We start from the raw sequence: 57,671 nt of genomic DNA, 5'->3' as shown, positions 1-57,671 counted from the left end.
GGTAAAGCTGGCAATCATCAGGACATTGGGACCAAGCAGTTCCTGGGGTACAAAGACACCGCTGAGAAAGCTGGTGCCCAGGGCGAAGACATTGGCCACTGCTGACATGGCGCCCCGGCTTTTAACCAGATTACCGATCAGATAGCTGATTGAAAGTGCTGCCAGGGTAAAGACAAAGGAATTAAGCAACAGCAGCAGGCCATTGGTGGTGAACATGTAGCTGCCATACATCACAAAGCTGGCGGAGATCAGCACCAACCAGGTCAGCACCGCATAACTGAGGTTGCCGAGAATCATCTGAACGTTCATTGTTGCTGCGCGCATCGGCGAACAGAGGTTGCGCCGTTTTAGATCGGTATCATTAAAGACCAGCATCACCGAACAGACCCCCAGAATCAGAATGGCAAACAGCGAATAGGAAAGATAGTTAAAATAGTAGCCGGATTTTTCGGCGTTGTCCGAGTGGAAAACACTCGAGATCACCGTGACCTCGGTTTCTTTGGTCAGATCTGTTTTCAGGTAGCTGACCAGTTCGGTCTGGGTTAGTTCGGGTAGATAAGTGATATAGGTTTTTGCAGTATTTAAGTATTTGTTGATCAGCAGATCCATATAAATGTTACTGGGGGAATCAGGGACGATGGTTTTTTCCAGTTGGATTTCCTGGCCGTTTAGCATCGCTGTGGTGAAGCCTTCCGGCACCCGCAGGATGTATACCACCTGCCGGAAAAAAAGCGCATCCTGAAGTTTTTGGGAATCATCAGGAAGATCCACCAGGTTGGCGTATTCGCCCAGATAGTTTTTAAGCCCTGCCACCAGTTGAGAATCATCGTCTTCATTAATAAAGGCAATATTGACCCGGGTTTTGGTAAAATCAGTATCCTGGGGTGGGTTGTAGGCGTTGGTCAATAGCAGTGCCAGCACCATAAAGACCACCAGATAGATGAGGATCTGGCCACGATTTTTCTGGATAATTCGAAAAAAAGCTTTATAAACTTGCATATTTCTGTCTCCTTAACACAAAGTACGTGATTGCGCTGAATAAAACGGTGAATCCACACAACAGCAGGATATCGGTGAAAAACTGGGTGTGCGTATTATAGTAATAGAGGGCATAAAAACTGTCGGTGATCAGGTTGGCCGGGTTGAGGTAGCCAAGAATCGGGACTTTGGTGGCGACAATATACTTCATGTCGGCAAACATCATTCCGGCCAGAAAGCACATCGTCATGGTGGAACCGATTAGGATTCCTGTTTTTAGTCCCTCACCTTTTTTGACGATGACACCGACGCAGGCCCCGAAGGTTACTCCGGTGAGGCTTCCGACGACACAGGTCAGAGCAATGTAGCCCAGCTGATCGCCGAAGCTGATTCCCAACACGCCGATCACAAAGGCCAGCAGAATCAGCAGTTCTGCCAGTTGAACAGTGGTAGCCGCCAGCATTGAAGAGATAAAGACACTTAGCTTATTGGTTGGAGCCAGATTGATTCGGGCCCCGACATCCGAAAGATCAGCCTGGATAGCCACCACTTCTTTGACTCCCAGAAAGCCGCCGTATAAACAGGTCATTGCAATTAACGCATAAAAGTAATTGACAACCGGATCGGGGTTGGAGTTGCTGGCCGAAACAGCCCGCAAGTATTCGGAGCGATTGGCAATCCCGGCCAGGATGCCTTGATCCAGGGCAGCGGGATTTTTGGTGATGACGGTGACGATGGTAGCCGAAGATTGTAAAAAATCATCCAGAAAGCCCCGTATAATGGTCTGATTAAGACCAGATCGGTTGACTACCAGATTGAGATCCGGGTCGAAAATAATATACCCGTCAATCTGATTGTCGGTGAGCAGTGCCTCTGCTTCTGTTCGGGTGGTGTAGGTCGCCTCAAAAATATTACCGGTGTCGTCCAGAGCGGCGGTAAAAGCCGGGTTGGCATCAAGCTCTTCATTTTTTACGACGGCTACCTTGACTTTAACAAATTCTTCGGCGCTGGTAATATTAGAAAAAGCCAGATTGAACAGGGTGGCCAAAAGAATTGGAAACATCAGGGTCCAGAACATCAATTCCCGATCCCGAAGAATGCACTTGAGGCGATAGCGATAATTAAATAAAAACATGACTCCTCCTAATCTCGCAGCTCTTTGCCGGTGATTTCCAGAAAGACATCGTTAAGTGTCGGTGGCTCGGAATAGATTTTTCCAATGGCAATCTGTTGATCTTTCAGGTGATCCAGAATGGGGATCAGATTATTCTTACCACGCTCAGACTTGATCACCAGCTGGTGGTCACGGCGTTCGGCTGAAATGATATGGGGTAGGGCGTTAATTCCGGCCAGGTCGAGATCTTCGGGGTTGAGCAGTTCAAGGTTGATGTGTTCTCCGGACTTAATCATTTTCTTAAGCTCTTCGTTGGTGCCCATGGCAATGATCTTACCCTTATCCATGATGGCGATGCGGCTGGCGATCTGCTCCACCTCTTCCATATAATGCGAGGTGTAAATAATCGTAGCGCCTTGCTGATTCAGCTTCTGGATCCCTTCCAGAATATTGTTACGACTCTGAGGATCGACGGCTACCGTCGGTTCGTCCAGAATAATCAGTTTCGGTTTATGGGCAATTCCACAGGCGATGTTCAGACGCCGCAGGAGACCACCGCTGAGTTTTTTGGGATAGAATTTGGAAAAATCATTCAGACCGACAAAATCAATGGCCTCGGCCACCAGTTTTTTACGGGTCTGTTTGTCAGTAATGTACAGACCGCAAAAGTAGTCGATATTTTCATATACAGTCAGTTCATTAAAAACAGCGACATTCTGCATGACAATCCCGATGTCCCGCTTGAGATGATAGGCATCCGGAGACATTGGCTGATCGAAGATTTCAATTGTTCCCTTATCGTATTTTAAGAGCGATAAAATACAGTTGATGGCGGTGGTTTTTCCTGAACCGTTGGGGCCCAGCAGCCCGAGGACTTCCCCTTCCTGTACCGCCAGATTGAAGTGATCGAGAGCGATCAGATCATTGTAACGCTTGACCAGATTCTTAACATTGATAACCATTTTCTTTCTCCTTTATCGGTATGCCTGCATTAGCAGCAGCGCAAACAGTTTTAAATTTGTTGATGCTTTTATCTTACGCCATTGGCACACGCTTTAATAGTGATAAGCCTCCCGATCGGGTATGACAAATGTCACCATTTATGTTAAAGTAATGATAAAATCGTACTGCTGACAGCGATACGATTCAGACTGTCAAAAAAAGTTAACCTAGTACCGACAATTGTTACATCATGTTGTACGCATCGGAGCGGACACGGCAGCGCCTGTCCGATTCCGCAGCGAACAACAGATTAACAATTGGTCGGTACGGGAGTATAGCAATACCTCAATTATAGTGCTGACAGCGATGCGATTCTGATAAAGGCAGGTAAAAATGAATAAGCTGATTGATAAGGTAATTGTTTTTGGATTCTGTCTGGCCTTGTATCTAACCACGGTGGATAATGTGCTACTGATTGCTCCGGTACTGGTGGCGGTGATTTTTGCAGCGGCCTCCAGTTATTTAACGGAAGGGCCGGTGACGGTGGGATTGTTTGGCGGCTATCTGCTAATCTGTTTTTTTGAGCCGGTTTATCTTTTATTTGTGCCACTGATCGGCTATGACATTTTGATTTCCCGCTATAAATGGTTGTGGACGCTGGCGCTGCTGCCAGCCGCAACCGGTTTTACAGCGCTGAGTGGCACTGCGGTGGTGCTGATTCCGGTATTTATGTTGGTGGCTTATTTTGTCAAAAAACGGACGCTCTCGCTGGAAACACTCAGACAGGATTACAATGCTCTCCGGGACACCACCCGGGAAACGGCCCTGCAGCTGGAAAAAAAGAATCAGATGCTACTGGAAAAGCAGGATTATGAACTGAATCTGGCCACTCTGACTGAACGCAACCGGATCGCCCGGGATATTCATGATAATGTTGGCCATATGCTGTCCCGGAGTATTTTGCAAACCGGGGCACTGTTGGCAATCAGTGAAGAAGCAAAAACCCGGGAAGGGTTAATTCAGATCAAAGAAACCCTTTCAGAAGCCATGGATAGCATTCGAAACAGCGTCCACGATCTTCACGATGAATCACTGGATTTGCAGCTGGAACTGCAGAAACTGATTAAGAATTTTGAATTTTGTCCGGTTAAATTTGACTATGATGTGGAATCACCCTTGGATAAAGAAGTGAAATATTGTTTTATCGCGGTGGTCAAGGAAGCCTTCTCCAATACGATCCGTCATTCTCAGGCCAATGAAGTGGAACTGGTGGTTCGGGAACATCCGGGATTGATCCAGCTGGTGGTACAGGATAACGGCAGCGGCAGCGGAAATCTTAATGGCGATGGTATCGGGCTAAAAAATATCGGTGACCGGGTGGCTGCCCTGAATGGCAACGTTCATATCACTGCGGAGCGGGGATTTCGGATCTTTATCTCCGTGCCTAAAAATGACTAATTAAAATAAATAAGGGGGAACCATGAAAATACTTGTTGTCGATGATGACCGGCTGGTCTGTGCATCACTAAAAACCATTATTGAAGCTCAGGGGGATATTGAAGTGATTGGAATCGGGCACAATGGCGAAGAAGCGATTGCCTTATACCGTAAGCTTAAACCGGATGTGCTGCTGATGGATATCCGGATGGAGGTGATGACCGGGCTGGAAGCCGCTGCGGCCATCCTGGCCATTGATCAAACGGCCCGAATTTTATTTTTAACTACTTTTTTAGATGATGAATATATTATCAAAGCGCTTAAACTGGGAGCAAAAGGGTATATCATCAAACAGGATTTTGAAAGCATTGTACCTGCCCTAAGAGCAGTAGAGATCGGTCAAAGTGTCTTTGGGCAGGATATTGTGACCAAGATTCCAGGACTGATTAATCAGCAAGAACCCCGGTCGGTAGATTGTTTTGATCTGAGTGAGAAGGAACGGGAACTGCTCGACCGGGTGGCCCAGGGGCTTAGTAACCGGGAAATTGCCGAGAGCCTGTATTTAAGTGAAGGAACCGTGCGAAACCGCATTAGCGTGATTTTGGAAAAACTGAATCTCCGGGATCGGACTCAGTTGGCCATCTTTTTCTACAAAAACCTGAACTGAGGTTTTAGCAGTTAAAAGCAAAAAAAGCCATCGCTGATGTTGGGGATAATCTCTTTACGATGAAAGAAGATGAAACCATGAAAAAGATAAGAACTGGAATGTGGATGATGCTGCTCGGATTGATGCTAATGATTTCCTTGTCGGTTTGTGTCAACGCAGTGGAAACAAAGCCGCAGGCTGTGACTTTCCAGAGCAGTTACCAAACCCATATCCAGAATGTCGGCTGGCAGGAATGGCAGTCGGATGCTGGTGTCAGCGGAACGACGGGCCGGTCACTGCGTCTGGAAGGGATCAGATTAAAGATAAACGATCCCCCCAATTTAGGAATTACCTACCAAACCCATGTTCAGAATATCGGCTGGCAGAACTGGGTTGATGACGGTGCCGAGGCTGGGACGACAGGCCGGTCATTACGGATGGAAGCAGTCCGCATCAAACTCACTGGTTCTGAAGCGGAGAAATTTGACGTGTATTATCAGGCGCATGTTCAGAATCAGGGCTGGCAACAATGGGTTAAAAACGGTGAGTTAGCAGGAACCGAAGGGCTTTCCTATCGGATGGAAGCGATCCGGATGGTGATCACCCCCAAAGGAGCAGCCCCGCCGGACGACACAACTGCTTTTAAAAACGTAATCGTGCTGATTTCAGATGGATGCGGTGCCAACCATATTCTAGCTACCGACTATTTCACCGGTGGTCAGGACGGAATCCAGGTATATGAGAACTTTCCAACCCAGTATTTTATGAGCACCTATTCGACCGGAAAAATCGAATCTGCAGATGATGCCCGTTATACGTATGATCCAGCCACGATTTGGAGCAGTTTTGATGAGCTGAAAAACAGGCCGACGGATTCCGCCGCTTCTGCCACTGCCATGGCCACCGGTACTAAAACCTATAATGGCGCGGTCGGAGTCGATCCCAATCAGAATAATTTACGTAATCTGACTGAAGATTTTGAAGCAAACGGAAAATCCACCGGAGTGGTCACCTCAGTGGAACTCAGTCATGCCACCCCGGCAGCTTTTGTGGCGCATGACACGGATCGCAGTAATTACAGTGGAATTGCCAATGAAATGATCAGAGACAGTAGGATTGATGTGATCATGGGCGCCGGAAATCCTTTATATAATGATGACAGCGTTAAACGTAGCAGCATTGAAGCCGAGCATTATCAATTTGTTGGAGGTCAGGAAACCTGGGAGGCTCTGGAGGCGGGAGCCTTGGGCAATGATGCTGATGGTGATGGCGATCCTGACTCATGGCAGCTGATCCAGACCAAGGCCGATTTTGAAGCCCTCCAGAGCGGAGCCGCACCGGATCGGGTGATCGGCGTGCCACCGGTTTATACGACCCTGCAGTATGGCCGGACTGGCGATGTTAATGCCCAGCCTTTTGCGGTTGCGTTGAATAATCAGGTGCCCTCGCTGGCGACAATGGCCCGGGCTTCCCTTAATGTACTGGACAATAACGAGGAGGGATTTTTCCTGATGATTGAAGGCGGCGCTGTTGATTGGGCCGCCAGTAAGAATCAGAGTGGTCGAATGATTGAAGAAGAAACTGCGTTTAACCAGGCCGTTGCCGCGGTGTGTGACTGGGTGGAAGGTAACAGCAGTTGGTCAGAAACCCTGGTGATTGTCACCAGTGATCACGAAACCGGCTATTTAACAGGCAGTAGTGGTATTTATAATGAGGTGGTCAATAATGGAAAAGGGGTCATGCCGACGATGGTCTGGAACAGCCAAAGCCATACGAATCAGCTGGTGCCTATTTTTGCCAAAGGGCCGGGTTCCGATTTGTTTAGAAAATATGCTGTGGGTTCCGACCCGGTTCGGGGTGCCTATATCAATAACACCGATATTCCCAGGGTGATCCGGGAATTACTAAAATAACAAAAATACCTGTTACGCAGCATACAATAATGCGGTAACAGGTATTTTTCAAGTTCGTTTAGATACGGCATTAGGCCAAGCGGTAAGGGCCCAGAACGGTGTTGAGAATCGCAGTCAACTGCTCAGGTAAGATACCGAAGACAATCGCCACTCCTTCTACCTGACAGCGACGGCTGTCGTTGTAATGCTGGTCGGATTTTTCTTCGGTGAGGGAAATCATACAGCTTTGACCTTCGGCAGTCAGATTGGCCTTGATATGGCCGATGATTCCCCCCCGTTCAGTAATTTGGGCGGCGATTTTTTTAAGCGCCGCATCCAGGGTGGTTACTGCTTCTTCAAAGCTCAACTCAATCGTTAAGCGATATGAGCCAACCAGGCTGGCATCATGGGTTTTTACCGTAATCGCTTGAGGGTTGTGTTGATGGCGCTCAGGTTGATGGGCGGGCGCAGCATGGTGATGGTCACCATGACAACCACAATTTTCGTCATGACGATGGTGAGGTTGTTGGCTATTCATTGATTGGTGCCTCCTGTTCGGTATTCAAGATGGTTCCCCAAATGACCGGGTCAATCGGCTGGGCGGCGCTGATTCTGAAGCATTTGGCGTGGTCGTTAAAGGATCGGATGGAAGTCTCCACTTCGGACAAGGTCTGGTCGTCGACCAGATCGATCTTATTGATCAGAATCACATCAGCAGCTTCCAGTTGCCCTTCCAGGAGCATCTCCATAGGCTGCAGCAGCCGCAACCAGCGTTTGGCATCGGTGATACAGGTGACCTGAACCGTAAGTTCTGGCAGCGACTGGTTGATGGTCTGGCGGATGTTATCGGGAAAGGCCACGCCAGTCGTTTCCATGATTATCAGCTCGGGATTGAAATCGGTTCTGATCCGATGCAGATTCAGAATCAGTTCTCCGGACATGGTACAGCAGACGCAGCCGGAAAATAGATTGGTTACCTGGTAGCCGTTTTTTTTGAGTAAGCTGTCATCAACACTGACCTCACCGATTTCATTTTCCAGAATGACCACCCGGGTCGTATTGGAAGGCTGATTCCCGATCAGATGGCCAGCCAGCTGCAATAAAACGCTGGTTTTTCCGGAACCCAGAAATCCCCCTAAGATAATAATGTTCATATTAATTGTAAACTGTTTTGCTCAGACGATTTGCTTCATCGACGATCCAGCCGTTGACTTCCTGAACCTTGGGGTCAAAATAATCCAGCGAGGTCAGCATCCCATTGAAGATAAAACCGCCGTTGGGTGCAAGTCGATCAAAGGTGTTCCGAACCGCTTCCCGGACTTCTTCTTCATCGACCACTGGCCAGGTGCTGGGCATTCTAAATTCAAAACCGCCGTTGATTGCCAGCTTGGCGCCATATTTTTGTTTTACTCCCACCAGATCATTTTCAACCTGAGCCGGATCCCAAACGTTGACCCCGATGTCCACCATTGAGGGGATCAAATCTTCGCAGCGACCGCAATTATGGTAAAAAATTGGAATATTTTCGTCTCTGACCAGATCCAGACATTTTTTATAACGCGGTACAAAGATCTCTTCAAATAATTTGGGCGAAATAAAGGGGTTGAGTTTTGAAGCGGTATCATCGAGCAGGTAATAGCCTTCCGGTTTATAAAAGTGAAGCAGATTTTTGGTGATATAGAGGGAGTGTTCCAGCATGTAGTCAAGCAGCTCTTCAACTTCTTCCTGTTCTTCATAGATGGCGCAAAGCCCCTCAGTAAAGCCCATAAACCCGATGAACTGCTGAAATAAGTCAGCAAATCCACTGAGAACAAAGGCTGTTTGGTCAGGATCCTGAACGTATTTTTTACGGTCATCCCGGGCTGCTGCTTCCCAGTCAAAGCCGGTATAGTCCGGAGCTTTGATCACATCCCGCCATTTTGTCACATCGGTCAAAATAAAGTCATTGGGTTTTGGCAGGGCGGCAAAATTAATTTCTTCACCGGTTACAAAGGTGACGCCCCAGGGGTCGACACCGCCCCCAGGCCCCCGAAAACTGCCTAAAATACAGGGGTCGGCCATGGTAAGAAGCGGTGCATTAGGACCGAAATAAGATGAAACCGGCACATATTCCGGCATTTCGCCCCGGGCTACCCGCAAAAAATTTTCCTTCTGAGTTAAATGAGCTGTCATGCTTGTCCTCCTTAATGGTTGAATTATAAACAAGTTTAATATTCAAATACGGTTTTGTCAATACATTTGTAATAATAAATAAATTTACTATAATATCGTTTTCATAAACGATAGTTGTCCTGATATCATAATAAAATGATGCAATACCTAAAAAATATGTGAACTGGTCAGCAAGTAAAAGCTTCTCGGTTAAAAAAGATCGATTGATGGTGACTGCGATTATTAAATAAATTCAAAATATGTAAGTGAGACAAGTAAGGCAGAGCTACTGACAAAAGCTGCTTAGTCAATAGGTTTTGTTAATCCGCTAAAAACGCCGTTAGCTGGTTGTGTCTGACTTAAACATAGCATATAATTAAAAAAGCATAAAAATACAAAAAAAGTAGTCAGCGAAATCGGGGAGATCCGATTTTTTATGAAATGAGTGGGAGAGAGGTTGCAATGAGAAGTTCGTCGAACCATTATCAAAACAGGTTCAGGTTGATAATCAATGTGGTTTTAATTGCTTTGCAATTAGGAATCATCGGATTGGTTATCCTGCAGTTTTCTGAAGATGCAGTGGTTGCCTATTGGATCATTGAAGGGGTGGCTGTTTTTGTGGTGCTTAATATTGTCTATCGCAAAAAGACGGCCGCCTATAAAATTTCATGGATCATTTTTGTATTGGCATTTCCAGCCGTTGGGATTGTTATTTATTTTATCTGGGGACGGCAGCGGGTTCCCAAAAAATCAAAAAAACGCTGGGATGAAGTGAATCAGCGTACCTTTTTAAGATTGGAACAGAACCAGGCTGTGTTGGAATCGATTGATGACAAGAGCATCAGAAAACAGGTGGAGCTGGTTCATCGGCTGAGTGATCTGCCGGTTTGGCAAAATACCCGAACGACCTATTTGAAGCTGGGCGAGGACATGCATCGGGCGAACCTGGAAGCCATTAAAACGGCTGAAGAATTTATTTTTCTGGAATATTTTATTGTTACCGGTGGTAAAATGTACGATGAACTGATGGCCGCCCTCTATGAAAGAGCGGCGGCCGGGGTAGAAATCCGGATGTTGGTGGACGAGATGGGAAGTCTGTCGACCCTGCCCAAAGATTTTTATCAAAGCTGTGCGGCACACGGGATAAAGAGTATTCCGTATAACCCTTTTTCGCCATCACTGTTTAAGTTTATCAGCTTTCGGGATCACCGCAAGATGACCATAGTTGATGGCCGGGTGGCCATCACCGGTGGCATTAATATCGGTGATGAATACATCAATCAAAAGGTGCGTTTCGGCCATTGGAAGGATATGGCCATTCGGCTCGAAGGGGCGGCGGTTTTTAGCCTCACCACCATGTTTATTAATATGTGGGACTACTCGACCGGGGCGGTTTCGCAACTGGACGACTTCAAGGCGACAGCCGCTCCGGAAACAGGCAATGAATTAGTGATGCCGTTTTGTGATGGTCCGATGAACCCCCGAAATCCGGCGGCCAACACCTATATGACAATTTTTGCCAACGCTAAAGAGTATCTCTATCTGACGACCCCTTATCTGATTCTGGATACGGATCTGACAAACTGTATTTTGCTGGCGGCCCGTAGCGGAGTGGATGTGCGAATCATTACCCCGGGTATTCCCGATAAAAAACTGGTTTATGCCACCACCCGGGCATTTTACGGTGATCTGCTGGCTGAAGGGGTGCGGATCTATGAATACACCCCGGGCTTTATTCACGGCAAGGTACTGGTCACCGACGATCAGGTTGCTATCGTTGGCTCCATCAATATGGATTATCGCAGCCTGACCTGGAATTACGAATGCGGTACCTGGGTTTGCAGCTCGCCAACAGTGCAGGAAATCAAGGCGGACTTGATGGATTGTATCAATGCGAGTCGGGAAGTGCATTATTCGGATTGGGAGCAAACCACATTTTTAACAAAAGTGGGGCAGGCAGTTTTAAGAATTATGGCACCCTTGATGTAATTGAAAGGATATCAAATGAAAATATGTGCAATTCAAATGCAGGTGATCCTAAAACAGATCGACGTAAATTATCGTAATGCCGAGAGCTTAATTCGCCAGGCAGCAGCCGCTGGGGCGGATGTAGCCGTGTTACCGGAAATGTGGAGCGGTGGATTTGTTACCGATGATCTGGATGAACGGTTGGCGGATGGGCACCGGGCGGAGGTGTTTCTGAGCCAATTGGCCAGAGAACTGCAGATTAACATTGTCGGTGGTTCGGTGGCCACTAAAAAAGGCAGTTATTTTTATAATACCGGCTACGTGGTTAATCGGCAGGGAGTAATTATTGCCGATTATGACAAGGCCCACCTGTTTAGTTATGCCGGTGAAGACAAGCGTTTCGGGGCGGGCCAGCAGTTGGTTACCTTTGACCTTGACGGCATTCCCTGCGGGATCATCATCTGTTATGAGATCCGTTTCCCCGAATGGTCCAGAAAACAGGCGCTGGCTGGAACAAAGGTGCTTTTTGTCCCGGCTGAGTGGCCCTTGCCCCGGGTTCATCACTGGCGGGTTCTGAATCAGGCCCGGGCCATCGAAAATCAGTTTTTTGTGGTCGCTGTCAATGGCTGTGGTGCGGCAGTAAAGGATCAACAAAACGCCGGCAACTCGATGATCATTGATCCTTTGGGCAAGCTGCTGGCAGATGCTGGAGCTGACCCGGAAGAAAAATTGATTATCGCCGATGTGGACGTGGCTGAACTGGATCAAACCAGAAAGAGCATGACCGTTTTTAAAGATCGGAGACCTGAATTGTATTAAGAAAGCTTGGATAATGATATTATACCAAAAAAAGATGCGTTACCTGGTAGCGGATCTTTTTTTATGGCATCAGTAAAACGACACCCATCGTTTAAATCCATGAGTTCAGGGTAAGATGATCATATAAGCAAAGGTTTTACAGAAGACGATGAACAGATCGCGATCAGATTAGTTCATTGAAGAACATGGTAAAGAATTAGTTTAGACAATTGCGAAAGTGCCGTGTGCGATGCTTTTAATATCGCAAGAACGTGAGAAGTATTAAAAAAAGGAGGCAAAAAGTGAACGGTATAGTAAAACATATATTCAGTGGGCTGATCATTGCGGGTATCTGCATCGGGATGGTTCCAATTGGCGTTATGGCTAAAGAACAGAACCTCGACACCGAATTAATCGATAACGTGGCTTTGGAAGCCAGTGATGAAAACCAGAGCTTAAATGAAGGAACACAACGGTCAGAAATTTCGCTTAACAGCATTCATGCCGGGGATTACTGGTATGATACGATCGTCGGGGGGATCAGGATTGTTGCCTATACGGGAAGCGGTGGTAATGTCGATATCCCAGCTACACTTGATGGCAAAAGTGTGCTGGAAATAGGCAGCGATGTATTTAACGGAAACACCAGCTTAACGGGTGTGAACCTGCCTAACAGTGTGACAAGTTTGGGGATGCGTTCGTTTTACAATTGTCCCAATCTGGATTCGGTCTTTTTAGGAAACGGTTTAACAACCATCGGAAATGGTTCGTTCTGGGGTGCCCAGGCGCTGAACAGCATCATTATCCCCAGTTCCGTTACGACCATTGGTTATGCGGCCTTTGCCAATTGCAATGCCCTGACTAAAATTACTATTTTTAACAGCACCCTGACTTTTGATGGACAGGTATTCGGAACCATTCCCCATCTTACCATCTACGGTTATGCCGGATCGACCGCAGAATCGTATGCGTATGCAAATATGCGACCCTTTATCAGCCTGCCTGCTTCCTATGTGGATGTGTACTATTCCACGCATGTTCAGAATGTCGGCTGGCAGAGTGCCAAAAAAAATGGTGAAACCAGTGGGACGGTTGGCCAGGGCCTGCGCCTGGAAGGAATCAAAATTCTGGTGGATAACAGCGAAGTCAATGTGGCCATTCAGTATCAGACCCATGTTCAGAATATCGGTTGGCAACCAATGGTTAGCAACGGTGACCTTAGTGGAACAACCGGTCTTAGTCTGCGTCTGGAAGGAATCCGGATTGAGCTCGATGGTGTCGATGTGGGTAAATATGATGTTTATTATCGTGTCCATGCCCAGAATTATGGCTGGTTGGACTGGGCTAAAAACGGTGCCAGTGCCGGTACCGAAGGGATGGCACTGCGGTTGGAAGGCATTCAGATCATCGTCGTGCCAAGTGGTTCGGCGGCCCCGGGAGCCACCGTTGTGCCGTTTGCCAGCAGCTTGAATTAACAAAACTAAGTCAAAAAAAAGACTTTGGTGAAATGCTGGACTTGAATGCCAACGGCTAACAAAAAAAGATTTCAAATAATTTATTTTTTTTAAATATTTTTGTTATTTATGATAAAAGAGGGTAAAAACAATATCGTAGTGATAACTGTGTAATTTCACACCAGTTGGGGTGTGATGTACACAGAAAACAATTCCATTGAAAGGAGGAATAGTGAAGTGAAAAAAATGTCGAAATTGATGGCTTTGTTGCTGGTTGTGATGATGGTGTTAATGTTAATACCGGTATCAACATTTGCCGCAGAAGAAGTTGTTGAAGAACCAACACTCGTGGTTCTGGAAGTTGAGGGAGCACCAGTTGATGAGGTGCTAAATACCGCAGTAGAAACGCCAGCAGCAGAAACGCCTGCAGTGGAAACGCCAGCGGCGGTTGAACCAGTGGCAGCAGCGCCGGCAGTGGAAACGCCAGCTGCTGAAACCCCAGCTGCTGATGCACCGGTTGTAGCCGTTGCAGAAGCACCAGTAATCGAAACTGCAGCAGATGAAGGAACCATTGAGGTAAAAGCAGTTCCCGCACTCGGTTTATGGAGAGATGCAACAACTTTTATTGATGTACTCCTGAACACCGTTGGTGCTGACTACTCTTATGATGCGATAACCAATGCTTTAACCTTAAACGGTTTTGTTGGCAAACAGGTTGTTGCAGCTGATATGGGTAGCAATTTTGCCATGATCCTCAAAGGTGAAAACCTTGTTGTGAATCCGGATGGCTGCGCAGTTGAAGTTGTCGGAAACCTGACCATGGGCGGACCTGGCGAACTGACGGCAGTCGGCGAATATTCAGCAATTCATGTCATGGACGGCGATCTCGTGCTTAATGATGGTGATTATGAATTAACCGCTTTAACAAGTGACAATACCCATAATGCCTATGGTATACTTGTTGACAATGGTGATTTAATCATCAATGACGGATGGCTTGATGCAACGGCAGTCCATACTGGAACCGGCGGAGCCTATGGTCTCTGGGCAGACAATGACCTGGTAATCAACGGCGGCGATGTCGATGTCATTACTGATTCAGTTAGTGGCCAGAGCATGGGTATTGGCGCTGGCGATGATGCCATCGTTAAAGGCGGATACACAACTGTTAAATCAACCACCGAAACTGGTGTAGCAACTGCATTATATGCAGCTAGCTGGGTTGTAATCCGAGATGGTATTCTGGATCTTTGTACCTCTGGTGGTGTTAATCCGTTAGCTATCTATGGCGGCGAAGGTGTTTGGATCAGTCCTTGCTATGGTGATGTCGATCTGACCGCATCCTGTTTGTATCTGGAACCATATCTCTGTTACCAGAAATCATCTTCTAACCCAAAAACTGGTACTCAAGACATGGGTCAAGATGCATTAATGGCTACTATGGGATTATTAGCACTGATGGGTATGGCTTATCTAATCAGCAAAAAAGAAATCAAAGCATAAATACACACACTATTCACAAAAAAGCAGTACAGTAGACGAAAACCATTGGTTTTAGTTGCGTTTATTGGTTGTTAAAAATGAACTCCGATTACTGATCGATTCATCACGAAATGATCAATAAAAGGAGTTCTTTTTATGTGGCCCATCTAAAAGAGCGTAACCGAGATTATTTTATGTGAGTTGATAAAATATTTCATTGACATCGATTACCGAGGTCGATAAGATTAATAAGAGAAACTGGTGATAAATTTGTAAAAAATTTAAATATTTAGTTAAGAGGGTTATCAATGGATGCAAATGATCGAACAAAAGAACGGTTGGCTCAGGGGATTAAAACGCTAATGGTTACAAAGCCTTTAGATAAAATAACCGTTAAAGAAATTGTTGATCAATGTGAATTAACAAGACAGACGTTTTATCGTTATTTTCAGGATAAATATGATTTGGTTAATTGGTATTTTGATAAATTGGCGCAACAATCAATTAAGCAGATGGGGGTCAGTCTTACGCTGGAAGAAGGCCTAACCCGTAAATTTGCCTTTGTCCGGGCGGAGAAAGATTTTTTTACAGCGGCATTTAAATCCAGTGACTGCAATTCGATTTTTGATTACGATTTAAAGCTGATAACGGATTATTATACGAATCGGATTGTCCAAAAAACCGGAAAGCCCCTGGAAAAAGATGATCAATTCCTACTGGACATGTATTGTCAGGGATCCATGGATATGACCTTTAAATGGGTGACCGAGGGGATGGTCATGGAGCCAGCTGAATTTGCTAAATTACTGATTGAGGCAATTCCGGAAAAGCTCAGACATTACTTGTTGTTTTTGTAGATTAATATTTTTATACCAATCGTTATCTGATAACAGCAGCTCTGTTATCAGATAACGATTGTTTTTTTGTTGGCAGAAAAAAGTGACACATTTTATTAACTGTCACTTATGTGACAGTTAGAGAGCTATGTCAATTGAATCACATCAAAAATTTGATAAAATGATAAAAGAAATGTAACTGTTTACAGTCGAAAAAATTTGGAGGTACCCAAAATGGCAAGAACCTATTATTTTCCACCAGTCGTAATTATGGAACCCGGTGCAATCGAACTCATTGCCCCGGAAATCAAACGGATGAATGTCAAAAAAGCATTAGTTGTAACCGATCAGGTGCTCATCGATGCTGGAATTGTCCAGGAAGTACTCAATGTGTTAGATAATGCTGAAGTGGCATATGCCATGTTTTCTGATGTTAAACCAAACCCGACAGTTACCAATGTCAACGCCGGTCTTCAGGCCTTGCAAGATAACGAATGCGATTTTGTAATCAGCATCGGTGGCGGATCACCCCAGGATACGGCCAAGGGAATTGCCATTTTAGCTACTAATCCCGGGGATCTGCGGGATTATGAAGGTGTTGGCAAAACCGCCAATAAATCATTACCAATCGTAGCGATCAATACAACGTCGGGAACCGCCAGTGAAGCAACGATTAATTATGTTATCACTGATGAAGATCGTAAACTGAAAATGGTTATTGTCGATCCAAACTGCCTGGCCACAGTGGCGGTTAATGACCCCAATTTAATGGTAAAAATGCCAAAATCATTAACAGCAGCCACCGGGATGGATGCCTTGACCCATGCCGTTGAAGGCTATACCACCGCCGGAGCTTCCCGGTTTACTGATTTATTCAACTTAGAAGCGATCAAAGCGATCGCTGGTAGTTTAAGAGAAGCGGTTGCCAACGGAGAAAATGTGGCGGCCCGGGATGATATGGCTTATGGACAATTTGTCACCGGTATGGGCTTCTCGAACGGCGGCTTGGGAATCGTTCATTCCATGGCTCACCAGCTGGGTGGTTTTTATGATCTGCCTCACGGCGTCTGCAATGCCATTTTGCTTCCTCATGTTGCAGCCTTCAATGCCGATGCGGTGGGTGATCGTTTAAAAGCGGTGGCAGAAGCAATGGGCGTTGATACAGCGCACAAAAGCAAAGAAGCAATTAACGAACTGGCCATTGAAGCCATCAAACAATTGTCTAAAGATGTTGGCATTCCCTCTGGACTGGCAGAAATCGGCGTTAAAGAAGAAGATTTCAGCGAATTGGCTGACCTGGCTCTGGCTGATATCTGTACCGGTGGAAATCCCAAATGCCCAACCAAAGATGATGTGATTGCCATTTACAAGGCAGCATTTTAATTTTGGGTATGGAAATCGCCTGATTGAGATAAGCAGAAAATAGACACGATAATAAGTTAAGAGGATTTGTCCGAACCGGGATAGATCCTCTTTTTCAATGAATGGGATCAAAGTTGAACAAGATGCAGAAACGGATAAAATTTGAAGAAAATGAAGTGATTGGCAGAAGATCCAGGCATAAATCGCCAGCATTGGGGTATATAAGAATTGTTATGGTTCATAAAAGTTAGCTGAAAGGGTGAAGCCGCATGAATGACGCTATGTATCAATCGATTCTGGAACATGCCCCGATGGGTTATGCTTATCACAAAATTGTCTGTGATGAAGCCGGTAAGCCGTGTGATTATGAGTTTATTGAAGTCAATCCGGCTTTTGAAAAACTGACAGGGCTCTTTGGGGCTAAAATACTTGGGAAACGAATCACAGAGGTTTTGCCAGAAATTGTTAATGACAGCTTTGATTGGATCCGTTTCTATGGTGACATTGCTTTAAATGGTGGCAAAAAAGAGTTTGATCAATATACGGCGGCCCTTAACATTTGGTGTCGGGTCCTTGCATATGCCCCGAAAAAAGGTTTTTTTATTACCCATTTTATCGATATCACGAAGGAAAAGACACAATTGGAGGAATTGAACAATTTCTTTGAATTGAGCCTGGATTTTTTGTGCATTGCTGATATGGATGGATATTTTGTCAAAACAAACAGGGCGTGGGAAGAGGTGTTGGGGTACAGTTGCGAAGAATTGATCCGGACAAAGTATCTGGATTTTGTCCATCCGGATGATGTTCAGGTAACCCGGGAGGTGATGAATCGTCTTAATGAACAGAACCCGGTGGTTAACTTTACCAATCGTTACCGGGCCAAAGATGGAACATATCATTGGATTGAATGGTCTTCCCGGCCCCAGGGAAAGTTGGTTTATGCGGCTGCCCGGGATATTACGGATCGCAAAAAAATCGAACAGCGATTAGAAAGGCGGATGCTGGAGTTGACCAGACCAGCTGAAGATACCAGCACAATTGACTTTTCTGAATTAATCGATCTGGAGACCATTCAGCGATTGCAGGATCAGTTTTCTGAGGCAACCGGTGTTGCTTCAGTGATCACCCTGACCGATGGCACCCCAATAACCGAACCCTCCAACTTTACCCGACTTTGTCGGGATATTATTCGCAAGACTGTACGTGGCTGTCAGAATTGTTATAAATCGGATGCGGCAATTGGTGCCTATTCAGTCGACGGGCCCATCATTAAAAGATGTTTAAGTGGTGGTCTGTGGGATGCCGGGGCGGCGATTACGGTGGGTGGTAAACACGTAGCCAATTGGCTGATCGGTCAGGTCCGGGATGAAAACATCAAAGAGTCCCAATTAGTCGCTTATGCCCGGGAAATCGGTGCCGATGAAGATGATGTCTTGCGGGCATTTAGAGAAGTGCCCCGGATGTCCATCCAGCAGTTTGAAAAAATCGCAAAATTGCTCCATACCATTGCCAATCAGCTGTCAAATCTGGCCTTTCAGAATCTGCTTCAAGCCCGCTTTATTAATGAAAAACGGCAAAATGAAAAAGAGATTCTCTATCTCAGCTATCATGATTATTTAACGGGGCTTTATAATCGCCGGTATTATGAACAGGAATTGGCGAGACTGGATAAAAAAGAAAATTTACCATTAACCCTTCTGCTGGGAGATGTTAATGGCTTAAAGTTGGTTAATGATACGCTGGGACATTTGATGGGGGATGAGCTGTTAATCAAAACGGCCAGGATTATCAGCCAGGTCTGTCGCAAGGACGATATTGTTGCCAGACTGGGCGGGGATGAATTTATTGTGATCTTACCACGAACAGCGGGTTCGGTCATCGAAATGATGATCGATAAGATCAAAAGCCTAGCGGCAGCGGAAAAAGTGGGTGGATTGGCGGTATCCATCTCTTTTGGCTACGAAACAAAAAATAACGAGGCAGAAGATATCGAAGAAATATTTAAACGGGCGGAAGATGATATGTACCGTCATAAGCAATATGAAAGTACGGCAATACGACCCAGACCCAAATAGTAAACCCACCGCAAAAACGGTGGGTTTACTATTTGGGTCTATTGGTTATTCCGGGTAAAAACGGCCGGTTAAACTTCTAAATGGCGGGGATAGGTATAGTCCTTCTCCATCGGTAAAAAGACATAACCTTCAGCCTGGAGCGTTTCAATAACGATGGGAATGGCATTTCGGCTGGATTCTTTGAGTTCAGCATGGCATAAAACAACCGATACATCGTTTTCCCGACATCCTTCAATAATCATTTGGGCAATGACATCACTTGGCGGTGGATCAGAGCAGCCGTCTCCGGAAGAAACATTCCAGTCGCTGTAATTAAAGCCCCGACTAACGATGCCCTGAACACAGGCCTCATTGGAGTTTGTTGAACCACCTGGAAAACGAAAAACGTGGCTGGTTTCTGTTTGACCCGTTATTGATTTTTGGAACTGATCCAGCTCCTCAACATCGGCAAAAAAGGCGTCCGGATTGCTGTAAAGGCCGTAATCGTGGCTGCTGGTATGATTAGCCAGGGTATGGCCTTCATCAACAATCCGGCGATACATGGCTTTGGCATTGTCATTGTCATGGAGGGTGGTAAAAAAGGTGCCCTTGGCATCATATTCATTGAGTATATCAAGAAGTGCTCCGGTATTTTCGCTGGGGCCATCATCGAAGGTCAGAAAAACAACCTTGATCCCGGCAGTGTCTCCACTCCGAAGTCGAGCTTTTATATCGGCCAGGGGATCATCATCCGTCACCTGGGGTTTGGTTTCCGTTTTGGCATTCTGCTGATTATTACTGATTACGGTTTCTGTTTTGGCAGCATTGGGGTCGGACGAATTAGCTGATGAAGTCTGAAGGATCTGTTTTTGGGTATTAAAGGCTTCGGCCATTTTATTCATTAAAAAAAACAAAGACATGGTAATGATAACGAGAATAATCAGGCTCATTGCCGAAAATGTCAGGAAACGGGGTAAATTTTTGATTCGTAATTTTGGGGTGGTTTTCTTTCTCATCGCTACCTCTATTGTTTTAAAATCAGAACAGCGGGCAGTCTCGCCGAGTCTAACCCGTCTAAAGTTGATTGTAGCAGAAAACCAACTAAATGTGTAATTTATTTCTTGTTTTTTTAAAAAAAATATTGAATTCACATTGTAACCGCAAAGAGCGATTACTGCAGCATTAGACAAGGCTTAAGAGAATCGGTCAAAACCTTTAAACGGTTTCAAGTTTGAGCTCCTTTTGGCAATTGGGTTGAATTTAAACCGAGCTTGTGATAGGCTATTTTTATTTGAGGAGCAGGCCGATGGATATAATGGTGGTGATCAGCCAGATGTTGGAATTATTTTTGATTTTGGCTTTTGGATATATTGCAGCAAAGAAAAAAGTTGTCAGTGGAAATTTCGGATCACAACTTTCGAATTTTATTTTAAGTATTACGCTGCCATGTATGATGCTGGCCTCGGTGGCAACCATGCCAGCCGATACCAATAATTCGGATGTCATTATGATGTTTATAATTTCCATTCTTTTTTATGTGGTGATGCCGTTTATTGCTTATTTGATTGTCCGAATCCTGATGGTGCCAAAAGAAGACCGTTACTTATACATGTATATGACCATTTGGTCTAATGTTGGCTTTATGGGTTTTCCTGTGATCGCATCGATTTTTGGGGAAAGCGCTATTTTTTATGCAACGATCTTTAATCTAATTTTTAATGTCAGCAACTTTACCCTGGGGATTATGCTGATGTCAAAAGAGGGTCGAAATGCGCTGGATGTAAGAAAGTTTTTATCCCCGGGGATGGTGTCATCGATTATTGCAGTTATTATGTTTGCCTGCCATTTTAAATTTCCGGAGCTTCTTAACGATACGTTAAAAACCGTCGGGTCGACGACGACGCCCCTGGCCATGATTGTAATCGGCATTGCTTTATCAGGGATTTCAGTTCGGAGCGTTTTTGCCGAGTTCAGACTGTATCCCTACGTGATTATTAAGCAGGTCTTGTTGCCCTTATTGGCCTGGGTGATTTTAAGAAATGTGATCATAAATCCCTATTTACTGGGAATTGTGATTATCATCATTGCGATGCCGGTGGCAACATCTTCGGTACTTTTTGCCAATCGCTACGAAAACAATGTTGCGCTGGCTACAAAAGGCGTTTTTATCACGACCCTGGCTTCGGTTGTTACGATTCCAATGATCGCATTTCTGTTAATGTGAACGATCGGTACAGATTCCCGATAATCTTTCTTCAAGCTTTGAAATTAAATGCGAGTAAGAGTTTGTTATTGTATGGTTGTTCAAGAAAAGGCTATATTTATACGAAAAAATGTGCTAGAATTATCATTAATTTAGTGAAAACTAAAAATAGTTATCACAGGAAAGCGGAGAAAACGAAATGATCGAATTAGCAGAAGTATTGGATCTGGCTGATAAAAGTGGATTTACGAGAGCAGCCAAACTTGAAGTTTCCACCATTGATTTAAACCCCGAAGTCAGACAAATGTGTGCCGATAATAAGTGTCAGATCTATGATACCAATTGGGCCTGTCCACCGGGATGTGGAACATTGGAGGAATGTGGAACAAAGGTAAAAAATTACAAGCATGGCGTGATTGTTCAAACCACCGGCGAATTAGAAGACAGTTTTGATTTTGAAGGGATGGAAGAGATCAAGAACAAGCACAATGCCAGCTTTGATCGGCTGGTTGAAGCCCTGTTTGAAAAAAAAGCGGATATGCTTCCACTGGGCGATGGATGTTGTTCACTGTGTCAAAAATGTACCTATCCAGAAGATGCCTGCCGCTTTCCCGAGAAAGCCTTCTCATCCATGGAAGCCTTTGGAATTCTTGTTAGTGACTTGTGTAAACTAAATCAGCTTGAATATTACTATGGCCCTAATACCCTAACCTATGTTGGGTGTGTATTATTTAACTAGTCAGTTTGCCACGGAACCCTTTTAACAGATAGCAAATATGATCTCCCTTTCCGTCTGGCTGTAAGCGCCAACCCGGAAAGGGAGATTTTTTATATTAACTTAATAGTCGGAAAAAACGGAGACTGATTTGATTTGTAAATAGCCATGATTTCCTAATTAGTAAAAGCGATTGATTTTATAAATAACTGTTGACATAAACATTAAATTGATTTAAAATTGTCTCAGTTGCGAAAGTGATTAAATCAGGCAGCCAACGAGTGCTGTAAAAAAGAATGGCACAAAAGTGATCCAGTCAAGCGATGTAATCGCTATCACATTCCCGAGATAACGGCTATTTGAGAACTTAACAGTTGTAAAACTAGCATCAGTCGTTACGTCATCGTATCAGAAATTAGGGATTACACGCACACACGTGGAATCGTTAATATAACCGATATCATCCAGATATCATAAATCGATTTTAAAATTGGAGGAAAAAATGTCAAAAATCGAAGAAGTAAAAGCAAAGGTTGAAGCTGGAAAGTCAAAGCTGGTTCCGGTATTGGTTCAGGAAGCCCTAGATGAAGGCAGTGCACCGGCAGAAATTCTTCAGGCCATGGTGGATTCAATGGGTGTGGTCGGGGATAAATTCTCATCCGGGGAAATCTTTGTACCGGAAATGCTGATTGCCGCTAAAGCCATGTCTAAAGGTGTAGAAGTGTTAAAACCGCTGATGGCTGGTGACGGTTCAGCTTCGCTGGGTACTTGTGTTATCGGAACGGTGGCTGGTGATCTTCATGATATCGGTAAAAACCTGGTTTCGATGATGATTGAAAGTGCCGGTTTTGATATGGTCGATCTGGGCGTTGACGTCCCGGCTGATACCTTTGTTCAAGCAGTAAAGGATAATGCAAATGTCAAGCTGGTAGCCTGTTCCGGTCTGTTGACGACGACCATGCCAGCCTTGAAAGAAGCGGTTCAGACGATTAAAATGGCGTATCCGGATTTAAAAGTAATCGTTGGTGGGGCGCCAGTTACGCCAGAGTACGCAACTGAAGTTGGTGCTGATGGCTATGCTCCTGATGCCGGAAGTGCGGCAGTTAAAGCCAAAGAATTGGTAACCGCATAACAGTATCGGTTTAAAAGAACAAGCGGGCGTTGCTCAAGGCAGGTTCACAACGATCCATATAATTTTAGGAGGTATTAGAATGCTGACAAAAAGACAGAATTTACTGGAAACCATTAAAGGTGGAAATCCCGATCGCTTTGTAAAACAATATGAGTTTATGAATTTGATTATGGAAGCGCCCATCGGAGCCATGTGCGGGCCGGGACAGACAATAAAAAATGGCTGGGGAATTACCTTTACCTGGCCGGAAGGTCAATTGGGTGGTTTTCCGATTCATGATGATGCGCACAAGGTTTTAAAAGATATCACCGATTGGCGCAGTCAGGTAAAAGCACCAGCGGTGGAAACGTCAGATGAAGCCTGGGCAGCAGCGGTTGCTCATGCGAATGCCGTCGATCGCAATGAAGAATTTGTAACTGCCTTTGTAGCGCCGGGAATCTTCGAAATGACCCATCATCTGATGAGCATGGAAGATGCCTTGATGGCCCTGTATGAAGAACCCGAAGCGATGCATGATCTGATTGATTATCTGGTTGAGTATGAACTGGCTTATGCCAAAGAAATGGTTAGCCGCCTCCATCCCGATTGTATTTTCCATCATGATGACTGGGGTAGCCAACGTTCTTCGTTTGTATCACCGGAAATGTTTGAGGAGTTCTTTGTTCCGGCTTATAAAAAAATCTATGGTTTTTACAAGGATAACGGGGTAGAGTTGATTGTTCATCATAGCGATTCCTATGCCGCCAACCTGGTTCCAGCGATGATTGAAATGGGAATCGACATTTGGCAGGGGGTCATGACAACCAATAACGTACCCGAACTGATCAAAAAATATGGTGGTCAAATTTCGTTTATGGGTGATATTGACAGTGGTGTCATTGACTTCCCAGGTTGGACACCGGAGATTGTCTTTGAAAAAACAAAGGAAGCCTGCGAACGATGTGGTAAACTCTACTTTATTCCGGGGGCCAGCCATGGTTTGAATTTTGGCTGCTTCCCAGGTGTTTATGAATCAAACGATGAAGCCATTGATAAAATGAGCGCCTTAATGTTTTAAGAAAAACGACTCAAAAATAGAACTAAAAAACCCGCTGAGAATTTTTATTGATTCTCAGCGGGTTTTGAATTTTACTTAAAGGTAGCCGTGGGATTGCCGTTCTCAATTTTTAAGGTAATTTCGGAAACTGAGAACAAATCAATGTTCGACCACTCAACGGTGGTACCTGCCGAATCGGCAACCATCAAATCCCAGTATTGTTCTTCAACCTCGGTATCAAAAACGATGTCCGTTGAACTTCCGCTTGGCAGCGTATCAGTAGTCAGGAGATCATCACCCCAGCTGGCTTCACCAGTGGGAGAAACATAGATTGCGTAAATCTCGATCCCGGTGTCATTAACAATGGTAAAATCCTGAGAATAAACGGTGGCATCATCGGAATCATCAGAAGATGATGAACCGCCACAGCCGGTAAAAATAAACAGCGACAGAGCAAAAACCATTAGGATACTGAAGAATTTCATTTTTTTCATACTTTTCACCTCATAAATAAATTTAACGTAAGACAATCATAACAGCAAACAAATGTGATAACAATTCAAATTCACGGCGAAAATAGCCGTTTCACGCTGTCGGGAAGCTGCAAATAAATTGTGAAATCGGATTGAATATGATAAAATTATCAAAAAACAGTTAATGAATCAACGGTCAGATGGAGGACAGCATGGTTTATATAGCAGTTTGTGAAGATGAACAGGAACACCAGGAAAGAATTGAGTGGTATTTAAAAGAATACAGTGCCATTAATTGCTGTGATTTCGAAATCGCTTTTTTTTCGACGGCGGTGGATTTTTGGGCCCATTATCAGCCCGAATCATTTTGTATCGTCTTTTTAGATATATATTTGGAAGAGGGCAATGGCATCGAAATTGGCAAACAGCTACGAAATGTAGGGGAAGACTGCCAAATGGTTTTTATTACATCAAGCAGGGATTTTGCCATCGAAGGCTTTGAGTTAAAAGCCCAGCACTACATCGTCAAACCGATCACGAAAGAAAAAATATTTGAAGCATTAGATCGTTGTCTGGTAGTTTTGTCTAAGGAGCTTCAGGTGATCCGGGTTCCCAATGGAAAACTGGAAGTAGCCGTTCGATTGAAAGATATTATTTATGTGGAAGTGTTTAATAAGATCTCGGTAATCCATACGGAAAATGAAGAAATCAAGACCTATCTGCCCTTATCTCAGCTAGAAAATATGCTAGGCGGTAGACCCTTTTTGCGCTGCCATCGTTGCAGCATCATTAATATGAATCACGTCGAGGATTACACTACCACTGATTTCATTATGAATAATGGTGATCGGGTGGGAATCACCCGCAGTAACAGTGTCGCAGTTCGCCAAAGGTATTTGGATTTTATGTTTACAAAAGTCAGAGGTGAAGTCAGTGCTAAGCAGTAATCTGAACATCGTTTGGGGGATTGCTTTATCAATAGGCCCCTATTTTATTCTAGCCTTTATACCGGTCTGGAAGCAGCTCCGGTATTCAAAAAAAACGGTAATCGCTGCGGGTACCTTGTGTATGGTATTAAACATCATTTCAGTGATCATGATCATTGAATGGGTTCCGAATTGGAACAGTTTGCGTGCTTTTCACAGCGTCTTTTTTTTATTGCTCTACCTGGGGGTTTATACCGCAATGGTTCGGGGAACGCCTGCTAAACTTTTGTTTGTTGGACTGCTGGTTAAAAGCTATGCCGAGTTTATTGTTACCATGGCCAAATTTCTGGAGATTGCTTATCTGACGTATGGATTGCATCGGGTTTATGTTCAAACCTCCTATTCTTTCTACTTTAACCTGTTTCAATGCGTAATCCTGGCGTTGACGTATCCCCTGGTATGGATTTTTTTCAGAAAGAAAATTAGTCAAGTGATGGCGACCCGCAACAAGGCCTGGAGCTACCTCTGGATTATCCCGATGGTTTACTATATTATCAGTCTGGCCTTTGGCGCTCTGAATGCGGCCCTGATTGCGCAATGGCAGTTTCTGGTGTTTAATTTGGTTTCTTTTTTAGGCTTTTACCTGATTTATTATGTAGTCATTGAAATGCTGGAACAAACTCAGAAAAACATCCTTTTGGCCGAAAGCAACGAGGTTATTAAACAACAATTGCTATTTCAGTCGGAGTATTATAAGAAATTTGGGATCTGTATTGAAGAGACCCGCAAAGGTGAACATGACCTGAGGCATCATTTAAACGCAGTACTGGGATTGATCCAACAGAAGAATGGGGACAAGGCAGAAAGCTACATCGCCGAATTGCTGGGGAACCGCTTGAGTATCGCCGATATTATGTATTGCAAAAATGATGCTGTTAATGCCATATTAGGCTATTACGCCAATATTTGTAAACTGGAAGCGATTGATTTTACCATTGAAGCAATGGTGCCCCAGGATTTAAAAATTGATGAAACGGATTTATGTGTGGTTTTTGGAAATGTTCTGGAAAATGCCCTGGAAGCCAACCGGCGAATCACCTCAGGGGAAAAGATGATAAAACTGGCATCCCAGTTTATTGGCAACAAGTTATATATTACGGTGGACAATCGTTTTAGTGGGAAAATCTCAATGAAAAATGGCGTCTACCTTTCCCAGAAAAGAGAGCAGTCATCTGGTATTGGGATTGCGTCGGTGACCGCCATCGCTCAAAAATATGACGGCGAAGCTCGATTTGAAGCAGATGATCAGATCTTTAGCGTGGCGGTTGTACTGTCCAATACTAGCCGGACAATGGCTCCGGATCGTCTATCGATCTGGGATGGCCGGGGAATCAATAATAATCCTTGTCAGTTGGAACATTAATCACTATAATAAATACAAACTAAAAGTGTCGATACAACGGTCAGAATTACCGGCAGCGGTCAGATCGGGGTAAATTTTGGCGAAAAATTGTGAAAAAGGGAGTAACAAATGAGTTTTGAGTTGATCCAGGAAATCCCCTCACCCAGTGAAATTTTAAAAATGATGCCTTTATCTGAAACGGGCAAAAAAATAAAAACCCAGCGGGATCAGATGATCCGAGATGTGTTTGAAGGAAAGGACGATCGCTTCATCTTAATCATTGGGCCTTGTTCAGCAGATAATGAAACAGCCGTGATTGATTATGTGAATCGTTTAAGTGCAATTCAGAAGGAAGTGGCGGATAAGATTATCATCATTCCGCGAATATATACCAATAAACCACGAACCACCGGCGAAGGTTATAAGGGGATGCTTCATCAACCAGACGCTAACAAAGAAGCAAACATGGTTGAGGGGATTAAAGCCATTCGCCAATTACACATCCGTTCTATTGAAGAAACTGGTTTGTCCTGTGCGGATGAAATGCTATATCCCGAAAACTATGCCTACCTGGAAGATTTGCTCAGTTATGTGGCGATCGGGGCCCGATCGGTGGAAAATCAGAAACATCGTTTAACGGTCTCGGGTCTGGAAATTCCGGTGGGAATGAAAAACCCGACGAGCGGTGATATTACTGTAATGCTGAATTCCATTCAGGCCGCTCAGGCAGGACACACCTTTATCTACCGGGGGTGGGAAGTAAAAACGAATGGAAATCCGCTAACCCATGCGATTATGCGGGGATCGGTGGATCAGCATGGACGCAACTATCCCAACTATCATTATGAAGATATTATGCATCTGATTAAGTTATATGAAAAGCGGGATTTTTCCTGCCCGGCCGTTATCATTGACTTGAATCATGCCAACTCCAACAAGCGTTTTGGTGAACAGCCCCGAATTGCCCGGGAAATCCTGCGTAATCGTCATTATGACGCCAGCTTGAAAAAGTATGTGAAGGGTCTGATGATTGAAAGTTACATTGAAGAAGGGAACCAGCCAGTCGATGGTGGGGTATATGGCAAATCCATTACTGATTCCTGCCTGGGATGGAAAGCTTCAGAAGAGTTAATTCGAACCATTGCTGAAAAAGTATAGTAAATAAAAAACCGTCAATTGTCTGTCAATGAACAATTGGCGGTTTTTTAATGCTTAAAAACGATCAGAAATGGGATATTTAAAAAGGCAGGTGACTAAACGTATAAACAGGGGGTATCAAATTACTAAGCATTTATATCTATAGAAATATGACAGTTCCAGTATGTGTTGAAAGGGTTATGAAGGATGAATCAGATAATCAGACAAAAGATTGCTGTTATGATGGGCTTCATAAAAATGCGGTTAAAAAACCTGAGAGCCATTACTTATAATATAAAAAACAACGGAGAGGGGAATCGAGATCGGGATCTCAATTATCTAAAGAATCATTTATTTTATGATATTACCTTCTATTTTATTCTGTTGGGGCCGATTCTGTTCTTTTACGGTGCCTATCTGTTTTATGAGGAAGGCAAGTATGTGGTATCGGTTATGGAGTTTTTACTGTATTTTGTCTCCGTCTTTGTTCTGCTTAATCATAAGATCAATCTTCGAATCAAAAAACTCTTTTTCCTGCTGACCGGCTATTTTGCCAGTGTGCTGGTGCTGATTGTGGCTGGACCCATGGGAGCCGGAATGGTATGTGTGACAGTGGTGCTGGTGTTATCCGGGTCGCTGCTGGATAAAAAATGGGTTTTGAAATTTATTGCTTTTAATCTGTTTGCTTTTCTGGTTATTACAGTGCTGTTGTTCAGCAGTTTTTTCAATGAATTTGCCATTGCTGATTACGGATCAAGATGGCCGATCGTTGCCATCAGCAGTCAGATCCTGGGAATTGGTTTGTTATTTGTTATCCAAATCATTTATGAGGGGCTTGAGAAACAAGCAAAAATCATCATCAGATCCCAAAAAAGTCTGGAAGCCAGTGAGCAAAAATACCGATATTTAAGTTATCATGACCATCTGACGGGGTTGTACAATCGTCTCTTTTGGGAGGAAGAGCAAAAGCGGATTAACATCAATGAACAGTTGCCGATTTCAATTATAATTGGTGACATCAATGGGATTAAACTGATGAATGATGCCTTTGGCCATGAAGCTGGAGATCGGATGATCATTGAAACATCCCGGATCATGAAAAACAGTTGTCAGAAGGGTGAAATAGTTGCCAGAACCGGAGGTGATGAATTTAGCATCCTGATGCCAAAAACATCCCGGGAAGCGGCGCTGAAACAGATGGAAGAAATAAAGCAAAGTTTTGCTGAACATAATCGGCGGATTTTGAATGAGGCATTTCATATTAATGTGGCCTTGGGTTCGGGAACAAAAGAAGAACCCCATGGCGATTTGAAGGAAACCATCAAAAGAGCTGAATTATACATGAACCAGCGCAAACTACTGGAGCAACGCAGCTCACATAGCGCTATTATTGCTTCAATCAAAGCGACGATGTATGAAAAAAGCCATGAAACCGAGGAGCATTCTGAACGCTTGGCGGCTTTGTCGCGAATGATTGGTCAAGCCCTCAATCTTTCCCAAATCGAACTGGACAATCTGGAATTACTGGCGACACTTCATGATATTGGCAAGGTCGGAATTGATGATCGGATTCTGGCAAAACCTGGAAAACTGACTGAAAAAGAATGGATTGAAATGAAAAAGCACCCAGAAATTGGCTATCGTATTGCTTGCGCTTCACCAGAGCTGGTATCGATCGCTGAGTATATTCTTTGCCATCACGAGCATTGGGATGTTAGTGGTTACCCGAAAGGCCTAGTCGGAGAAGAGATTCCGCTGTTGTCACGGATTATCGCAATCACAGATGCCTATGATGCAATGACTGAGAACCGAATCTACCAAAAAGCAACAAATTGCCAAAATGCCTTAGCTGAAATTCAGAAAAATGCGGGTTCACAGTTTGATCCCGATATTGTTTCGTTATTTGTTGGAATTATGCAGAAAAATCCGGTCTGTGAGGAAATCTTTAGCATAAACCGATAGCCAGAAAAAATGATATATAAGTAAGGCTGGTCTCTTCGTTTAGAAACCAGCCTCAAGTCATGCAATGAATTATCTATTATGGAACAGCGTTGCTGTGAGTTTGCAAAATTTAAAGGACGAACCGGTTGTATCAGTCAAGAAATAGATTAATGATTAACGTGAATTTATCCGGTTTTTGAAACATTAAGCCATGTCCTGCTTCGGGGATCAAAATGAGCTTGGAGTTCGGCAATCGACTGGCCAGATATTCGGCATTTTCGGAAGGGAGAATCAAATCGTCTTTACCATCAATAACCAGAGTTTCGTGTTTTAGAAAAGGAATGCGATTACAGGAACCTTCCCACTTGTTGATCGCATCAGCTTGTTTCAGGATCGAATCAGGATTCATAACCCCCAGCGGGCGATGAAATATTTCCCGAATGCGATCCGGATTATTTTTTATCCACTCAGGAGGGAAGATCAGTCGCAGCCACTCATAACCTTTTTCAGAGGGAATTCCCAGTGTGTTTTCAAGCCGGAAAAGAACCTTTGGTTCAGGAGGAAAGATTTCCGGATGACAAAGTGAAGCGTATAGAATCAGTTTGTTAACAATTTCAGGATGCCTTAAGGCTAACTCCTGAGCAATTGATGCCCCCATGGACCATCCCAGCACATGGGCACTTTCTATCTTTAATGCAACCAGCATTTCATAGGTGTCTTCAGCAAACTGTTCAATTGTAAAAGGCTTATGACCTGAACTGGTTTCACCCATGCCGCGGTTGTCAAAGACAATCACCTTGTATTTTTTTGACAGCGAACGTAAAAACCGTTCCTCCCACAGGTTCATGGTTCCACCATAACCCATTATTAAAAGCAGAGGGTATCCGGATCCATAAACTTGGTAGCTCATACTAATGTCTTCAACTCTTACCATTACAACACCTCTCTTTGAAAGAATAGCCATTTATTTAATACCCATAATGAAGGAATTTATTAACAAAAGGCGATGAATATTAAAAAAAAAATCTAAGCATTATTTTCAAAAATGGCATAATAAAGCCAGATTAATTCTTTACAAAAGAGTTACAAACGTTTACAGTGTAGTTGTTTACTTTTGCCATAAACATGATACAATATAATTGAATCAAGGATCAACCAAATCCTTTTCCAATTTAATGACAGGATCATTGAAAAGTAAAGAATCACTTAACTGAATGAAAAAATCAGGGAGAAGCTTATCAGATTGAAAGAAGATCAGAGATAAACTTCAAGGAACTGATTTTTCGATCATACACTCTACGGTGGAAAAATTCTTAAAGTCATAAGAATTGAGGAGTACATCGTTAATCACAGTCAGATTTATTGGCGATCGGTATTGACATTATGATCAGCACATTAAAACGATGTGTTCATAATAAAAATAATAGATCAAGAATAGGTAATCAACGTGAGAAGAGAAGATGATTTTCAATTGAAATTCAGCGTAACAAACGGGAGAAATTTGGACGAGAGAACAGATTGTTCAGAAATTTATTTCATAAAAAATCCCCAATGCAAAAACGGCAGAAAAGGATCGTAAAAGCGAAATAAAAAGTAAGATAATCCCTGGAGCAAGTGAACTATTTACATTGGAAATGCGAAGCGGAAGATTTTTGATAAGCAGAAAGGGGTGAGTCCCAAAAAATGACAACTGAGATTGTAAGCTGAGGCCGATTCTACAGAATTAATTGTGGAATCGGCTTTCAGCTTTTTTGTGGTTGGACGGATCTATAAAAATAAGCGCCAGAAAATGGGTGGAGTTTAGAAGTCAGTTTTTTGATAATCATAAAAAAGTGAGGTTTGTTTAATGCTCGATTGGGTAATAAAAGACAATAAGCAAATGAGATTGGGAGATTTAGCATGATTGATTATCTTAAAAATGGTTTATTTGATATCCGATCCGATCAGATGGGTGCCGATGCTATCCACGAAAGTATTGTAGCTGGTGTGAAGCTAAAGGGTGCCCCGTTGATTATTCTTTTCTGTGCCATTATTGTCGCTTCGGTTGGTTTAAACACCAATTCAACGGCGGTTATTATTGGAGCGATGCTCATATCACCGCTGATGAATCCGATCATTGCCATGGGCTATAGTCTGGCGACCTATGACGGGTTATTGCTACGAAACGCCGCCCTTAATTTTATGATTCAGATTATTATTGCCCTGATTGGCGCTTCCATTTATTTCTCGCTGACCCCGATTCATGAGGCTACCAGTGAATTGATCGCCAGAACCGGGCCCTCTTTTTTTGACATGCTGATTGCCTTCTTTGGTGGAACCGCTGGGGTCATCGGAATAACTAGAAAAGAAAAAACCAATGTCATTCCCGGTGTTGCCATTGCCACTGCACTCATGCCACCAATGTGTACCGTTGGCTATGGCATCGCCAACAGCAACCCGGATTATATTTTCCCGGCGGCTTATTTATTTCTGATTAATGCTTTTTTTATTATGCTGGCAACCTTTGCTTTTTGTAAGCTGCTGCAGCTCAAGCAAGCTGCGGTGGTTAAAGAGCGCTTCAATAAAATTTTAAAGCGGGGGTTCATTCTCGGGATGATTCTAATCACCATTCCGGCCGCCGTTTCGGCTGCTTATGTGGCAATAGATTCGATTATTGATAATAATTTGACCAGCAAGGTTGAAACTTTTGTCAATGCGGAAGTCAATTCATCGACAACCACCACCATGCGAGCAACCATTGACCCGGAAAGAAAAAATCTGCGACTGGATTTGATTGGGGAAGTTTATAGCCCAGATCAGATTGACCGGATCACAACAAATATGGCCGACTATGGATTGGAAGGCTATACCCTGGAAGTGGTTCAGGACATCCGAACGACCCTCTTTAACTATTTTGAAAAAGAAAACAGTGCCGGCATATTGGAAGGTGAGATTGTGATTGTCTAAAACACTCACCCAAAGATTAAGATGAACCTAAAAAAACAGCCACACGATCCAGTGCGGATTTTGTGGCTGTTTTAGATGCGTTATGGAGCAATTTATTTTTTAGTTAAATAATTGTGACAGGCTCGGGCGGCTTCACGGCCTTCATTGATGGCCCAGACCACTAGACTTTGGCCCCGACGGATATCACCGGCAGCAAAGATATTGTCCACACTGGTTTGGTAAACACCGTAATCGGCTTTGACATTGGAGCGGGGATCTCGTTCCAGACCCAGTTGGTCAACCAGCAGGTCATCCGGTCCCAGAAAGCCCATCGCCAGTAAAACCAGATCTGCTGGCAGAATTTTTTCAGTACCGGCGATTTCCTTCATGGTCATCCGTCCGTTTTCATCAGCAATCCACTCAATTTCGACGGTATGGACTTCTATAACATGGCCTTCGGCATCGCCGACAATTTTTTTAGTGGTGGTACAGTATTGTCGGGGATCACTGCCATACAGGGCCACTGCTTCTTCCTGACCATAATCCAGCTTGTAGGTTTTGGGCCATTCCGGCCAGGGATTGGTTTCTGCTCGGGAGGTCGGCGGTTTTGGCATGATTTCCAATTGCAGGACGCTTTTACAGCCATGACGAATTGAGGTGGCAACACAGTCGGTACCAGTATCGCCACCCCCGATGATGACCACATGCTTGTCTTTGGCAGAGGTAAAATTACCATCGGTCAGGTTGGAGTCCAGCAGGCTTTTGGTGTTGGCTGATAAAAAGTTGATTGCGAAATCAACGCCTTTAAGATTTCGGCCTTCCACTGGCAGATCCCGGGGTTTGGTGGCGCCACCACATAAAACCACTGCATCGTAATCGGCTTTTAAATCGGCAACGGCGTAGTCTTTTCCGACCTCGGTACTGGTGACAAAGTTGATTCCTTCGGCGGTCATCAGGTCAACCCGACGCTGAACGACAGCAATCTTATCCAGCTTCATGTTGGGGATACCATACATCAGCAGTCCCCCAATCCGGTCGGCCCGCTCATAAACCGTAACATTATGGCCAGCTTTATTGAGTTCCGCCGCACAGGCCAGGCCAGCTGGTCCGGAGCCCACCACGGCGATTTTTTTATCGGTTCGCAGTTTTGGTGGGTTTGGCGTAATCCAGCCTTCTTTAAAAGCATGATCGATGATGGTGCATTCATTGGTTTTGATGGTTACCTGTGGTTGGTTTAAGCCGACGGTGCAGGCCCCTTCACAGGGAGCCGGGCAAACCCGGCCAGTGAATTCAGGGAAATTATTGGTGTTAAGCAGTCGAATTAGGGCTTCTTTCCACAACCCCTTGTAAATCATATCATTCCATTCAGGGATTAAATTATGAATTGGGCAGCCAGAGGCGCCGCCAGCAATCATCATGCCAGAGTGGCAATAGGGTACGCCGCAATCCATACAGCGGGCGCCCTGAAGACGTTGTTTTTCTTCCGGCAGCTCTAAATGAAATTCCTGCCAGTCTTTAATCCGTTCAAGAGGTTCCCGATCCTTGGGCACTTCCCGGTTATATTCTAAAAATCCTGTTGATTTTCCCATAATTGTTTACCTCCTCTCTAGTTTCCACTTACCCGGGACAGATCCCGGTTATTTTCTTCGAAAGCCGCCATTAAGGCCTCATCGCCGGTAAGACCGAGGGCTTTAACCCGTTCCATGGCATCCAGCATCCGTTTATAATCTCGAGGTAAAACCTTGGTGAATTGTTTTGCGTAGTGATCAAAGTCATCCAGGATTTTTTGAGCCAGTGAGCTGTTGGTATAATCATGGTGTTTGATGATCAACTCTTTAAGCTCAGCCAATTCGACCGCATCGGTGATTTTTACCAGATCAACCATTTCAGCATTGCAGGATTCACAGAAGTTTTCATCCAAGTCCAGCACATAAGCAATTCCACCGGACATTCCGGCGGCAAAATTTCGCCCGGTTTTTCCCAGAATGACGACCTTTCCGCCGGTCATGTATTCACAACCATGATCGCCCACTGCTTCAACAACGGCAGTAACACCGCTGTTTCTTACACAGAAACGTTCACCGGCGGCACCTCGAATAAAAGCCTCGCCTTCGGTGGCGCCGTAAAAGGCGACATTTCCAACGATGATGTTTTCTTCTGGAACAAAGGTCGCTTCTTTAGGTGGATAAATGACCATTTTTCCACCGGATAAGCCTTTACCGAAATAGTCGTTGGCATCACCTTCCAGCTTGATGGTCATGCCTTTGGGCATAAAGGCACCAAGACTTTGTCCGGAAGAACCTTTGAGGTTAATGGTGATGGTGTCTTCAGGAAGACCAGCTTCACCATAGCGTTTGGTAACTTCATTTCCGACGATGGTACCGACAACCCGGTTGACATTTTTAATTGTGGTGTTAATGACCACTTTTTCAGCTTTTTCCAAAGCAGGTTGGCAGAGTGCCAGGAGTTCGGTTAGATCCTTGGATTTTTCGATATTGTGGTTTTGCTTGATTTGACAATATAAACCGCCGCCTTCTGGAATGGCTGGTTGGTATAAAATACTGGAGAAATCCAGTCCTTTGGTTTTCCAATGATCAATGGCTTTGTTCATTTCCAGTTTATCGGAACGGCCAACCATTTCATCAATGGTTCGAAAACCGAGTTCGGCCATGATTTCCCGCAGTTCCTGGGCAATAAATTTCATAAAGTTAACAACATGACCAGGATCACCCGTAAATCGCTTGCGTAGCTCAGGGTTTTGTGTTGCCACCCCAACCGGGCAGGTATCCAGATGGCAGACCCGCATCATAACACAACCAAGAATAACCAGTGGTGCAGTCGCAAAGCCGTATTCCTCAGCGCCCAGTAAGGTTGCCACCGCTAAATCTTTACCCGTAAGCAGTTTACCGTCCGTTTCAACTTTTACCCGGGTTCTCAGGTTATTGAGTACCAGCGTCTGATGGGTTTCCGCCAGTCCAAGTTCCCAGGGTAAACCGGCGTGTCGGATACTGGTTCGCGGTGAGGCGCCAGTACCGCCATCGTAACCACTGATTAGAATCACATCGGCTTTTGCTTTGGCAACACCAGCGGCAATGGTTCCAACACCAACTTCAGAAACCAGTTTGACATTGATACTGGCTTCACGGTTGGCATTTTTCAAGTCATGAATCAGCTCGGCTAAATCCTCGATGGAATAAATATCATGGTGTGGCGGTGGTGAAATCAAGCCGACACCAGGTGTTGAATAGCGGGTCTTGGCAACCCAGGGATAAACTTTACGTCCAGGCAATTGTCCACCTTCCCCTGGTTTTGCACCCTGGGCCATTTTGATCTGAATTTCCTGGGCACTGGACAGATAGTGGCTGGTCACTCCAAAGCGACCGGACGCCACCTGTTTAATGGCACTGAGTCGGGAATCGCCATTGTGCAGAGGAATGTGTCGTTCGGGATCTTCACCGCCTTCACCGGTATTACTCTTGCCACCAATCCGGTTCATGGCAATGGCCAGACATTCATGGGCTTCGCTGCTTAATGAACCGTAGGACATCGCTCCGGTTTTAAAGCGGGTACAAATGCTTTCGACGGATTCAACTTCATTAATGGAAATCGGCGCAAGATCTTTAAAAGTCATCATGCCTCTTAACGTACAGGTTCGTTGGCTTTGTTCGTTAATCAGAGCTGTGTATTCCTGATAGGTCTGATAATCACCGTTTCGGCAGGCAGTTTGCAGTTTATAAACAGCTTCGGGGTTATAGGTGTGATATTCACCATCGGCCCGCCATTGAAAATTACCGCCGGATTCCAGCGCATTGGCATCGCCAAAGGGATTACGGTAGGCCTCATCATGACGCATTTGTGATTCCCGGGCGATTTCGTTGATACCAATACCTTCGATTCGCGAAGGGGTTCGAGTGAAGTATTTATCAATAACTTCGGAGTTGATCCCCACGGCTTCAAAAATTTGGGCACCATGATAACTTAAAATGGTTGAGATACCCATTTTTGACAGTACCTTGATGACCCCTTTACTGACGGTTTTAATATAGGTTTTGACCGCTTTTTCATAGGCTACATCGGTTAACATGCCACGATCAATCAGATCAGCAACGCTTTCGAAAGCCAGATAGGGATTAACAGCGGTGGCGCCATAGCCGATCAGTACGGCAAAATGATGAACCTCCCGGGGTTCGCCGGACTCGACAATTAAACTGACTCGGGTTCGGGTCAGATTATTGACCAAATGATGATGGAGACCAGCAATCGCCAGTGCCGATGGGATGGGAACCATTTTTTCATTGACACCCCGGTCAGAAAGGACAATGATCGTATTGCCGTCAGCAATTGCCTGATCAGCGGTAGCAAAAATGTCGTTCAGGGCTTTTTCCAGACCGTCACCACCGGTATTGCTTTCAAACAAGGTGGATAAGGTAATGGTTTTAATTCGGGGATCATTAAGCTCCCGGATTTTTTCCAGATCTTCATTGCTAAGAATAGGCATATCCAGACTGATCTGATGGCAGCTTTCAGGCAATGGATTAATCAGGTTACCTTCGCCACCGAGATAGACTTCCGTTCCGGTGATCAATTCTTCCCGGAGGGCATCAATTGGCGGGTTGGTTACCTGGGCGAACATCTGCTTGAAGTAATTAAACAGAACCTGGGATTTATCGGACAAAACGGCCAGTGGAATATCGTTACCCATTGCACCAATCGGATCAACACCGTCTTTAGCCATCGGGATAATCAATGCTTTTAAATCTTCATAAGTGTAGCCAAAAGTTTTTTGACGCTGAATCAGAGTTGCCTTATCAGTGACATACTTTGTCTTTGGTTCTGGTAATTTGGTGATCGGGATGTTATGTTTTTCAAGCCATTCGGCGTAAGGCTGTTGCGATGCAACGGCGTGTTTCAGATCTTCATCGTTGATGATTTCACCTTTTTCAGTGTCAATCATCAACATTCGTCCTGGTTTTAAACGCTCCTTGCAAAGAATGTTTTCAGGGGGAATGTCTAAAACACCGACTTCTGAGGAAAGAATAACCATGTCGTCCTTGGTCACATAGTAGCGGGAAGGACGGAGGCCGTTACGGTCAAGAACGGCACCCAGGCGAACACCGTCGGTGAAGGCAATGGCGGCAGGTCCGTCCCAAGGTTCCAGCATTCTGGCGTGGTAATTATAGAAGGCTTTTTTCTCAGGACTCATGGTCTGGTGCTTGGCCCAGGGTTCAGGGATCATCATCATGGCACTGTGAGCCAGAGAACGTCCGGTCAGACTCAAAAATTCAAAGGTGTTATCAAAGATGGACGAGTCACTACCATCGACATCAACAACCGGGAAGGTCTTTTCCAGTTCGTTCCCAAAAAGCTCGCTTTGGAGCAGGGATTGACGGGCGTACATCCAGTTGACGTTGCCCCGGAGGGTATTAATTTCACCGTTATGGATCACATAGCGGTTGGGGTGCGCTCTTTCCCAGCTGGGGAAGGTATTGGTACTGAAACGGGAATGAACCATGGCAATGGCAGTGGTCACATCGGGATCCTGTAAATCCAGATAAAACTGACCGACCTGATCTTCGGTTAGCATCCCTTTATAGACGATGGTACGGGATGAAAAACTGGCAGCGTAAAAGGATAGTCCGGCTTTTTTTGTTTTCTTTTCAGCCTGTTTTCGAATGGTGTAAAGCTTGCGCTCGAAATCCATGGTATCGGTTAAAGCCGCATCTTTTTGAATAAACACCTGTTTGAGGAAAGGCATACTGTCAACGGCGGTTTTTCCCAGATCACAAAGATCCACCGGAACATCACGCCAGCCCAGCAGGGTTTGACCCTCTTCGATGATAATGTCTTCCAGAATTCTTTCGCATTGGTTTCTTTCATTGACATCGGTGGGCATAAATAACATCCCCAAACCATAGTCGCCAGGTTGGGGCAGAGTAAAGCCTTCTTTAATCGAAGCTTTTTCCATAAACTGGTGGGGGATCTGGATCAGAATTCCGGCACCATCGCCAGTGTTCTGTTCGGAGCCCCGACCGCCACGGTGTTGTAAATTAACAAGTGTTGTTAAGGCCTGCTTTACAATATCATGGGATTTTTTTCCTTTGATATGGACAATCGCTCCAATACCACAGGCATCATGTTCGAAAGCGGGATCATAAAGTCCCTGCTTTGGTGGTAAACTAGTGTGTTTCATACGCATTTTAACCTTCCTCAGAAAAATCTTTTGTTATGACCAGAATACTATTGGTTGAGTAAACATTCAATAGTATTTATTATTATAAAACGGGAATTTATTATTTCCTTCTATATATATTATAAGTATCCATCGTCAGCGAAAGAAATATTAGTAAAATATTAAGCTTAAAAATCCCCGATTGTTATAGACAAGATGGAGTCTTATAATTATACTATAAAGACAGATAATTACCACAAAAATTTATTGATCGAATCGAATAAATGGCGCTTTTTTTATAATGTATTTTGCAAATTAATGCAATTAGTGTTTTTGAATGGCGTTCAATTGTATGCCAAAACCGCACAGTTAAGCCCTGTATTCATTTACAGATTACGTTGATTAAATCTCAACGATGTATGGGTTCGGGCTAAATGTTTTTTTAAGATTTTATTCAATAATAATAGCTCTATCATGAAACAGAACCCATTGAGTTTGCTTCCGATAGAGCTAATTGATTTTTTCTATTAAGATTTAAAACATTTCTTTACTGAGTTGGTCGATCACTTCGCTGGTAGCTTCATAAACCCCAGGGAACGAGCTGATATTTAATCCTTGACTTAAATTTGGTATAAAATAGAGTTTGCCACATTCCTCGCAGGCTTTTTTCGCATCTTCATAAATTTTTTCACGGGTCCAGCCAGGGAAATCAACCCGGCCGCTATCAATGTCGCCCATAAACGAAATTTGACCACCGTATTTTTTGATCAATTCTGGCACGTTGTTCGTTGTCATAACGCCCTGCCAGATATCAACACCCATTTCGATCATTTCTGGAACGAGCGTCGCAGCATAGGAGTCACTGTGGTGAACAATCAGTTCAACACCATTGGCTTTCCAGAAGCCGTAGACTTTCTTGTAGGCAGGCAGAATGAACTCATCAAACATTGCCGGAGAGATAAATGTAGAGATTTGGCTGCCCCAATCGTCATGATGGAATAAAGCATCGGGTTGAATATGTTTGAGATATTCATTGGCATAAGCCAATTCATACTCAACAACATAATCGATCAGTTCTTTCATGGCTTCGGGTTCTTCGTACAAAGCCATCAGAGCATCTTCCATGCTCATCAGATGGTGGGTCATTTCAAAAATACCAGGAGCACAAAATGCGGTGACAAATTTGTCGTTGCGGTCAACTGAATTGGCATGGGCAACGGCAGCAGCCCAGGCTTCTTCTGAGGTTTCAATGGCCGGAGCTTTGACTTGGTTCTTCCAATCGGTGATATCTTTTAAGGCCTTGTGTTCGTCATCATGCATGGGAAATGAACCGATTTGATCGGCAGGCCAATCGAAGGTGATGCCCCATTTGTTTTTTACTCGTGTACCAGGAGCAGGTGCCAGCGGTAAATCCATGGGAGCCTCCATGATCAGATCCATAAACTCGTATTGATTGACAAAGCGATCGGGGTTTCCGCCTTTGATGGTTTCCATTAAGTTTTGTCGTTTTGTTAACATAATAATACCTCCTGAAATTTTGGTATGTTTAATAGAATGGTGGAAATGTTAGGTTTTTGGAATTGTTGTAATTAATTTTTTAAGAAGGATGAATTTAAGCGGTAACCAGCTCTTTCGCTTTAACGGCAGCGCTACCGGCATCAGGGGCATAACCATCAGCACCGACTTCAGCAGCATATTCTGGGGTGACCGGGGCGCCGCCAACAATCACTTTCATCTCCGGATGAGCGGCTTTAATGGTCTGTACTGCTTCTTTTAAGGCTGGCATGGTGGTGGTCAATAGACCGGAACAGGCCACCAGTTTGACATTGGCATTGTCTTTAACCGCCTGAACAAAGGTATCAGCAGGGACATCAACGCCCAAATCAACCATATCAAAACCAGCACTTTCAATCATCATCGAAACCAGGTTTTTACCGATATCGTGAAGGTCACCGGCAACCGTACCGATGATGCAGGTGCCCAGCGAGGTGGAACCATCGCCAGCCATCAGTGGCTTTAACACTTCCACGCCTTTTGACATGGCTTTGGCAGCAATTAGCATTTCCGGGACAAAAATTTCGCCGGATGAGAATTTGTCCCCAACGATGCCCATGGAATCAACCATGGCCTGGAGAATTTCTGCAGGTGAGCTGCCTTCATCCAGTGCTTCCTGTACCAGTCCGGGGACCAGTTTTGATTTTCCAGCTTCGACCTTTGCTTTGACTTCTTGAATTTTTGACATATTTTCCTCCTTGTGTGGTGTTTTTATTAGCGATGCTTACGTGTGTGCGTAAGCGAATCGTCAAATACATAAAAGTGATGAGTAAAACGAACACGTTTACAACCAATATTGTAATTGCTTGCGAGCAATTACAATATATATGATCGATCGCAAAAAGTCAACTAAATTCGTAAAATAAAAATAAACAACCAAAAAAAGCCTTTAGAAAACGATTAATATCTAAATAAAACAAAAAATAAAAGATGCCGCTATTGTTTGCGAACAATAGCGGCATCTTCGATATACAAATAATTTTTTACTTGCGTTAATTGGGGATATTCTTCGAGCAATCGATCAATGGTACAGTTGGCTGAGCTGATTAGAGACTTAATTAGCAAATGATTCGAATCAATTTTTAGCGAGTAAAACATCTGATTGATACAGAGATCGAAAATTTCTTCTTTTGAAATTTGGATTTCCTTTTCGTACTGCTTCATGGTTAACGCCCGAATTACCCCAAAAGAGGCAGTTACAGCACAATCCAGGGTGAGACCTTTGTCGGAGCTGGCAATTTGATTGTTCTGGGCAACCAATGTTTTATATAGTTCATAAAGATTGCCATCCCGGGTGGCTTTTTCAAGTAAATCGAATTTATTCATTTCGTAAATAAAGCGGTCATAGTGTGGGTCAATTCCGGTCAGCTTAAAATGTAATTTAAAAAAGGTGATTAACTGTAACAATTCATCATCCGTGGGGAGATACTTAAGCAAATGCGAATAGAGCGTCTCATAATTGTAATTGAGCATATCACTGGCGATAATGTCTTTGGTTTTAAAATAATAGGTGACCAAACCCAGATTGACTCCAGCTTCTTTGGCGATCATGGTGTTTGGTGTGTTGGCGTAACCGTTTTCCAGGTATAGCCGTTTGGCGGTATTATAGATTTTATCTCTGGTATTCATGGTGGCTGTCCTCATTCTTTTGTAGTATAAGGATATAATAGCATAAAAAATGAAACGTCGTCCATGTCTAATTTATTTGTATGGAGACTGTGCTAAGTTATTGAGATGGTAACAAGACAAAAAGATAAAAAGAAGCGAATCAAGATTTAAGATGTACATATTCGGGTAAAAATTATATAATTAACTAACAGCCGAAAGTTTGAAGCTGATTCAATCCTGAAATTAAGAAAGACGAGGGTTATGGAATGAATAGACTTAAGTTATTGCTTGTGTTGGGCGTCGTGATGATATTGGTGTCCGTTCTGGTAGGATGCGGCGGAAATACAAATAGTGGCAGTACTACCGGTCAATCTAATGTTTCGAGAGATACCGTGTATGAGTTTTATGATAAGGTGCAATTAGATCAGAACAAGGAACAGGTCGATGCCGAATTGGGTGTGCTTCCGACCGAAAGTGCCCAAATGAAAAACAGCTTTGCATATGTGAATGATAACACCGGTTTTGGGGTGAGTGTTTTGTTTGACGAAAATGGATTGGCTACCAGTAAAACCTTGTTTTATCCGATGACCGAAGATCTGGCTTTTCTAACAACAAAGCCGGTAACCGAGGCGCAGGCAGAGAGTATTCCTGATGGAGCGACGTACGACGAAGTCAAAAAGATCCTCGGCGGCGATGGGACCGAAACCAGTGCAACGCAGATTCCCTTTGAAGATAATAAGGTTAGCTATATAAGGGTTTGGGTTAACCAGGATGGAACCATGCTTCAGGCAGTCTTTCTAACGGATGGAACCACCAGTAATGTGATGTTTTTTGATTAATGAGAACAATATCTCAAACTGTCTTTTGGCAGCTTGAGATATTTTTTATCGGGTAATTACTATGGCATCTTATCCGGCTGCTGATATGGTAATAAAAATAAAATTAGGTTGAATGTTCGCAAGATTTCAGGAGTGGAGAAATGATATCAGTAAGTGCCACAATCATATTAGTTTTAGTCATTATAATCGGCCTTGTTTTTGCATTGACAAATGGGCTTCACGATGCCAGTTCGGTGGTGGCAACCTTTATCAATTGTGGAGCCGCCAGCCCGAAACAAGCCATTGCGGTCGCCTCTATCTTTGGTCTGATTGGGGCGGTAGTCGGCGGGAATCTGGTGGCTGATGCGATATCAGAGCTGATTGATCTGCCAACCGATGCTGCTTTATTGACGATTCTTTTTGCGGCAGTTTTCGGAGCGACCTTATGGAATTTAATAACCTGGAAATTGGGGTTGCCTTCCAGTTCCACCCATGCACTCATCGGCGGAATCATTGGTGCTGTGATTGTATCTTCTGGTTATGAACATATTTTATGGGGCTGGGCAGAGCTGATTGGTGAGAGCCACCAAATCACCGGTATTGTAAAAGTGATTATGGCCTTGTTTTTGTCTCCGGTTATTGGTTTTGCGATTGCCTTTTTTCTGGAAAAAATGACAAAGCTGCTGTTGCGTAATGCCAGGGTTTCCATCAATAAGCGGATCAATAAAATTCAGTGGTTCATCGTGGCGGGTCTTGCTTACAGCCATGGGTCCAATGATACCCAAAAGATTATTGGGCTATTCACATTGGCTCTGGCCGCCTGGAGCGGCACGGTTGTTCATTCGGCACCGCTATGGGCTCGGGTCAGTGGTGGAATTGTCATGTTCATGGGCACCTTGCTGGGTGGATGGAGTATCATGAAGACGCTGGGACGGGGCATTTTTGATATTAAACCGCTGCATAGCTTAAATTCGCAATTATCCTCGGTAAGTTCGATTTTAGGGGCAAACCTGGTTGGGGCACCGGTTTCAACAACGCATGTTGTCGTTGGTGGGATTATGGGAGTAGGTGCTGGCGATGAATATAAAATGGTTCATTGGGGTATCGTTAAAGAAATTCTGGTAGCGTGGTGTATTACCATTCCCTTGTCGGCTTTGGTATCCGCCTTTATTTATACCATAACAACAGTTATTTTTAATGTGATTTAGAAAGTGAGAAAAACATAATGGAGAAAAGAAATATAATTGATCGGATTTTTCCAATAAAATATCATTTTCATCAGATGCTGTTTATGCAGGCCCAAAGCAATGCATTGGGGGTAGGTGCATTATATGATTGGTTGAAAAGATCAGCAGAATCGGATTGTGAAGCATTGACCCGATATGTAAAGGAAGCGGATGAAATCCGGATGGAAATGGAAAAAAATCTGACGGAAGCATTTGCAACGCCTTTTGACCGGGGGGATATCTACTCAATATCGGTAGGGATGAACCGGGTTCTTAAATACGCGCAGTCAACGCTGATTTCCATGAAAACCTTTGATGTCAAAGCCAATGAAACCATCATCAGTATGGTGGAACAGTTAAACTTAGGCGTGGAAATTTTTGCTGAGGCGGTTCAAGATCTTAAAAAGAACCATGGCAAATCTGAGGAAGCGGTGGGCAAAATGAGAGCGACCCACCGGGAAATCGAAAAACTCTATATGGATGGCATGGTGTTTGTATTTGCTGGAACCGACCCCATGGAGGCTCTAAAGAAACGGGAAGTTTATCATCATATCAAAGATGCTTCAACAAACCTGGAAGAAACGGTGGATGTACTGCATCGGATTATTGTGAGGCTGACATAAAGCTGGTTATTAGATAGCTAAGAAACAAAATGATATGAAGAAAAGTCTATGGATGTAGATTCTTTTTTTGGCGACCCTTTCAATAATGTGAGGCGCTTTAAGACAGTATTAAGAGTAAGTGATGTTAAAAATATATGGAATAATTTTATGATGTTTGATTTACAAAAGAAATCGATCCGTTTAAGCAAATATAATATTAAAATCTTTAAGCATTGTCTGAAATGATGCAGAAAATAAAGTATTTATGTTATAGTAATATATCCTAAATGGCATGAGTATTAGAAGAGTAAAGGATTACATCATGAATGATAATGTAAACAAAACCAACGCCAGAAACAGCGCAGGAGGACATCATGAATAAGAGATTTGGCATATTAAAACGAGGATTGGCAATCATGACCGTTTTTTGTTTGTTGTTTCCAGCGACGAGCCACGCAGAAGATTCAGTTAATCCGGCAGTTCAGTCTATTATGACGACAACGCCAGTGGAAATGAGTGCGCCAGGGGGTGACGGGGCGGAATCCGGTGATGGGGAACCTACCGAGATTGAAACCATGGAACAGCTGCCGGAAGTAAATACCAACGAAAATCTGGAGCAACAAATCATTATTGTTTACGCCAAAAGTGGTGAAGACAATGTTAAAGAGCTGGCATTGACTACCGAGGAGGTGGCTTCTGGAGAGCAGCTATCGAACCGGGTTGATCTGATCGAAGTCAGTGATAAAACAAATGTGGATGCGCTGATGGCTGATCTGGCTCAGAATCCCAATGTCCTGACGGTGGATAAAAACGACAAAATTCAAGTGACATCATTGCCCAATGATCCTTATGTGACCAATGGTTCGGCCTGGCAGTTTCAACGAATCGGTGCCGATCAGATCTGGAACCAGATATCCAATGCCGACCCGGTGGTAGTGGCTGTGATTGATACTGGATTAAATGTCAATCATCCGGATCTGATTGGCAACACGGTGGCCGGGTATGATTTTGTGACCGGCAAGACAAACGTGGTGGATCTGGCTGGCCACGGTACTGCTGTCAGTGGGTGTATTGCGGCGGTTACCAATAATGGAATTGGCACAGCGGGAATTTCCGGTTTGGCCAATATTAAAATTGCCCCTTACCGTACCGGGGGGATGTATAGCGGGGATACTCAGCTGGATGTGGCCTATATTTGCGCTGCCATTCTTTCGGCTGCAGAGCGGCCGGAGGTAAAGGTCATCAATATGAGTTTTGGCGGATACGGAACCTTTTCTTCACTGGCGGTAGCAGTTAGTGAGGCGGTCAGCGCCGGTAAAATAGTGGTGGCATCATCAGGTAACGAAGGTGAGTCCTGGAATTCCCGGGTGGGACAATATGCCTATCCGGCATCTTATGACCATGTTATATCGGTAGGTGCTACAAACAAGGATAACAACCGGGCTTCCTTTTCTCAGTATAATGATCGGGTGGATTTGGTGGCCCCAGGCCAATCCGTTTTAACCACCGCCAGAAGTGGCGGCTACGAATATGCCAGTGGTACGTCTTTTTCCAGTCCGATTGTGGCTGGCGCCTGTGCAGTATTGATGGCAGCGGATGCCAGTCTCGATGCCGAAGCGGTTGAAACGCTTCTAAAAAGTACCGCCCTGGATCTGGGAACAACCGGTAGCGATCCTTACTATGGTAGTGGGTTGATTCAGTTGGGTTTGGCGGTGGCAGCCATTCATTCAAGTGACACAGTGGGGTCGACCTATCGTACCCACGTCCAGAATATCGGCTGGCAGGACTGGAAAAGTGACGGTCAGAGCAGTGGTACATCAGGCCAATCCCTGCGATTGGAGGGAATTGAGATAAAAATGAATAATCTGGGCAATGATCTCGGGATTGAGTATCAGACCCATGTTCAGAACATTGGTTGGCAGGGTTTTAAGCGAGATGGTCAAACCAGTGGAACCTTTGGCCAATCCCTGCGGTTGGAGGCGATTCAAATTCGTTTGACCGGCGCTGCGGCAACCAGCTACGATGTCTATTATCGGGTTCACAGCCAGAATTACGGCTGGTTGGATTGGGCCAAAAATGGCTGTAGCTCCGGAACTCAGGGAAAGTCTCTGCGACTGGAAGCGATCGAAATTCGCATTGTACCTAAAGGTGCGACAGCACCGGGATCGACCAGTCGGCCATTTGTCAGCTAAAAAAAGAGTTGGCAATAAAAATTTTATGAATAAAAGCAGTTTTTATGGGTAATGAACGTATAAGAAATCATTATGGGAAGGAGTGTCAGGAGATGATTATTACCTGGGATAATATCAGTGAGATAAATAGGCGTATTACAGAACGGGATTTGGCGTATAAGGTGCACTTGAGTGATGCCTGCGGCGGGCAGAGCATGTGGATTGAATCGATGGATAAAGATAATCGGTTTGATAACCTGGATGTTTTGAATGGGTTGATCCAGAATTATTTTACCGAGATTCATGCCGATGTTGAGTTTAGTTGGGATAAGAAATCGTTCTGGTCAAAGGATCGTTCCCTGGTATTTTAAACAGCATATTAAACCGTGACTTGGTGGGATCGGCCCACTTAAATACAACACCCAAAAAAGGAGCTTTTCAGCCCCCTGTTTATGGTGTTGTTATTTTTTGATGTACTTATTCACCAGGCGATAAGCTGTCGTCTGGCTTAACCCCAGAGAATCGGCCAGGTCATTGATGTTGCCGTAGATCTCAAAATAATCTTCAATCAGTCCCCGTTTGTAATTCTCAACCAGGTCATCAAAAATGACCTGTCTTTTTTTAATTCCCTCATTAGCGAAAAAGGAACTCAGTTGTTCGGGCAGTTTATCAATACCGATAACACTGCCAAGACTCATTACTGCCATCTGCTCCACGGCGTTTTTCAATTGCCGGACATTTCCCGGCCAGTCGTATTGAATCAGAGATTCGATTACCGGATTTGAGAAAACCTTATTCTGATTATATTTTTTATTGTATTCCTTCAAATAATACTGGGCAATCGGAAAAATATCGTCCCGCCGTTCCCGAAGTGAGGGGATGGTTTGGGTGATGCCGTTAATTCGCCAGTAGAGATCTTCCCGGAAGCTGTTTTTAGCGACCAGATCCTCTAAATTCTTGTTGGTGGCGGTGATAATCCGGGTATTGACGGTTTTGGATTCCAAGCCACCAACTGAGGTGAAGCGCTTATTTTCCAAAAAATCCAACAGTTTAACCTGGATATTGGGCTGCAATTCGCCGATTTCATCGAGAAACAGGGTGCCGTTATCAGCCATTTCCACCAGGCCCTTTTTTCCTTTGGGACTGGCACCGGTGAAGGCATAGGGGACATAGCCGAAGAGCTCGCTTTCAATCAGGTTATCGGGAATGGAAGCGCAGTTTATCGAAATAAACGGGTTGGCTTTCCGGGGGCTGCAATCATGAATAAACTTGGCCACCAGACTCTTACCAACCCCGCTTTCACCCAATAACAGAATCGGGATGTCGGATTTGGCCGCTTTCTTCAGTTTATGCAGGGTCTGGTAGAGAATGTAGCTGCGGCCAACAATGTTGTTGCTGGCCTTGGTTCGCTCCTCACGGGAACCTTTGTGCGCTTTGAGTTCGTCATCTTCATCGGTTTCTTTTTCCGGATTCAGATAATCCAGGTCAAACTCCACAAACGACTCCCGTTTTAAGGTGTTGTAAACCAGCATCACCAACTCGTGATCGGGATTATAAAGCGGGGTAGTGATGGTGATGTGTTCCTCATCGGTAAGCAGGGATCGCTGGCGGGAGATGATGGTATGTTTTTTTTTGATGGCAGTTGCCGTCGAAGGGGGAGTCCAGAAGCCCTGAAAAGAGGTTAAGAAATTTAACTTCCACATTTTTTCGGCAGAAATGCCATGGTATTCCAGACAGGCCGGATTGGCATAGAGAACCTTGCCATCCTTATCAGTAACGGTTACTTCAATAAAACTATTCTCCAGAATGTCCAGAAAAAATTCGCTGGAAAGGGTTTTCAGATACGCCTGATATTCCGGACTGTGATTAAATGCATTGGTAATCATTATTTACGTATCACATATTCTAAGATATGTTCTCCTTATTATTTAGTGCGATTTCATCATGCCGTGAAAGTACAGCCTGATAAAAATCGTTTTCATCGATGAACTGATGATAAATCAAAATCGTCTGTTATTCAAGTGAAAAAGAAAATTATCGGGATTTTTCAAAAATGAAAAATAAACGGGTCGCTTTTCATTTCTGAAAAAAAGAATTTGTTACGAATGGTCAAAAATGGCTATAAATAGAATATAAGGTATTTTGCTGTTTTGGCACGATAATTGCGATACATATTGGCAGATCAAACACGACATCTCGTAAATATATGAGAAAGGAGAAAAAAGATAGTGAATCGATACGACTACGAGAAAGAAAAACAGAAGCCATCGCATAAGACCAGATGATTAGAGGAGAAGGGCAATTTGTTTTTTGTTTGTGAGTTTCGCAATTATTAAGTTTTATTTTAGAAGGAGTACAAAATGTTTAGATTTACTACAGATCAATTTGTTTACGACATTAATGGCACCAAAATTGGTGGACAACCGGGTGAGTATCCGACGGTTTTAATTGGCAGTATTTTTTATCGGGGCCATAAAATTATAAAAGATGCAGAAAAAGGGATTTTTGATGAAGATGCAGCGAAAGGCTTACTGGATACCGAAGCCGAATTGTCAGCAGAAACCGGTAATCCCAGAATTGTTGATGTTCTTGGCGATACCGAGGTGGCATTGACCAAACATGTCGAGTTTGTATTAAAGAATACATCTTCACCAATTTTACTGGATAGTCCCAGTCCGGAAGTTCGAATGGATACCCTTAAACACTTTGCTAAAGATGAAGCTGCCATGAGCAGAATTATTTATAATTCGCTGGAAGAAAGCTGCACCGAAGAAGAATTGGAAGTGTTAAAAGAGTGTGGTGTTAAAACAGCTGTTATTCTGGCCTTTAGTAAGAAAAGTCTGCAACCGGCAAAACGGGTAAAATTGCTGGTTGGGGATGAAAAACATGAAGGCCTATTGACCAAAGCGAAACGGGCAGGGGTCGAACAATTCCTGATTGATCCCGGCGTGCTCGATGTTGCCAGCAGCAGTTGGACAGCGATGGCGATTCGCGATATCAAGGAACAATATGGTTTACCAGGTGGCTGTGCAGCGTCAAATGCTTTATACCTCTGGAAAAAAATGCGATCCAAAGGAAGCCCATATTTTGAAGCGGCAGGGGCCTCAGTATTTACTTTCCCAGTTACTCATGGTGCTGATTTCATTCTTTATGGACCAATGGCAAATGCAGGCTGGGTATATCAGGCAACTGCGACAACCGATGCCATGATGGCTTATTGCAACAAAATTACCGGCACAAAACTGGGTACTTTGGAAACACCACTAATGAAAATATTCTAAAAAAATTCTAAAAACAAATTTAGAAGGAGGATTACGTGTGATGGAAGAAAAAAAACCAGCTGCCAAGATGAAGGATAAAACCGTATTCTATGTTTCAGCGGGGATTGCATTAGTATTTGTATTATTAAGCTTGCTTTTTACTGAAGGCACAAGCGCTGTTTTTAATCAGCTGTTTGCAATCATTACAACGAATTTTGGATGGTTATATTTAGTTGCGGTGGGGATTTTTATCGTTTTTGCCATCGGTTTAGTGGTCAGTCCCTTTGGAAAAATCAAACTGGGAAAAGATGACGACAAACCGGAGTTTTCGAATTTTCAATGGTTTTCGATGCTGTTCGGAGGCGGAATGGGGATTGGTCTGGTTTTCTGGTCGGTGTCAGAACCGATCATGCATTATCTGACCCCGCCAATGGGTGAAGGCGGAACGCAGGCGGCTCAGGAGCTGGCGATGCGAATCGTTTTCTTTCACTGGGGATTACACCCCTGGGTCATTTTTGCCATCGGTGGTTTAGGTCTGGCTTATTTCCAATTCAGAAAAGGCATGCCATTTCTGATCAGTTCGGCCTTTTATCCCTTGATTGGTGATAAGGTAAAAGGGCCGATTGGTAAAACAATTGATATTCTGGCTGTTTTTGCCACTATTTTTGGGGTCGCAACCAGCCTTGGTTTTGGATCAAGCCAGATTGCTACTGGACTTAACTACATCTGGGGCATTGAAGCGACACCAATGACCATTTCGATTATCATTGCAATTATGACAGCCATCTTTACATTGGCGACTGTTTCCGGTTTGCATAAAGCCATGCAGTTGGCGGCAGATATTAAAATCTGGCTATCAATCGCCTTTATGGTGTTTATCTTTGTTTTTGGTGGCAGTGTTTACATTTTAAATAATTTTACCAATTCATTGGGCGCCTACCTGCAAAACCTGGTGGGACAAACCTTCTGGATGGGAAATGTTGAATGGGTTAACGGCTGGACCGTCTTCTATTGGGCATGGTGGATTGCCTGGGCACCGTTTGTAGGACAGTTTGTCGCCCGGGTTTCGAAAGGCCGTACGATCAGAGAATTTGTTATTGCTGTATCCTTACTGCCTTCCGGTTTTTCATTAATATGGATTGCCATTTATGGTGGTGCCGCCTTTAATCTAAACGCAATAAGCAATGGTGCCATTGAAGCTGCCGTTGGCGCAGATTATACGACTGGACTCTATGCACTGCTGCAACAGCTGCCAGCATATGGGATCACCTCAATTCTGGCGATCTTCCTGATTGTCGTCTGTTTTGTTGGCGCAGCCAATTCAGCCACTTACGTGTTGGCAATGTTGACTTCCGGCGGCGATATGGATCCGGATAAAAAGCTTCGCGGCGGCTGGGGGATTGCCCAGGGTCTCATTACCATCGTACTGATCCTGGTTGGTGGAACATCAGCTTTAAAAGTTTTACAAACCGCTTCAATTGTTGCCGCCTTCCCTTATATGCTGGTCATGCTGGTCATGTGCGTTAGTATATTAAAAGCCCTGAAAGCCGACTACAATGAAAGCCAGGGACTGATAAACAGTAAAGAGTTAAACAACATTGGCAGTGCACAGCAGGCTGTGGAAGGTCAAGAATAAATAAAGAAAGAGGTATTTTAGATGTTACCAAAATTTGATGTATTAACGGATGAACAAATTAATAAGATTCACAAGAACAGTATGAGAATTCTAAAGGAAATTGGGATTGAGTTTTCGTATGATCCGGTCATCGAAATTTTCAAAAAACATGGTCAACGGGTCGAAGGACACCGCGTTTTTCTGGAACCGGACTTTGTCGAAGAAATGGTTGAAAAGGCCCCAGCTCAGTTTACCCTGCATGCCCGTAATCCTGAACACAATCTGGTTTGTGGCGATGGTAATACCATTTACATGCCTGGTTATGGCGCTCCCTTTATTTATGATGCAGATGGTGGTAAACGCGATGCGACCATGGCCGACTATGATAATTTTGTAAAACTGGCTGGTGCCAGCAAAAATATCCATATGACCGGCGGGACAGTTGTTGAACCGACTGATGTGCCCGATGACATCCGTCATCTTAAAATGGCTTACAGCCATATCACCAATTCGGACAAGTGCTTTATGGGTAGCTCATCTGGCTATGAATTTGCCAGAGACTCCATCGAGATGACCGCCATTCTTCATGGTGGATTGGATGTGATCAAAGAAAAACCGGCTCTGATCTGTCTGATTAACTCGGTGACACCGCTTAAATATGATGATCGGATGCTGGGTGGTTTAATGGCTTATGCTGAAACGGGACAGCCAATGGTTATTGCTTCATTGGTAATGGCCGGATCAACCGGACCAGCTACCATGGCAGGGGCGCTATCATTACAGAATGCGGAAGTTCTGGCAGGAATTACCCTGGCTCAGTGTATCAATCCTGGGACTCCAGTTGTTTATGGATCAACTTCTACCGCCTCAGATATGTCAACCGGTTCATTATCAATTGGTAATCCGGAAAATGCCTTGTTCGCATCAGCCAGTGCCCAGTTATCACGGTTCTATGGTGTTCCGTGTCGTGGGGGCGGCGGTTTGAGTGATGCTAAAACCGTTGATGCCCAGGCCGGTTATGAATCGATGATGGTTCTCTTTGCAGCCAGCACCACCGGCGTCAACTTTGTGCTACATACAGCCGGGATTCTGCAATACTACATGGCCATGTCTTATGAAAAATTCATGGTAGATGATGAAATCGCCGGTATGGTATTGCGCTACCTAAAAGGTTTTGATTGTGATAGCGATGAAAAAATGGCCTTTGACGTCATTAAGACTGTAGGACCAGGCGGACATTTCCTGACTCAGAAACATACGCGTAAGAATTTTAAAACCGAATTCTTCCGACCCGCCTTAAGTGACAGACAGTCATTTGATGCGTGGGCCAAAGATGGGTTGGATACCAACCAGCGAGCCAAAGCCCGATGGCAGGAAGTGTTGGCTAACTACACTGCACCAGAGCTGGATGCGGACGTGAAAGCCAAAATTGAAGCATTTATTGAAAAACGAACCAAAGAACTGATTAAATAACAATAATAAAGGTAAAAAGGAGAAGAATAATGAGTACAATTTTTGATGAAATTAAAGATGCAATTGTGGATGGTGATGAAGATTTAGCAGTCGAGTTGGCAGAACGAGTTATCGCTGAAAAAGTAGACCCGGTACAGGCCGTTCAGCTGGGCTTTATCGGAGGGATTGAAGAAGTGGGTAAAGCCTGGACAAATGGCGAAGCGTTTCTACCAGATGTTATGATGGCGGCAGATGCCATGAAAGCCGGAATGGATGTTCTTGAAGAAGTGCTGGCTGCCGGTGAAGGCGAAGGCGGTTATGAAGACAAGGGTAAAATTGTCCTGGGAACCGTTGAAGGGGACATTCATGACATCGGCAAGAACATTGTCGGGGCCCTGCTGACATCAGCTGGCTTTAAAGTTTACGATATCGGGATCGATCAGAAAGCCGAAGAATTTGTGGCTAAAGCGGACGAAGTGGGAGCAAAAATTATCGCTGCCAGCGCCCTGCTGACCACCACCATGAAATCGCAAAAAACATTGGTTGAGTACCTCAATGATAATAATCTTCGTGATAAGTACAAAATTATTATCGGCGGTGGCCCGACCAGTGCTAAATGGGGCGAAGATATTGGGGCTGATGGCTGGGCCGAAACAGCTGATGAAGCAGTTGAGCTGTGTAAACAATTATTAGCCTAGATTATTCTTAAAAACTATGATAAAATAATTTAACATTGCCGAAACAGGTGCCAGAATGATTTTAATTTTGGCACCTTTCTGGCATCAAAAGGAAGTGAACAAGATGGTATTCTACGTTTCAATTATACTCATTCTGTTGTTTCTCATTTTTGGCTTTTTATTCCCGGAGCAACTATTGGGCGCTACCAGTCAGTTGTTTGGTGTAATCACCAATGATCTGGGCTGGTTTTACCTGGTAACAGTGCTGGGGATTCTGGCTTTTTCGCTTTATCTGGCCTTTAGCCGCTTTGGAAAAATCCGTTTGGGGGATGACGATGCCCGTCCCGAGTATTCCAACTTTTCCTGGTTTGCCATGCTCTTTAGCGCTGGGATGGGAATTGGCCTGGTTTTCTGGGGCGTCGCCGAGCCGGTTTTTCATTATGCCCAACCGCCGATGGGGATCGAACCGTCTTCAAATCAGTCGGCGATGATGGCGTTTCGCTATACTTTTTTACATTGGGGACTTCATCCCTGGGCGATTTATGCGATTGTTGGTCTGGCTCTGGCCTATGTCACTTTCCGTAAAAAAATGCCCTGCCTGATCAGTTCCACCCTCTACCCCCTCTTAGGTGAAAAAAGCAAGGGGCCGATTGGTCATGTAATCGATATCCTGGCGCTGATATTAACCGTCATCGGGGTGGCAACGTCTCTGGGAATGGGCGCCCTGCAGGTTAACGGCGGTTTAAACACCTTATTTAATATACCCAACAATATTACCACCCAGGTTGTTATTATTATTGTGATCACCATTATGTTTTTGATTTCAGCAACCACCGGCCTGGACAAGGGAATAAAAATACTCAGCAACACCAATATCACTATTGCCGTGTTGCTTTTGCTGTTTGTTTTTATCTTTGGCCCCACCGTGTTTATTCTTGATACTTTTTTTGTCAGTCTCAGCGGCTATCTGCAGAACCTGCTGCCCATGAGTCTGGCCTTATCACCCTTTGAAAAAGATCCCTGGATTGGTACTTGGACAATTTTTTATTGGGCCTGGTGGCTGTCCTGGGGCCCCTTTGTGGGAACCTTTATCGCCAGAATATCGAAGGGTCGGACAGTGAAAGAATTTGTTCTGGGCGTCATTATTCTACCAGCGATTTTTTGCTGTATCTGGTTTACGGTTTTTGGCGGAACGGCCTTGTATTTTGAAATTTTTGACGGAGTTGATTTAGTCGCCAAAGTAACCAATGACGTGACGATCGGCTTGTTTGCGACCCTGGCCCATTTGCCGCTGGGGAGCATAATCTCCGTTGTGGCAACAATTCTGATTATTACTTTTTTTGTGACCTCTGCCGACTCCGCCACCTTTGTCATCGGGATGTTTTCCCGAAATGGTGATTTAAATCCGGACACCCGCATTAAAATTATCTGGGGGACGTTGCTCTCCCTGATGGCGATCGTTCTGCTCTTTAGTGGTGGCCTGGTTGCCATGCGAAATACCTCAATCATTATGGCCCTGCCGTTTTTACTGATTATTATCATGATGTGTGTGGCCATCTACAAGGCATTTGCCAGCGAGAAAAACAATTAAATTGTGTCCCGAAACGATCAATGATCGGATGAAATAATCAAATAAAAGGGGAAGAAGGTAATTGGAGATGGAAGAAAGAAGTAACCAGAAAAGAAAGTCGATTAAAGTAAAACTGCTGTTTGTGCCGCTGATCTGCGTGCTTATCGGGGTTCTGATGATTGGGGCAATTTCATCGTATTTGACCCGGGACAGCTTACTGGCGGAGATGCGGGAAAATGGTTTTTCGTCATCCCAGCGTTTTGTCAGTCGGATCGAGGATAATACTGAAGCTGTTAAAACCATGAATGAAATGCTGGAGGCGCAGATTCGCAGTGTCGGAAATATTATTTTTGCCAACCGTGATCGGGTCAACGACGAATACTTAACCCAGTTATCCCAGCAAACCGGGATTAATCCCATTTACCTCTATAATCCGGCAGGAACCATTTTTACGGCCGCCTATGGTGAATATCTGGGCTGGACTGTACCGGCAGATCATCCCATCCATGAGTTTATGGTCAGCGGGGCTCCGGAACTGATGGAAGAAATCCGGGCCGACAGCGAAACGGGAAACTTATTTAAGTATGGTTATGTGAGGAGCAATACCGGCGAATTTGTGCAGGCTGGGGTATCAGCCGATCGGGTGCTGGAACTGACCGAAAAATTCGGCTACCAGGCGTTGATTGATGAATTGGTAGCGGATGAAAACATTGTTTATGCCAGTTTTATTGATAAAGATTTAGTCGGGGTGGCAGACAGCAACAAAGACAATATAGGCAAAAGCTATCAGGATGATGAAGTTATAAAAAAGGTCGCTCTTGATGGTGAAATGATTGCGCAGGAATTATTTAATGAAACGGAAAACGCCAATGTTTATAATGTGGTGTATCCGGTTGTCATCAATGGCGAACTCCAGGGGGCCTTGAACATCGGTTATTCCATGGCCAGTGTTCAAGCCGCCATCACCAAAAATATTCTGTTGATCGCCCTGGCGGGATTGTTTGTCTTTCTGGTCTTGGGATTTATTTTATACAAACTGTCGACATCCATCACAAAACCGATTGCCAGTGTCAACCATATGATTAAAGAAATGGGTAAGGGGCATCTGGGGATTCGCCTGAATCTGGAATCCGAGGATGAAATTGGCGAAATGGCAATGGCCATGGATGAGTTTGCCGATGATCTTCAGAACGTTGTGATTGGCACCATGAACCAGATCTCAGCTGGGGATGTGTCGGCTGATCTGGAAGAAAAAGATGATCTGGATGAAATCACCCCAGCCCTGAAACAAACCATTAAGACGATTCGCGACTTGATCGTCGAGGCAACCCGATTGTCTCAGGCAGCCGTGGCGGGAAAACTGGAAACCAGAGGCAATGCCGAAGCATTTGCCGGGGGCTTTCGGGATATTGTAAAAGGGGTGAATGCCACCCTGGATGCGGTTGTAGGACCCTTAAACATTGCTGCTGAATATGTCAACCGTATTGGTCAGGGTGAAATTCCCGAAAAAATCAATAAAGCCTATCAGGGTGATTTTGATAAGCTGAAACAAAGCATCAACGCCTGCATTGAGGGACTGGGAGCACTTCAGGAGGGCAACCGGATCCTGGGATTGATGAGCCAGAATGATCTCAGTCAAAAAATTGAGAATCAGTACCTGGGGATTTATGGTGAGATCGGAAATGGCATTAATGCCGTTCATGATCAGCTGGTTCGAATTGTTGCGATTGCCAACCATATTGAGGCCGGTGAACTCAGTGACTTACAGCAACTAAAAGCCATCGGTAAACGAAGTGATAAGGATACCCTGATACCGAGTCTGATTGGAATGATGGAGAACATTGTTCTACTGGTGGCTGAAACTCAAAAAATGGCGGTCACTGCCGTTAAGGGAGATCTGAGTTTTAGAGGGGATCAGACAAAATTTAATGGGGAGTACGAA

The 57,671-nt window shown here is 44.3% G+C and carries 45 protein-coding genes (2 of these 45 cut by a window edge); 30 read left to right on the top strand and 15 right to left on the bottom strand.

Features of this window, described 5'->3' with window-relative positions:
• The 3 genes in view from BI182_RS17200 to BI182_RS17190 are tightly spaced (at most 8 nt apart) and all read right to left on the bottom strand, a layout consistent with a single transcriptional unit that may run on beyond the window.
• Positions 1 to 999 carry the 5' portion of an ABC transporter permease gene (locus BI182_RS17200; RefSeq protein WP_148637153.1) on the bottom strand. Its footprint begins 168 nt before the window's first position, so the window shows 999 of its 1,167 coding nt (coding positions 1–999); it begins with the start codon at positions 997 to 999; its stop codon lies off the left edge, out of view.
• Positions 986 to 2,113: an ABC transporter permease gene (locus BI182_RS17195; protein WP_148637154.1), complete on the bottom strand. Its 1,128-nt coding sequence runs from the start codon at positions 2,111 to 2,113 to the stop codon at positions 986 to 988. Before BI182_RS17195 ends, BI182_RS17200 begins: the two co-directional genes overlap by 14 nt.
• Positions 2,114 to 2,121: 8 nt before the next feature.
• Positions 2,122 to 3,054: an ABC transporter ATP-binding protein gene (locus BI182_RS17190; RefSeq protein WP_286809833.1), complete on the bottom strand. Its 933-nt coding sequence runs from the start codon at positions 3,052 to 3,054 to the stop codon at positions 2,122 to 2,124.
• 373 nt (positions 3,055 to 3,427) lie between these two features.
• Here BI182_RS17190 and BI182_RS17185 point away from each other — a divergent pair, with 373 nt between their 5' ends.
• From BI182_RS17185 to BI182_RS17175, 3 genes are all read left to right on the top strand, one after another.
• On the top strand, positions 3,428 to 4,492 hold the full coding sequence (locus BI182_RS17185; RefSeq protein ID WP_286809832.1) for a sensor histidine kinase: 1,065 nt from the start codon (positions 3,428 to 3,430) through the stop codon (positions 4,490 to 4,492).
• Between the two features lie 22 nt (positions 4,493 to 4,514).
• A complete protein-coding gene (locus tag BI182_RS17180; protein ID WP_286809831.1) occupies positions 4,515 to 5,138 on the top strand; it encodes a response regulator transcription factor in 624 nt (207 codons plus the stop codon).
• Positions 5,139 to 5,215: 77 nt separating this feature from the next.
• A complete protein-coding gene (locus BI182_RS17175) occupies positions 5,216 to 7,030 on the top strand; it encodes an alkaline phosphatase (protein WP_286809830.1) in 1,815 nt (604 codons plus the stop codon).
• Between the two features lie 70 nt (positions 7,031 to 7,100).
• On the opposite strand, the gene BI182_RS17170 is transcribed toward BI182_RS17175, so the two are convergent.
• The 3 genes from BI182_RS17170 to BI182_RS17160 are packed head-to-tail and all read right to left on the bottom strand — an operon-like array spanning position 7,101 to position 9,181.
• Positions 7,101 to 7,547 (bottom strand): hypothetical protein, encoded by a 447-nt coding sequence (locus tag BI182_RS17170; protein ID WP_286809829.1) that lies wholly within the window; start codon positions 7,545 to 7,547, stop codon positions 7,101 to 7,103.
• Complete coding sequence (locus BI182_RS17165; protein WP_070370271.1) at positions 7,540 to 8,163, bottom strand: GTP-binding protein; 624 nt, start codon at positions 8,161 to 8,163, stop codon at positions 7,540 to 7,542. Before BI182_RS17165 ends, BI182_RS17170 begins: the two co-directional genes overlap by 8 nt.
• 1 nt (position 8,164) lies before the next feature.
• Entirely contained in the window at positions 8,165 to 9,181 is a 1,017-nt protein-coding gene (locus tag BI182_RS17160) for a uroporphyrinogen decarboxylase family protein (RefSeq protein ID WP_070370270.1), read from the bottom strand.
• A 441-nt stretch (positions 9,182 to 9,622) separates the two neighbouring features.
• On the opposite strand from BI182_RS17160, the gene cls reads away from it, so the two are divergent.
• The 7 genes from cls (at position 9,623) to BI182_RS17125 (ending at position 19,138) form a co-directional block, all read left to right on the top strand.
• Complete coding sequence (gene cls, locus BI182_RS17155) at positions 9,623 to 11,149, top strand: cardiolipin synthase (RefSeq protein ID WP_286809815.1); 1,527 nt, start codon at positions 9,623 to 9,625, stop codon at positions 11,147 to 11,149.
• Between the two features lie 15 nt (positions 11,150 to 11,164).
• Entirely contained in the window at positions 11,165 to 11,947 is a 783-nt protein-coding gene (locus BI182_RS17150; protein ID WP_286809812.1) for a carbon-nitrogen family hydrolase, read from the top strand.
• Positions 11,948 to 12,228: 281 nt separating this feature from the next.
• Positions 12,229 to 13,401, top strand: coding sequence for a leucine-rich repeat protein (locus tag BI182_RS17145; RefSeq protein ID WP_286809809.1), 1,173 nt, complete (start codon positions 12,229 to 12,231; stop codon positions 13,399 to 13,401).
• Positions 13,402 to 13,617: 216 nt separating this feature from the next.
• Positions 13,618 to 14,883: a carbohydrate-binding domain-containing protein gene (locus BI182_RS17140; protein WP_228878249.1), complete on the top strand. Its 1,266-nt coding sequence runs from the start codon at positions 13,618 to 13,620 to the stop codon at positions 14,881 to 14,883.
• A gap of 287 nt (positions 14,884 to 15,170) precedes the next feature.
• Complete coding sequence (locus BI182_RS17135; protein WP_070370265.1) at positions 15,171 to 15,719, top strand: TetR/AcrR family transcriptional regulator C-terminal domain-containing protein; 549 nt, start codon at positions 15,171 to 15,173, stop codon at positions 15,717 to 15,719.
• 213 nt (positions 15,720 to 15,932) lie between these two features.
• A complete protein-coding gene (locus tag BI182_RS17130; protein WP_286809799.1) occupies positions 15,933 to 17,081 on the top strand; it encodes an iron-containing alcohol dehydrogenase in 1,149 nt (382 codons plus the stop codon).
• Between the two features lie 248 nt (positions 17,082 to 17,329).
• A complete protein-coding gene (locus BI182_RS17125) occupies positions 17,330 to 19,138 on the top strand; it encodes a PocR ligand-binding domain-containing protein (RefSeq protein ID WP_070370263.1) in 1,809 nt (602 codons plus the stop codon).
• Positions 19,139 to 19,206: 68 nt separating this feature from the next.
• On the opposite strand, the gene BI182_RS17120 is transcribed toward BI182_RS17125, so the two are convergent.
• Complete coding sequence (locus BI182_RS17120; RefSeq protein WP_286809794.1) at positions 19,207 to 20,133, bottom strand: polysaccharide deacetylase family protein; 927 nt, start codon at positions 20,131 to 20,133, stop codon at positions 19,207 to 19,209.
• A 290-nt stretch (positions 20,134 to 20,423) separates the two neighbouring features.
• On the opposite strand from BI182_RS17120, the gene BI182_RS17115 reads away from it, so the two are divergent.
• From BI182_RS17115 to BI182_RS17100, 4 genes are all read left to right on the top strand, one after another.
• Positions 20,424 to 21,341 carry an AEC family transporter gene (locus BI182_RS17115; protein WP_070370261.1) on the top strand — a complete coding sequence of 306 codons (918 nt, stop codon included), beginning with the start codon at positions 20,424 to 20,426 and terminating at the stop codon, positions 21,339 to 21,341.
• A 178-nt stretch (positions 21,342 to 21,519) separates the two neighbouring features.
• Positions 21,520 to 22,059, top strand: coding sequence for a DUF2284 domain-containing protein (locus BI182_RS17110; RefSeq protein ID WP_070370260.1), 540 nt, complete (start codon positions 21,520 to 21,522; stop codon positions 22,057 to 22,059).
• Between the two features lie 478 nt (positions 22,060 to 22,537).
• Positions 22,538 to 23,167, top strand: a complete 630-nt coding sequence (locus BI182_RS17105; RefSeq protein WP_148637165.1) for a cobalamin B12-binding domain-containing protein — start codon at positions 22,538 to 22,540, stop codon at positions 23,165 to 23,167.
• 79 nt (positions 23,168 to 23,246) lie between these two features.
• Positions 23,247 to 24,224, top strand: a complete 978-nt coding sequence (locus BI182_RS17100) for a uroporphyrinogen decarboxylase family protein (RefSeq protein WP_070370258.1) — start codon at positions 23,247 to 23,249, stop codon at positions 24,222 to 24,224.
• A gap of 71 nt (positions 24,225 to 24,295) precedes the next feature.
• Here BI182_RS17100 and BI182_RS17095 read toward each other — a convergent pair whose 3' ends face one another.
• Positions 24,296 to 24,697 (bottom strand): hypothetical protein, encoded by a 402-nt coding sequence (locus BI182_RS17095; RefSeq protein WP_286809790.1) that lies wholly within the window; start codon positions 24,695 to 24,697, stop codon positions 24,296 to 24,298.
• Positions 24,698 to 24,888: 191 nt separating this feature from the next.
• On the opposite strand from BI182_RS17095, the gene BI182_RS17090 reads away from it, so the two are divergent.
• The 4 genes from BI182_RS17090 (at position 24,889) to BI182_RS17075 (ending at position 30,103) form a co-directional block, all read left to right on the top strand.
• Positions 24,889 to 25,623, top strand: a complete 735-nt coding sequence (locus BI182_RS17090; RefSeq protein WP_286809789.1) for a LytR/AlgR family response regulator transcription factor — start codon at positions 24,889 to 24,891, stop codon at positions 25,621 to 25,623.
• Entirely contained in the window at positions 25,610 to 27,025 is a 1,416-nt protein-coding gene (locus tag BI182_RS17085) for a sensor histidine kinase (RefSeq protein ID WP_250933744.1), read from the top strand. The genes BI182_RS17090 and BI182_RS17085 overlap by 14 nt, the downstream gene beginning before the upstream one ends.
• Before the next feature lie 108 nt (positions 27,026 to 27,133).
• A complete protein-coding gene (locus BI182_RS17080) occupies positions 27,134 to 28,162 on the top strand; it encodes a 3-deoxy-7-phosphoheptulonate synthase (protein ID WP_070370255.1) in 1,029 nt (342 codons plus the stop codon).
• A gap of 186 nt (positions 28,163 to 28,348) precedes the next feature.
• Entirely contained in the window at positions 28,349 to 30,103 is a 1,755-nt protein-coding gene (locus BI182_RS17075; RefSeq protein WP_286809785.1) for a bifunctional diguanylate cyclase/phosphohydrolase, read from the top strand.
• Between the two features lie 130 nt (positions 30,104 to 30,233).
• Here BI182_RS17075 and BI182_RS17070 read toward each other — a convergent pair whose 3' ends face one another.
• The gene (locus tag BI182_RS17070; RefSeq protein WP_286809783.1) at positions 30,234 to 31,016 is read right to left on the bottom strand and encodes an alpha/beta fold hydrolase; all 783 of its coding nucleotides are present in this window, start codon (positions 31,014 to 31,016) and stop codon (positions 30,234 to 30,236) included.
• A 965-nt stretch (positions 31,017 to 31,981) separates the two neighbouring features.
• Between BI182_RS17070 and BI182_RS17065 the strand changes: the two genes are divergently transcribed.
• A complete protein-coding gene (locus tag BI182_RS17065; RefSeq protein ID WP_148637171.1) occupies positions 31,982 to 33,028 on the top strand; it encodes a DUF389 domain-containing protein in 1,047 nt (348 codons plus the stop codon).
• A gap of 92 nt (positions 33,029 to 33,120) precedes the next feature.
• On the opposite strand, the gene BI182_RS17060 is transcribed toward BI182_RS17065, so the two are convergent.
• From BI182_RS17060 to BI182_RS17040, 5 genes are all read right to left on the bottom strand, one after another.
• A complete protein-coding gene (locus BI182_RS17060) occupies positions 33,121 to 34,596 on the bottom strand; it encodes a glutamate synthase subunit beta (RefSeq protein ID WP_286809781.1) in 1,476 nt (491 codons plus the stop codon).
• Positions 34,597 to 34,613: 17 nt separating this feature from the next.
• Positions 34,614 to 39,197 carry a glutamate synthase large subunit gene (gene gltB / locus BI182_RS17055; RefSeq protein WP_286809836.1) on the bottom strand — a complete coding sequence of 1,528 codons (4,584 nt, stop codon included), beginning with the start codon at positions 39,195 to 39,197 and terminating at the stop codon, positions 34,614 to 34,616.
• A gap of 513 nt (positions 39,198 to 39,710) precedes the next feature.
• A complete protein-coding gene (locus BI182_RS17050) occupies positions 39,711 to 40,694 on the bottom strand; it encodes a uroporphyrinogen decarboxylase family protein (RefSeq protein ID WP_070370250.1) in 984 nt (327 codons plus the stop codon).
• Positions 40,695 to 40,788: 94 nt separating this feature from the next.
• Positions 40,789 to 41,418, bottom strand: a complete 630-nt coding sequence (locus BI182_RS17045; protein ID WP_070370249.1) for a cobalamin B12-binding domain-containing protein — start codon at positions 41,416 to 41,418, stop codon at positions 40,789 to 40,791.
• 248 nt (positions 41,419 to 41,666) lie between these two features.
• On the bottom strand, positions 41,667 to 42,359 hold the full coding sequence (locus tag BI182_RS17040; RefSeq protein WP_070370248.1) for a TetR/AcrR family transcriptional regulator: 693 nt from the start codon (positions 42,357 to 42,359) through the stop codon (positions 41,667 to 41,669).
• 245 nt (positions 42,360 to 42,604) lie between these two features.
• Here BI182_RS17040 and BI182_RS17035 point away from each other — a divergent pair, with 245 nt between their 5' ends.
• The 5 genes from BI182_RS17035 (at position 42,605) to BI182_RS17015 (ending at position 47,526) form a co-directional block, all read left to right on the top strand.
• Positions 42,605 to 43,177: a hypothetical protein gene (locus BI182_RS17035; protein ID WP_286809746.1), complete on the top strand. Its 573-nt coding sequence runs from the start codon at positions 42,605 to 42,607 to the stop codon at positions 43,175 to 43,177.
• Positions 43,178 to 43,317: 140 nt separating this feature from the next.
• The gene (locus tag BI182_RS17030; protein ID WP_286809741.1) at positions 43,318 to 44,364 is read left to right on the top strand and encodes an inorganic phosphate transporter; all 1,047 of its coding nucleotides are present in this window, start codon (positions 43,318 to 43,320) and stop codon (positions 44,362 to 44,364) included.
• A gap of 17 nt (positions 44,365 to 44,381) precedes the next feature.
• Positions 44,382 to 45,005, top strand: a complete 624-nt coding sequence (locus tag BI182_RS17025; protein WP_228878295.1) for a DUF47 domain-containing protein — start codon at positions 44,382 to 44,384, stop codon at positions 45,003 to 45,005.
• 353 nt (positions 45,006 to 45,358) lie between these two features.
• The gene (locus BI182_RS17020; protein WP_286809735.1) at positions 45,359 to 47,176 is read left to right on the top strand and encodes a S8 family serine peptidase; all 1,818 of its coding nucleotides are present in this window, start codon (positions 45,359 to 45,361) and stop codon (positions 47,174 to 47,176) included.
• Positions 47,177 to 47,268: 92 nt separating this feature from the next.
• A complete protein-coding gene (locus BI182_RS17015; RefSeq protein WP_070370243.1) occupies positions 47,269 to 47,526 on the top strand; it encodes an RDAC family protein in 258 nt (85 codons plus the stop codon).
• A gap of 90 nt (positions 47,527 to 47,616) precedes the next feature.
• Here BI182_RS17015 and BI182_RS17010 read toward each other — a convergent pair whose 3' ends face one another.
• On the bottom strand, positions 47,617 to 49,041 hold the full coding sequence (locus BI182_RS17010; protein WP_286809732.1) for a sigma-54 interaction domain-containing protein: 1,425 nt from the start codon (positions 49,039 to 49,041) through the stop codon (positions 47,617 to 47,619).
• Positions 49,042 to 49,515: 474 nt separating this feature from the next.
• On the opposite strand from BI182_RS17010, the gene mtgA reads away from it, so the two are divergent.
• The 6 genes from mtgA to BI182_RS16980 all read left to right on the top strand — a co-directional run.
• Positions 49,516 to 50,436 carry a [methyl-Co(III) glycine betaine-specific corrinoid protein]--tetrahydrofolate methyltransferase MtgA gene (gene mtgA, locus BI182_RS17005; protein WP_070370241.1) on the top strand — a complete coding sequence of 307 codons (921 nt, stop codon included), beginning with the start codon at positions 49,516 to 49,518 and terminating at the stop codon, positions 50,434 to 50,436.
• Between the two features lie 40 nt (positions 50,437 to 50,476).
• Entirely contained in the window at positions 50,477 to 52,051 is a 1,575-nt protein-coding gene (locus BI182_RS17000; protein ID WP_070370240.1) for a glycine betaine uptake BCCT transporter, read from the top strand.
• 21 nt (positions 52,052 to 52,072) lie between these two features.
• Positions 52,073 to 53,503, top strand: coding sequence for a glycine betaine--corrinoid protein methyltransferase (mtgB, locus tag BI182_RS16995; protein ID WP_070370239.1), 1,431 nt, complete (start codon positions 52,073 to 52,075; stop codon positions 53,501 to 53,503).
• A 29-nt stretch (positions 53,504 to 53,532) separates the two neighbouring features.
• Positions 53,533 to 54,180 (top strand): glycine betaine-specific corrinoid protein MtgC, encoded by a 648-nt coding sequence (mtgC, locus tag BI182_RS16990; protein ID WP_286809715.1) that lies wholly within the window; start codon positions 53,533 to 53,535, stop codon positions 54,178 to 54,180.
• A 55-nt stretch (positions 54,181 to 54,235) separates the two neighbouring features.
• Positions 54,236 to 55,750 carry a glycine betaine uptake BCCT transporter gene (locus BI182_RS16985; RefSeq protein WP_286809708.1) on the top strand — a complete coding sequence of 505 codons (1,515 nt, stop codon included), beginning with the start codon at positions 54,236 to 54,238 and terminating at the stop codon, positions 55,748 to 55,750.
• A 67-nt stretch (positions 55,751 to 55,817) separates the two neighbouring features.
• Positions 55,818 to 57,671, top strand: partial view of a methyl-accepting chemotaxis protein gene (locus BI182_RS16980; RefSeq protein WP_286809704.1) — the 5' portion only. It continues 1,185 nt past the right edge of the window; only the first 1,854 of its 3,039 coding nucleotides appear in the window; it begins with the start codon at positions 55,818 to 55,820; its stop codon lies off the right edge, out of view.

Source organism: Acetobacterium sp. MES1 (assembly GCF_002237635.1).
Lineage (GTDB): Bacteria > Bacillota > Clostridia > Eubacteriales > Eubacteriaceae > Acetobacterium > Acetobacterium wieringae.
The sequence above is the reverse complement of the archived record's forward strand: the minus strand, read 5'-3'. Positions and strand labels throughout refer to the sequence as shown.

Coding starts and splice junctions, on each gene's coding strand:
- mtgA (WP_070370241.1), top strand. CDS start 49,516: ATGTTTAGATTTACTACAGATCAATTTGTTTACGACATTAATGGCACC.
- BI182_RS17170 (WP_286809829.1), bottom strand. CDS start 7,547: ATGAATAGCCAACAACCTCACCATCGTCATGACGAAAATTGTGGTTGT.
- BI182_RS17185 (WP_286809832.1), top strand. CDS start 3,428: ATGAATAAGCTGATTGATAAGGTAATTGTTTTTGGATTCTGTCTGGCC.
- BI182_RS17060 (WP_286809781.1), bottom strand. CDS start 34,596: ATGGGAAAATCAACAGGATTTTTAGAATATAACCGGGAAGTGCCCAAG.
- BI182_RS17175 (WP_286809830.1), top strand. CDS start 5,216: ATGAAAAAGATAAGAACTGGAATGTGGATGATGCTGCTCGGATTGATG.
- BI182_RS17095 (WP_286809790.1), bottom strand. CDS start 24,697: ATGAAAAAAATGAAATTCTTCAGTATCCTAATGGTTTTTGCTCTGTCG.
- BI182_RS17130 (WP_286809799.1), top strand. CDS start 15,933: ATGGCAAGAACCTATTATTTTCCACCAGTCGTAATTATGGAACCCGGT.
- cls (WP_286809815.1), top strand. CDS start 9,623: ATGAGAAGTTCGTCGAACCATTATCAAAACAGGTTCAGGTTGATAATC.
- BI182_RS17035 (WP_286809746.1), top strand. CDS start 42,605: ATGAATAGACTTAAGTTATTGCTTGTGTTGGGCGTCGTGATGATATTG.
- BI182_RS17125 (WP_070370263.1), top strand. CDS start 17,330: ATGAATGACGCTATGTATCAATCGATTCTGGAACATGCCCCGATGGGT.
- BI182_RS17100 (WP_070370258.1), top strand. CDS start 23,247: ATGCTGACAAAAAGACAGAATTTACTGGAAACCATTAAAGGTGGAAAT.
- BI182_RS17150 (WP_286809812.1), top strand. CDS start 11,165: ATGAAAATATGTGCAATTCAAATGCAGGTGATCCTAAAACAGATCGAC.
- BI182_RS17190 (WP_286809833.1), bottom strand. CDS start 3,054: ATGGTTATCAATGTTAAGAATCTGGTCAAGCGTTACAATGATCTGATC.
- BI182_RS17110 (WP_070370260.1), top strand. CDS start 21,520: ATGATCGAATTAGCAGAAGTATTGGATCTGGCTGATAAAAGTGGATTT.
- BI182_RS17165 (WP_070370271.1), bottom strand. CDS start 8,163: ATGAACATTATTATCTTAGGGGGATTTCTGGGTTCCGGAAAAACCAGC.
- gltB (WP_286809836.1), bottom strand. CDS start 39,197: ATGAAACACACTAGTTTACCACCAAAGCAGGGACTTTATGATCCCGCT.
- mtgC (WP_286809715.1), top strand. CDS start 53,533: ATGAGTACAATTTTTGATGAAATTAAAGATGCAATTGTGGATGGTGAT.
- BI182_RS17025 (WP_228878295.1), top strand. CDS start 44,382: ATGGAGAAAAGAAATATAATTGATCGGATTTTTCCAATAAAATATCAT.
- BI182_RS17105 (WP_148637165.1), top strand. CDS start 22,538: ATGTCAAAAATCGAAGAAGTAAAAGCAAAGGTTGAAGCTGGAAAGTCA.
- BI182_RS17070 (WP_286809783.1), bottom strand. CDS start 31,016: ATGGTAAGAGTTGAAGACATTAGTATGAGCTACCAAGTTTATGGATCC.
- BI182_RS17115 (WP_070370261.1), top strand. CDS start 20,424: ATGGATATAATGGTGGTGATCAGCCAGATGTTGGAATTATTTTTGATT.
- BI182_RS17050 (WP_070370250.1), bottom strand. CDS start 40,694: ATGTTAACAAAACGACAAAACTTAATGGAAACCATCAAAGGCGGAAAC.
- BI182_RS17195 (WP_148637154.1), bottom strand. CDS start 2,113: ATGTTTTTATTTAATTATCGCTATCGCCTCAAGTGCATTCTTCGGGAT.
- BI182_RS16985 (WP_286809708.1), top strand. CDS start 54,236: ATGATTTTAATTTTGGCACCTTTCTGGCATCAAAAGGAAGTGAACAAG.
- BI182_RS17000 (WP_070370240.1), top strand. CDS start 50,477: ATGGAAGAAAAAAAACCAGCTGCCAAGATGAAGGATAAAACCGTATTC.
- BI182_RS17075 (WP_286809785.1), top strand. CDS start 28,349: ATGAATCAGATAATCAGACAAAAGATTGCTGTTATGATGGGCTTCATA.
- BI182_RS17090 (WP_286809789.1), top strand. CDS start 24,889: ATGGTTTATATAGCAGTTTGTGAAGATGAACAGGAACACCAGGAAAGA.
- BI182_RS17015 (WP_070370243.1), top strand. CDS start 47,269: ATGATTATTACCTGGGATAATATCAGTGAGATAAATAGGCGTATTACA.
- BI182_RS17120 (WP_286809794.1), bottom strand. CDS start 20,133: ATGAGAAAGAAAACCACCCCAAAATTACGAATCAAAAATTTACCCCGT.
- mtgB (WP_070370239.1), top strand. CDS start 52,073: ATGTTACCAAAATTTGATGTATTAACGGATGAACAAATTAATAAGATT.
- BI182_RS17030 (WP_286809741.1), top strand. CDS start 43,318: ATGATATCAGTAAGTGCCACAATCATATTAGTTTTAGTCATTATAATC.
- BI182_RS17180 (WP_286809831.1), top strand. CDS start 4,515: ATGAAAATACTTGTTGTCGATGATGACCGGCTGGTCTGTGCATCACTA.
- BI182_RS17065 (WP_148637171.1), top strand. CDS start 31,982: ATGATTGATTATCTTAAAAATGGTTTATTTGATATCCGATCCGATCAG.
- BI182_RS17160 (WP_070370270.1), bottom strand. CDS start 9,181: ATGACAGCTCATTTAACTCAGAAGGAAAATTTTTTGCGGGTAGCCCGG.
- BI182_RS17135 (WP_070370265.1), top strand. CDS start 15,171: ATGGATGCAAATGATCGAACAAAAGAACGGTTGGCTCAGGGGATTAAA.
- BI182_RS17080 (WP_070370255.1), top strand. CDS start 27,134: ATGAGTTTTGAGTTGATCCAGGAAATCCCCTCACCCAGTGAAATTTTA.
- BI182_RS17020 (WP_286809735.1), top strand. CDS start 45,359: ATGAATAAGAGATTTGGCATATTAAAACGAGGATTGGCAATCATGACC.
- BI182_RS17040 (WP_070370248.1), bottom strand. CDS start 42,359: ATGAATACCAGAGATAAAATCTATAATACCGCCAAACGGCTATACCTG.
- BI182_RS17010 (WP_286809732.1), bottom strand. CDS start 49,041: ATGATTACCAATGCATTTAATCACAGTCCGGAATATCAGGCGTATCTG.
- BI182_RS17045 (WP_070370249.1), bottom strand. CDS start 41,418: ATGTCAAAAATTCAAGAAGTCAAAGCAAAGGTCGAAGCTGGAAAATCA.